This window comes from Rhodococcus sp. Eu-32, from assembly GCF_003336925.1.
Lineage (GTDB): Bacteria > Actinomycetota > Actinomycetes > Mycobacteriales > Mycobacteriaceae > Rhodococcoides > Rhodococcoides kyotonensis_B.
Genome location: NZ_QGNK01000011.1, coordinates 56,798 through 113,679, shown reverse-complemented (window position 1 = coordinate 113,679; position 56,882 = coordinate 56,798). Strand labels below are relative to the sequence as shown.

The 56,882-nt window shown below is 66.5% G+C and carries 59 protein-coding genes and 1 pseudogene (1 of these 60 cut by a window edge); 37 read left to right on the top strand and 23 right to left on the bottom strand.

Annotation, left to right across the window (positions count from 1 at the left end):
* Positions 1-75 precede the first annotated feature (75 nt).
* The 4 genes from DK926_RS15140 to DK926_RS15125 all read left to right on the top strand — a co-directional run bounded on the left by DK926_RS15140 (position 76) and on the right by DK926_RS15125 (position 3,186).
* Positions 76-642 (top strand): histidine phosphatase family protein, encoded by a 567-nt coding sequence (locus DK926_RS15140; RefSeq protein ID WP_114331160.1) that lies wholly within the window; start codon positions 76-78, stop codon positions 640-642.
* A 111-nt stretch (positions 643-753) separates the two neighbouring features.
* Positions 754-1,056: a PE domain-containing protein gene (locus DK926_RS15135; protein ID WP_114331159.1), complete on the top strand. Its 303-nt coding sequence runs from the start codon at positions 754-756 to the stop codon at positions 1,054-1,056.
* 34 nt (positions 1,057-1,090) lie between these two features.
* Positions 1,091-2,365, top strand: coding sequence for a PPE domain-containing protein (locus tag DK926_RS15130; protein WP_114331101.1), 1,275 nt, complete (start codon positions 1,091-1,093; stop codon positions 2,363-2,365).
* Positions 2,362-3,186, top strand: a complete 825-nt coding sequence (locus DK926_RS15125) for an ESX secretion-associated protein EspG (protein ID WP_114331100.1) — start codon at positions 2,362-2,364, stop codon at positions 3,184-3,186. Before DK926_RS15130 ends, DK926_RS15125 begins: the two co-directional genes overlap by 4 nt.
* On the opposite strand, the gene DK926_RS15120 is transcribed toward DK926_RS15125, so the two are convergent.
* From DK926_RS15120 to DK926_RS15110, 3 genes are read right to left on the bottom strand one after another with little or no spacing between them, the layout of a single operon-like run.
* Positions 3,179-3,844, bottom strand: coding sequence for a histidine phosphatase family protein (locus DK926_RS15120; protein ID WP_114331099.1), 666 nt, complete (start codon positions 3,842-3,844; stop codon positions 3,179-3,181). The two genes, DK926_RS15125 and DK926_RS15120, sit on opposite strands and share 8 nt — an antisense overlap.
* On the bottom strand, positions 3,845-4,786 hold the full coding sequence (gene pheA / locus DK926_RS15115; protein ID WP_114331098.1) for a prephenate dehydratase: 942 nt from the start codon (positions 4,784-4,786) through the stop codon (positions 3,845-3,847).
* Positions 4,787-4,796: 10 nt separating this feature from the next.
* Positions 4,797-5,507, bottom strand: coding sequence for a hypothetical protein (locus tag DK926_RS15110; protein ID WP_114331097.1), 711 nt, complete (start codon positions 5,505-5,507; stop codon positions 4,797-4,799).
* A gap of 98 nt (positions 5,508-5,605) precedes the next feature.
* Here DK926_RS15110 and DK926_RS15105 point away from each other — a divergent pair, with 98 nt between their 5' ends.
* The 5 genes from DK926_RS15105 to DK926_RS15085 all read left to right on the top strand — a co-directional run bounded on the left by DK926_RS15105 (position 5,606) and on the right by DK926_RS15085 (position 9,905).
* A complete protein-coding gene (locus DK926_RS15105; protein WP_114331096.1) occupies positions 5,606-6,373 on the top strand; it encodes a DUF2470 domain-containing protein in 768 nt (255 codons plus the stop codon).
* Between the two features lie 24 nt (positions 6,374-6,397).
* Positions 6,398-7,204, top strand: coding sequence for a CPBP family intramembrane glutamic endopeptidase (locus DK926_RS15100; protein ID WP_114331095.1), 807 nt, complete (start codon positions 6,398-6,400; stop codon positions 7,202-7,204).
* Positions 7,205-7,451: 247 nt separating this feature from the next.
* The gene (locus DK926_RS15095; RefSeq protein WP_243636837.1) at positions 7,452-8,690 is read left to right on the top strand and encodes an LCP family protein; all 1,239 of its coding nucleotides are present in this window, start codon (positions 7,452-7,454) and stop codon (positions 8,688-8,690) included.
* A gap of 16 nt (positions 8,691-8,706) precedes the next feature.
* A complete protein-coding gene (locus DK926_RS15090; RefSeq protein WP_114331093.1) occupies positions 8,707-9,237 on the top strand; it encodes a ferritin in 531 nt (176 codons plus the stop codon).
* A gap of 113 nt (positions 9,238-9,350) precedes the next feature.
* Positions 9,351-9,905 (top strand): ferritin, encoded by a 555-nt coding sequence (locus DK926_RS15085; RefSeq protein ID WP_068429902.1) that lies wholly within the window; start codon positions 9,351-9,353, stop codon positions 9,903-9,905.
* A gap of 69 nt (positions 9,906-9,974) precedes the next feature.
* On the opposite strand, the gene DK926_RS15080 is transcribed toward DK926_RS15085, so the two are convergent.
* From DK926_RS15080 to DK926_RS15065, 4 genes are all read right to left on the bottom strand, one after another.
* On the bottom strand, positions 9,975-10,880 hold the full coding sequence (locus tag DK926_RS15080; protein WP_114331092.1) for a DUF5926 family protein: 906 nt from the start codon (positions 10,878-10,880) through the stop codon (positions 9,975-9,977).
* Between the two features lie 68 nt (positions 10,881-10,948).
* Positions 10,949-11,731: a glycerophosphodiester phosphodiesterase gene (locus DK926_RS15075; protein ID WP_114331091.1), complete on the bottom strand. Its 783-nt coding sequence runs from the start codon at positions 11,729-11,731 to the stop codon at positions 10,949-10,951.
* Positions 11,728-12,591 (bottom strand): DUF4328 domain-containing protein, encoded by an 864-nt coding sequence (locus DK926_RS15070; RefSeq protein WP_243636829.1) that lies wholly within the window; start codon positions 12,589-12,591, stop codon positions 11,728-11,730. Before DK926_RS15070 ends, DK926_RS15075 begins: the two co-directional genes overlap by 4 nt.
* A 101-nt stretch (positions 12,592-12,692) precedes the next feature.
* On the bottom strand, positions 12,693-13,040 hold the full coding sequence (locus DK926_RS15065) for a rhodanese-like domain-containing protein (protein WP_068429894.1): 348 nt from the start codon (positions 13,038-13,040) through the stop codon (positions 12,693-12,695).
* A gap of 159 nt (positions 13,041-13,199) precedes the next feature.
* Here DK926_RS15065 and DK926_RS15060 point away from each other — a divergent pair.
* A pseudogene (locus DK926_RS15060) lies at positions 13,200-14,130 on the top strand (LLM class F420-dependent oxidoreductase).
* Positions 14,131-14,155: 25 nt separating this feature from the next.
* On the opposite strand, the gene DK926_RS15055 reads toward DK926_RS15060, so the two are convergent.
* Positions 14,156-15,283: an acyltransferase gene (locus DK926_RS15055; protein WP_114331088.1), complete on the bottom strand. Its 1,128-nt coding sequence runs from the start codon at positions 15,281-15,283 to the stop codon at positions 14,156-14,158.
* Between the two features lie 253 nt (positions 15,284-15,536).
* Here DK926_RS15055 and DK926_RS15050 point away from each other — a divergent pair, with 253 nt between their 5' ends.
* The 6 genes from DK926_RS15050 to DK926_RS15025 all read left to right on the top strand — a co-directional run bounded on the left by DK926_RS15050 (position 15,537) and on the right by DK926_RS15025 (position 20,957).
* Positions 15,537-16,160, top strand: coding sequence for a superoxide dismutase (locus DK926_RS15050; protein ID WP_068429890.1), 624 nt, complete (start codon positions 15,537-15,539; stop codon positions 16,158-16,160).
* A 206-nt stretch (positions 16,161-16,366) separates the two neighbouring features.
* Complete coding sequence (locus tag DK926_RS15045; RefSeq protein ID WP_068429889.1) at positions 16,367-16,894, top strand: peptidase; 528 nt, start codon at positions 16,367-16,369, stop codon at positions 16,892-16,894.
* Between the two features lie 224 nt (positions 16,895-17,118).
* Positions 17,119-17,829 carry a TMEM165/GDT1 family protein gene (locus DK926_RS15040; protein WP_114331087.1) on the top strand — a complete coding sequence of 237 codons (711 nt, stop codon included), beginning with the start codon at positions 17,119-17,121 and terminating at the stop codon, positions 17,827-17,829.
* Between the two features lie 43 nt (positions 17,830-17,872).
* Positions 17,873-19,045 (top strand): ATP-binding protein, encoded by a 1,173-nt coding sequence (locus tag DK926_RS15035; protein WP_114331086.1) that lies wholly within the window; start codon positions 17,873-17,875, stop codon positions 19,043-19,045.
* Entirely contained in the window at positions 19,042-20,067 is a 1,026-nt protein-coding gene (locus DK926_RS15030) for a hypothetical protein (protein WP_243636828.1), read from the top strand. The genes DK926_RS15035 and DK926_RS15030 overlap by 4 nt, the downstream gene beginning before the upstream one ends.
* A gap of 122 nt (positions 20,068-20,189) precedes the next feature.
* Positions 20,190-20,957 carry an SDR family NAD(P)-dependent oxidoreductase gene (locus DK926_RS15025; RefSeq protein WP_068429885.1) on the top strand — a complete coding sequence of 256 codons (768 nt, stop codon included), beginning with the start codon at positions 20,190-20,192 and terminating at the stop codon, positions 20,955-20,957.
* Positions 20,958-21,125: 168 nt separating this feature from the next.
* Here DK926_RS15025 and DK926_RS15020 read toward each other — a convergent pair whose 3' ends face one another.
* Positions 21,126-22,733, bottom strand: coding sequence for a TM0106 family RecB-like putative nuclease (locus tag DK926_RS15020; RefSeq protein ID WP_165839579.1), 1,608 nt, complete (start codon positions 22,731-22,733; stop codon positions 21,126-21,128).
* Between the two features lie 108 nt (positions 22,734-22,841).
* On the opposite strand from DK926_RS15020, the gene DK926_RS15015 reads away from it, so the two are divergent.
* From DK926_RS15015 to DK926_RS14970, 10 genes are all read left to right on the top strand, one after another.
* Complete coding sequence (locus DK926_RS15015; RefSeq protein WP_068429880.1) at positions 22,842-23,495, top strand: DUF6474 family protein; 654 nt, start codon at positions 22,842-22,844, stop codon at positions 23,493-23,495.
* Positions 23,496-23,502: 7 nt separating this feature from the next.
* On the top strand, positions 23,503-24,027 hold the full coding sequence (locus DK926_RS15010; RefSeq protein ID WP_114331084.1) for a hypothetical protein: 525 nt from the start codon (positions 23,503-23,505) through the stop codon (positions 24,025-24,027).
* Positions 24,028-24,073: 46 nt separating this feature from the next.
* Positions 24,074-24,739 carry a YcnI family protein gene (locus DK926_RS15005; protein WP_114331083.1) on the top strand — a complete coding sequence of 222 codons (666 nt, stop codon included), beginning with the start codon at positions 24,074-24,076 and terminating at the stop codon, positions 24,737-24,739.
* A complete protein-coding gene (locus DK926_RS15000; RefSeq protein ID WP_114331082.1) occupies positions 24,736-25,254 on the top strand; it encodes a copper resistance CopC family protein in 519 nt (172 codons plus the stop codon). Before DK926_RS15005 ends, DK926_RS15000 begins: the two co-directional genes overlap by 4 nt.
* A 2-nt stretch (positions 25,255-25,256) precedes the next feature.
* Positions 25,257-26,177, top strand: a complete 921-nt coding sequence (locus tag DK926_RS14995; protein WP_243636827.1) for a CopD family protein — start codon at positions 25,257-25,259, stop codon at positions 26,175-26,177.
* Between the two features lie 90 nt (positions 26,178-26,267).
* On the top strand, positions 26,268-27,299 hold the full coding sequence (locus DK926_RS14990) for an ABC transporter substrate-binding protein (RefSeq protein WP_243636826.1): 1,032 nt from the start codon (positions 26,268-26,270) through the stop codon (positions 27,297-27,299).
* A complete protein-coding gene (locus DK926_RS14985) occupies positions 27,289-28,926 on the top strand; it encodes an iron ABC transporter permease (RefSeq protein ID WP_114331080.1) in 1,638 nt (545 codons plus the stop codon). The genes DK926_RS14990 and DK926_RS14985 overlap by 11 nt, the downstream gene beginning before the upstream one ends.
* Complete coding sequence (locus tag DK926_RS14980; RefSeq protein WP_114331079.1) at positions 28,926-29,978, top strand: ABC transporter ATP-binding protein; 1,053 nt, start codon at positions 28,926-28,928, stop codon at positions 29,976-29,978. The genes DK926_RS14985 and DK926_RS14980 overlap by 1 nt, the downstream gene beginning before the upstream one ends.
* 180 nt (positions 29,979-30,158) lie before the next feature.
* On the top strand, positions 30,159-30,632 hold the full coding sequence (locus tag DK926_RS14975; protein ID WP_114331078.1) for a MarR family transcriptional regulator: 474 nt from the start codon (positions 30,159-30,161) through the stop codon (positions 30,630-30,632).
* 2 nt (positions 30,633-30,634) lie between these two features.
* Positions 30,635-32,587 (top strand): MDR family MFS transporter, encoded by a 1,953-nt coding sequence (locus tag DK926_RS14970; RefSeq protein WP_114331077.1) that lies wholly within the window; start codon positions 30,635-30,637, stop codon positions 32,585-32,587.
* A gap of 274 nt (positions 32,588-32,861) precedes the next feature.
* On the opposite strand, the gene DK926_RS14965 is transcribed toward DK926_RS14970, so the two are convergent.
* Complete coding sequence (locus tag DK926_RS14965) at positions 32,862-34,415, bottom strand: succinic semialdehyde dehydrogenase (protein ID WP_114331076.1); 1,554 nt, start codon at positions 34,413-34,415, stop codon at positions 32,862-32,864.
* 245 nt (positions 34,416-34,660) lie between these two features.
* Between DK926_RS14965 and DK926_RS14960 the strand changes: the two genes are divergently transcribed.
* Genes DK926_RS14960 through rraA form a run of 5 tightly spaced genes read left to right on the top strand, consistent with a single transcriptional unit; the run spans position 34,661 to position 38,042 of the window.
* On the top strand, positions 34,661-35,866 hold the full coding sequence (locus DK926_RS14960; RefSeq protein WP_243636825.1) for a lipase family protein: 1,206 nt from the start codon (positions 34,661-34,663) through the stop codon (positions 35,864-35,866).
* Between the two features lie 45 nt (positions 35,867-35,911).
* Positions 35,912-36,670, top strand: coding sequence for a MerR family transcriptional regulator (locus tag DK926_RS14955; RefSeq protein ID WP_243636824.1), 759 nt, complete (start codon positions 35,912-35,914; stop codon positions 36,668-36,670).
* A gap of 53 nt (positions 36,671-36,723) precedes the next feature.
* Entirely contained in the window at positions 36,724-37,173 is a 450-nt protein-coding gene (locus DK926_RS14950) for a hypothetical protein (RefSeq protein ID WP_114331155.1), read from the top strand.
* Positions 37,174-37,183: 10 nt separating this feature from the next.
* Positions 37,184-37,555, top strand: a complete 372-nt coding sequence (locus DK926_RS14945; RefSeq protein WP_068429858.1) for a DUF5313 family protein — start codon at positions 37,184-37,186, stop codon at positions 37,553-37,555.
* Between the two features lie 10 nt (positions 37,556-37,565).
* A complete protein-coding gene (gene rraA, locus DK926_RS14940) occupies positions 37,566-38,042 on the top strand; it encodes a ribonuclease E activity regulator RraA (RefSeq protein ID WP_114331074.1) in 477 nt (158 codons plus the stop codon).
* A gap of 92 nt (positions 38,043-38,134) precedes the next feature.
* Here rraA and DK926_RS14935 read toward each other — a convergent pair whose 3' ends face one another.
* Both DK926_RS14935 and DK926_RS14930 read right to left on the bottom strand, forming a co-directional pair.
* Positions 38,135-38,842, bottom strand: a complete 708-nt coding sequence (locus DK926_RS14935) for a YoaK family protein (RefSeq protein ID WP_114331073.1) — start codon at positions 38,840-38,842, stop codon at positions 38,135-38,137.
* 21 nt (positions 38,843-38,863) lie between these two features.
* A complete protein-coding gene (locus DK926_RS14930) occupies positions 38,864-39,703 on the bottom strand; it encodes an alpha/beta hydrolase (RefSeq protein WP_068429849.1) in 840 nt (279 codons plus the stop codon).
* A 106-nt stretch (positions 39,704-39,809) separates the two neighbouring features.
* Between DK926_RS14930 and DK926_RS14925 the strand changes: the two genes are divergently transcribed.
* Both DK926_RS14925 and DK926_RS14920 read left to right on the top strand, forming a co-directional pair.
* Positions 39,810-40,367, top strand: a complete 558-nt coding sequence (locus DK926_RS14925) for a TetR/AcrR family transcriptional regulator (protein ID WP_207890830.1) — start codon at positions 39,810-39,812, stop codon at positions 40,365-40,367.
* A 151-nt stretch (positions 40,368-40,518) separates the two neighbouring features.
* Positions 40,519-40,701 (top strand): hypothetical protein, encoded by a 183-nt coding sequence (locus DK926_RS14920; RefSeq protein ID WP_068429847.1) that lies wholly within the window; start codon positions 40,519-40,521, stop codon positions 40,699-40,701.
* Between the two features lie 27 nt (positions 40,702-40,728).
* On the opposite strand, the gene DK926_RS14915 is transcribed toward DK926_RS14920, so the two are convergent.
* The 6 genes from DK926_RS14915 to DK926_RS14890 form a co-directional block, all read right to left on the bottom strand.
* On the bottom strand, positions 40,729-41,979 hold the full coding sequence (locus DK926_RS14915) for a reverse transcriptase family protein (protein ID WP_243636823.1): 1,251 nt from the start codon (positions 41,977-41,979) through the stop codon (positions 40,729-40,731).
* Between the two features lie 215 nt (positions 41,980-42,194).
* Positions 42,195-43,580 carry an FAD-linked oxidase C-terminal domain-containing protein gene (locus DK926_RS14910; protein ID WP_114331152.1) on the bottom strand — a complete coding sequence of 462 codons (1,386 nt, stop codon included), beginning with the start codon at positions 43,578-43,580 and terminating at the stop codon, positions 42,195-42,197.
* Between the two features lie 14 nt (positions 43,581-43,594).
* Positions 43,595-44,380, bottom strand: coding sequence for an SDR family NAD(P)-dependent oxidoreductase (locus DK926_RS14905; protein WP_068429842.1), 786 nt, complete (start codon positions 44,378-44,380; stop codon positions 43,595-43,597).
* Positions 44,377-45,246, bottom strand: a complete 870-nt coding sequence (locus DK926_RS14900; RefSeq protein ID WP_243636822.1) for a DUF296 domain-containing protein — start codon at positions 45,244-45,246, stop codon at positions 44,377-44,379. Before DK926_RS14900 ends, DK926_RS14905 begins: the two co-directional genes overlap by 4 nt.
* Entirely contained in the window at positions 45,243-46,829 is a 1,587-nt protein-coding gene (locus DK926_RS14895) for an AMP-binding protein (RefSeq protein WP_114331071.1), read from the bottom strand. Before DK926_RS14895 ends, DK926_RS14900 begins: the two co-directional genes overlap by 4 nt.
* Positions 46,826-47,995 carry a thiolase domain-containing protein gene (locus tag DK926_RS14890; protein WP_114331070.1) on the bottom strand — a complete coding sequence of 390 codons (1,170 nt, stop codon included), beginning with the start codon at positions 47,993-47,995 and terminating at the stop codon, positions 46,826-46,828. The genes DK926_RS14895 and DK926_RS14890 overlap by 4 nt, the downstream gene beginning before the upstream one ends.
* 139 nt (positions 47,996-48,134) lie before the next feature.
* On the opposite strand from DK926_RS14890, the gene DK926_RS14885 reads away from it, so the two are divergent.
* Entirely contained in the window at positions 48,135-49,325 is a 1,191-nt protein-coding gene (locus DK926_RS14885) for an alcohol dehydrogenase catalytic domain-containing protein (RefSeq protein ID WP_243636821.1), read from the top strand.
* A 4-nt stretch (positions 49,326-49,329) separates the two neighbouring features.
* Here DK926_RS14885 and DK926_RS14880 read toward each other — a convergent pair whose 3' ends face one another.
* A complete protein-coding gene (locus DK926_RS14880) occupies positions 49,330-50,523 on the bottom strand; it encodes a helix-turn-helix domain-containing protein (protein ID WP_114331069.1) in 1,194 nt (397 codons plus the stop codon).
* Between the two features lie 151 nt (positions 50,524-50,674).
* Here DK926_RS14880 and DK926_RS14875 point away from each other — a divergent pair, with 151 nt between their 5' ends.
* Both DK926_RS14875 and DK926_RS14870 read left to right on the top strand, forming a co-directional pair.
* Positions 50,675-52,024, top strand: a complete 1,350-nt coding sequence (locus tag DK926_RS14875; RefSeq protein WP_068429828.1) for an MFS transporter — start codon at positions 50,675-50,677, stop codon at positions 52,022-52,024.
* A gap of 45 nt (positions 52,025-52,069) precedes the next feature.
* Entirely contained in the window at positions 52,070-52,540 is a 471-nt protein-coding gene (locus DK926_RS14870) for an ATPase (protein WP_114331068.1), read from the top strand.
* On the opposite strand, the gene DK926_RS14865 is transcribed toward DK926_RS14870, so the two are convergent.
* Positions 52,513-52,983: a helix-turn-helix domain-containing protein gene (locus DK926_RS14865; RefSeq protein ID WP_114331067.1), complete on the bottom strand. Its 471-nt coding sequence runs from the start codon at positions 52,981-52,983 to the stop codon at positions 52,513-52,515. The genes DK926_RS14870 and DK926_RS14865 overlap by 28 nt on opposite strands.
* On the bottom strand, positions 52,980-53,591 hold the full coding sequence (locus DK926_RS14860) for a DJ-1/PfpI family protein (RefSeq protein WP_114331066.1): 612 nt from the start codon (positions 53,589-53,591) through the stop codon (positions 52,980-52,982). Before DK926_RS14860 ends, DK926_RS14865 begins: the two co-directional genes overlap by 4 nt.
* A 240-nt stretch (positions 53,592-53,831) precedes the next feature.
* On the opposite strand from DK926_RS14860, the gene DK926_RS14855 reads away from it, so the two are divergent.
* Entirely contained in the window at positions 53,832-54,848 is a 1,017-nt protein-coding gene (locus tag DK926_RS14855) for a DUF5914 domain-containing protein (protein WP_114331065.1), read from the top strand.
* Between the two features lie 9 nt (positions 54,849-54,857).
* Here DK926_RS14855 and DK926_RS14850 read toward each other — a convergent pair whose 3' ends face one another.
* Positions 54,858-56,339, bottom strand: coding sequence for an FAD-dependent oxidoreductase (locus DK926_RS14850; protein ID WP_114331064.1), 1,482 nt, complete (start codon positions 56,337-56,339; stop codon positions 54,858-54,860).
* On the bottom strand, positions 56,336-56,882 hold the 3' portion of the coding sequence (locus DK926_RS14845) for a class I SAM-dependent methyltransferase (RefSeq protein WP_114331063.1). Its footprint extends 188 nt past the window's final position; 547 of the gene's 735 nt are visible here — the last part of the coding sequence; the start codon falls outside the window, past its right edge; its stop codon occupies positions 56,336-56,338. The genes DK926_RS14850 and DK926_RS14845 overlap by 4 nt, the downstream gene beginning before the upstream one ends.

Here is a 56,882-nt window from a genome sequence, read left to right as displayed (position 1 = left end):
TGCGCACATCGCACTGACCCGCGAACTGTGGCACCGATCTCTCGTGTCTGTCAATGCCGACATACAGTGTCGCGCATGGCTCCGACCGTCACCCGGCTGTCCCTGATCAGCCACGCGATGACCGAGGCCATGCGTCGTGCACGCTTTCCATCCGACGAACCGGTCGATTCGGACGGGCTGCGCCGGCTCGACGAACTCTCCTTCACCATGAAGGTGGACTCCGTTCTGATCGCACCCGAGCGCCGGACCCGCCGGACTGCCCAAGCACTGGGCCTGCGCGGCGCCATCGACGACGACCTGTCCGATCTTCGGTACGGCGACTGGACCGGATCCGGTCTGGAAGATCTGGCCGAGCACGAGATGGTAGGCCTTCTCACCGACACGTCGACGACGCCACCGGGTGGGGAGTCGATCGACGCGTTACTCACCAGAGTCGGCCACTGGATGGACCGCGTCAGCTCCGAACAGCGGCGGGTCCTGGCCGTGACGCATCCCGCGATCGTCAGAGCCGTCGTCGTACGCACACTCGATGCGCCTGCCGAGTCCTTCTGGCGCGTCGACATTCCCCCGTTGACGACGACCAGCGTGAACTTCCGCGGCGGCCGATGGACGTTGCGGTCGGTCGCCGAAAGAATCGATTGAGCCTTTTTCGTCCGACCGGGAACCGATCACCCGCGGATGCCGTCCAACTCCTACGAGAACGGAGTTCTCGCTCGATCCCGAAGCTCTTTCATTCCTGGCAAGGGAGTACTGATGCCGGCACACGTGCGTGTGGACCCTGTCGCTCTCGAAGCCGCTGCCGCGGAGCTCGACGCGGTCGCCGCCCGGTTGCAGGCAAGTCTGGCTGCGGCGTCGCTTCCGATTCAGGTGCTTCCGTCGGGCAGCGAAGAGGTGTCCCTGTTGGCCAACCGCTACTTCAAGCACGCGGCAGGCTCGTACACGCCGACCGCACGCGAGGCCGTCGACGAGCTGATCCAGACCGCGGCGGCCTTGCGGACACAGGCCGCGGCGTATCGCGACGTCGACCTCGAACACAGTCGCGCACTGGGCATCTGAGCCGGAAACACCATCACACGACGGGGGTAGATCGATGACGCTGGGAGTGACAGGAGTCGTGTGGTTGCCACGCACGGCGATGGTCAATTCGACGACGCTGTTGGCCGGAGCCGGGCCTGCACCGCTGGCGGCGGCGTCGGGCGTGTGGCATTCGGTGGCCGCTGCATACACGGACGCAGCCGTCACCGTCACCCGCGTGATGGCGATCCTCGCCGCCGGATGGGAGGGCTCGACCGCCGACGCAGCTCAGGCCAGGCTCGGTGCGTTCGCCGCATGGGCGCAGGCGTCGGCCATCAAGGCAGCCGACGTCGGAATCCACGCGGCGGGTGGGGCTGCGGCCTACACGACGGCCACCGTCGCGATGCCGAACCCGGTCGAGATCGCCGCGGTGGAATCCGCCAAAGTCGCCGCATACGGCACCGGCGGAGCACTGAACGGAAGTGCCGCGGCACTCGAAGCCACCGCCCGCGCCCTCGACGTCCGAGCAGGTCTCGTCATGGAGGCCTACGAAGCGGCGACGACGCCACTCGCCGTCCCGATTTCGTTCGACAGCCCACCCGAGATCGTCGTCGACGCCTCGGGTACGTCGTCGCGGGCGTCGACATCCATCGACGGCGCGACGTCCTACGAGGAATCCGGAGTGTTCGGATTCGGCGCACGCACTTCCCCCGCACAGGCCGCCATCGCCACAGTCACTGCGGCAGTACAGAATCCGACCGTAGCAGGCGCGATCGGACAGGCCGCGAGCACGGCAGGTACCGTCGCCGGGTCGTCGGTCACGACGGTCGCGTCCGCGGCAACCAATCTCGGCGGCGCAGCGGTGTCGTCGCTGACGAGCGCCACTCAGGGCACATCCCAGTCTCCCGCACCGATGCAGGCAGCCACCCGCGGAGATACCGGCGCACCGGCCCAGACGCGGGCAGTGTCATCGACTTCCACTGGCTCCGGCGGCCTTTCGGGCCTCGGCCCGAGCGGTGGGTCGCTCGGAGGTTCACGCCTTCCGGCAGCAGCACCAGGAAGCCTCACAGGACAACTCGCCGGCGCCGAACGAAACATGTTCGGCAGCAACCTCTCCGGAGGCCCAGGGACAGGACCGCTCGACGCGGCCGCCGCCACTCGCGGTGGTCACGCGGGCGCCCCGATGGCGGGAGCTCGCGCCGACGACGGAGACGACGAGCACGACACCCCCGATTATCTCGAGCAGTTCGAGCACTTCGCGGACGGACGTACGGTGGCGCCGTCCGTCATCGGCGCCGAACCGGCAGGAGTGAAGCCTGCGGAACGACCCTGTGATCGGAACGGTCGTTGATCGACTTGGGAACGCGACCTGTCGGCCACGGCCTTCCGTTCGTCGAGCTCGACGACGATTGCATGGACTACCTCGTCGAGCGGCTCGGCATCGCCGAACTGCCCGTCGTGCTCGACGTCTTCCCGCGTTTCGACGCGGCCGCGGATCGGCAGGCCGCGCTGGTTCGTGGGCGTGCGGGGCTCGTCGAACACGGAGTGTTCAGCGACGATCACGTACATCCGGATCTCGAGGCGTGGCTTCGCACTCTCGAGCGTCCCACCTGGTACATCGCGGCCCGGCTCGTTCCGCGCCCGTACGGCACCGGGTCGATCACTCGGGTCTGCCGGGCGGCAAGCGAGTCCGGTTCGGTGATCGCCGTACGCCGATCCGGCCTCCTCACCATCCGCGCCACCGTCGCCGATCCCGCGCGTGACGTGCTCGATGCCGTCGGGAGTGAGCCTGCCTTGGACTTCGTGGGCGTCTCCGCGCCGACCGACACTCTCGCCGAGGCCCTCGATGCCAGCCCGACCGATGCCGGTGCCACCGCCCACCGTCTGACCGCCTTGGACATCGATCACGCCGCAGCCGCGGACGTCGCCTCAGCCCTTGCCCTCTGCACTTCTCACACCGAAATAACGTGCACCACAGTCGGATTCGGGACGAGCACGCTCGATCCACTCCCGATCGCGGTGTTCGACACTCCACGGGGCCGCCTCGTCGCGACCACGAGTACCGCCGCAGACGGTCGACGATGGACGTCGTTCGCGCCCGGTTCCGATGCGCGCATCAGGTCGGCGCTCACCGACATGGCTCAGCGAGCGGAAGCGCCGGGCGTCAGCTGATCGGGTTGTCCGCGACGTGACTTCCCTTGCCCGCGAACGGCGGCAGGAACGTGCCCCAGCGGACGCAGGTCCAGCCACCGCCTGGCGTCGGCACCAGTTCGACGGTCTCGGTGTTGTTCAGGTGATTGTCGGCGGCGAACTCACCGTCGACGCCTCCCAGCACCGCGCACACCAGGCGAATGGCGGCACCGTGACTGACCACGACCACGTCGGGCGCGTCCACGTCGGTCAAGTACTCGTCGCGCAGTGATTCGAGCACCGGCACGTAACGGTCGAGGATGGACCGTCCGCTGTCCCCGCCGGGGGCCTGCGCGTCGAGGTCGCCGGCCTGCCACTTGCCGTAGATCGTCGTGAAGGCGTCGTGTGCTTCCTTGTCGGTGCGGTCTTCCCACTCACCGACGAACGTCTCCTGGATACCGTCACGTTCCTGGGCGGGGACGGAGGTGGCCTTGGCGATGTGCTCGGCGGTCTGTCGCGCACGCAACGCCACCGACGAGACCAGGACGCTCGGGGGCGTCGCGACGAGTGTGTCGCCGAAGCGCTTGGCCTGTTCGTGTCCGAGGTCGGTCAGTGCTGCGCCGGGCGGGAGGGTGTCGAGGCGTTTCTCGACGTTCGCGAACGTCTGACCGTGCCGTACCAGTATCAACTTGCCCGTCATCTATCCGCCTTGCCCGTCGTCCGACTTGCCCTCGCGCAGTCGCTCCAACCATCCGATCTGCTCGTCCAACGAAGGCGGCGTGCTTCCTGTTCCCGTCGCGACGGGCCAGGATCCGAGAAATCGAAGAGTCATCTTGCGATGCAGGGCGCCGAGCGCTTCGGCCACGATCGGGTCCTCGATGTGGCCGGCGCAGTCGACGAAGAACCTGTAGGTTCCGAATTCCTTTCGGGTGGGCCGTGATTCGATGCGGGTCAGGTCGATGTCGCGGAGTCCGAACTCGGCGAGGGCGGACTGCAGCACACCGGGCACGTTGTCGGGCATCAACACCAGCGCGGTGCGGTCCGCTCCGGTGGGGGCGGGCGCACGCCGCGGCGGGCTGACGAGCACGAAGCGGGTGCGAGCCGTGTCCACGTCGGCGACGCCGTCGGCCAGGGACGGCAGTCCCAACCTCTCTCCGGCGAGGGACGTCGAGACGGCCGCGTCGGCGAGACCGGCAGCGACGTCCTCTGCCGCACCGGCGTTCGACGACGCGAACTGCACCTCGGCGTCCGGGATCCTTCGCTCCAGCCACTCTCGAACCTGCGCTGCCGCAATGGGATACGCGCGGACCAACTTCACGTCGTCGAGCGCGATTCCCGGCCGCCCGAGTATCGAGAAGGCGACGTCGATCTCCGTCTCGGCGATGATCTGCAACCGGCTGGACGCAGCCAACGCGTCGAGCGTCGGAGGAACCGAACCTTCGACCGAGCTCTCGATGGGTACCACCGCGGCAGCCGCTTCACCGTCGCGCACGGCCTGCAACGCTGCCGGCTGACTCCCGTAGGGGACACGTTCAATGTCCTGGCCGAATCCGAGTGAATCGAGGACGCCTGCGGCCTCCAACTGGCCGAGCGCCATTTCGGTGAACGTTCCCGACGGGCCGAAGTACGCGATTCTAGGCACGACTGCCAGATTACGTCCCCAACGAATCCGTGCGGATCAAACCCGCCGCGTCCAGATCGCGATGCGCGGCCGATGCGTCGTCCACCTCGATGCCGAGCAACACGGTACGGACCGCATCTGCCGCCTCGGGGCGCAGTGCCGCCAAGGCCGCGGCGTCGGGCTCAGCCAGCGCGGCAGGAATGTCGTCGCCACGCAGCGCGGCGACGGTGGCCGCGACGACGGCGATCGCGTCGGCACCCGACCGGGCCCGCGCGGTGAATCCGACCTCGGAATGCGCGACGACGGCAAGCACGTCGGCGATATGACGCGGGGGCTGCCAGGCCGCGATGCCCGGGGTGCGGTGAGCGTCGACGATCGCGGTCACGGTGTCCAGCGCCGACGCGTCGGACAGTTCGGGATACAGGACGACGGGCGACGGCAGCCGCAGCGCTAGCGCATCGGAAAGGGTGTCGTCGTCGACGTTCACCGTGTACCGCACGACCTCGTACGACGCGCGGCTGTCGCGCAGCCGGTCCGGATCCACGTCGAGTTCCACGACCACGCGACCGAGCTGCACGTCGTCGTCCAGACCCAGCAGGACGGAGGCCGGAACGACGACGGGACCTGCCGTGATCGCCCTCTCGCCGCCGGTGGACGCGGGGTATCGCTGCTGCAGGAGGCCTGCGACGAGCGCGTTCGGGTCGGGCCGGTGCGGTACGCCCAGCGTCAAGGGAATGGACACCGTCTACACGCTAGACCGCCCGCTGCACTTGCGGTCAAAGGAAGTGTGGACTAACTTAGGTTTGCCTCACCTCGTATCCCACGCATCGGAGGAAGCCCATGCTCGGCGCTACCACCAACGGACCGTCCACCGCCGAACGCGTTCGCAGTGCATGTGCGCGTGCGGAGGGTGCTGCACTCGCCATCGAGGGCAGCGAACCCGTGGTCACCACGATGCATCATCTGCGCTCCAACGGTGAGGTGGTCCTCGCGGTGCCGATGGACTCGCCCATGGGGTCCATCGCGTGGCAATCGTCCCGCGCAGGAGTTCCGGCCGTGCTCGAACTGACCGATCACGCGCCACTGGCGCTACGCGAGCCGGTCCGATCGCTGGTGTGGTTGCGCGGCGAGCTGCGTCCCGTCCCGGAGTCGCTCATGCGCCCGATGGCCGGGGCGGTCGCCGCCGAACATCCACACCCGTCGCTGCTCGACGTCGGACACAGCACCGTACTTCTTCGCCTGATCATGTCGTCGGCCGTCGTCGCCGACAGTACGGGCGCCGAGCCCGTTGCCGTCGACGATCTGCTCGCAGCCGAGCCGGATCCGTTCTGGGAGATGGAAACCAGCTGGCTGCAGCATCTCGACGAGGATCACACCGACCTCGTCAACCAGCTTGCCCGACGCCTCCCCCCGTCGCTGCGGCAAGGACGCATCCGCCCACTGGGCATCGACCGCTACGGCATCCGGTTGCGCATCGAAAGCGACTACGGCGACAACGACGTTCGACTCGGTTTCGCCGAGCCCGTGGACGACACCATGTCGTTGAGCCGAGCACTCCGCGCCCTCGCGGGATGCCCGTTTCTGAACGGACTGCGCGCCAGGAGTTGAGTCGCACGAGGCAGACTTGCCTTCGTGATCGACGTCAAGAGCTGGCTGAATCCGCCGTCGCCGACTGCCGGCCCTCCGCTGGAACCGTCCGAGCGACGTGCGATCAAGATTGAGATCGCGATCGTCCTTCTGGTGACGTTCGGGCTCAGCGGACTCAGCAGCATGCTGTCCCTCGTCGAGGACGCGCTGCTTGCAGGCAGTCTGTCGGATCAGACCGTCGCCCTGAACACGTCGAGCTCGAGCCTCGGCATCATCGACCTGCTCTACCAGGTCCTGCGCATTCTCCGCCTGTGCGCCTGGGGTGCGCTCGGCCTGTATCTGCTGTGGCGTGCCGGGCTCGGACCGAAGCTGATCGGTCTCGCGAAACCCCGCGTTCGGCCCGACCTGCTCCACGGGGTCGGTCTGGCCGCGCTCATCGGCATTCCGGGGCTCGCGCTGTACCTCGTCGCCAACGCGCTGGGCCTGAACCTCACCGTCGTCCCCAGTGCGATCGACGACCACTGGTGGCGTGTTCCGGCTCTCGTCGGCTACGCCTTCGCCAACTCGGGCGCCGAAGAAATCATCGTCGTCGCCTACCTCATCTCGCGGCTACGACGCCTCGGCGTCTCCGAGAACGCATCCCTGCTCGCCTCGGCCCTGCTGCGCGGGTCCTACCATCTCTACCAGGGGCTCGGCGGCGGAATCGGCAACGTCGCGATGGGTCTCGTGTTCGGCCGGTACTGGCAGAAGACCGGCCGGCTGTGGCCGCTGCTCATCGCTCACGCGGTGATCGACATCATCGCCTTCGTCGGATACACAGCCCTGAAAAACCAGCTCTCGTGGCTGCCGTAAGAACCTCTCGTCATTCCTGCAGGCTCCACTCCTCGCCCTCCGGTCATTCCTGCAGGCTCCACTCCCTGGGTACAGTCACATCGTGAACGACGACCAGCGGAACCGGGGGAACCCCAGGCAGGGCCCACCACCGCCGCGCCGAGTTCCTCCCCCACCCGGCTACCGACCCCCGCCGCCGAGGAACCCACCTCCCGGCCGCATGCCGCCGCCGCGCAGGCCCGACGGTCCGTCCCCGGAGGGCACCCAGATCATCCGACGCGACGGCCGCCCGTCGGCGCCGCGTCCCGGCCCCAGCGGGCCACAGGCCTGGTCGCAGGCGCCCGAGCCCGATGCGTTGTCCCGTGGACCCAACCCGACCCGAAGCTACCCACGTAACGATCAGCAGGGCGTGCAGTACGCGCCACGGCAGACCCCGCAGCCGTACGTCGACGAACCCCCGCGCCGCCAGCCACCGCGCCGTGAACCACCCCGTCGTGAGCCCCCTCGTCGCGGGGCACCGCCACCCCCGGCAAGACCGACGCCGCCGCGTGCGCGCAGGAAACGACACTGGGGTCGACGGTTCGGCGTGACGTTCCTCGTCCTGCTTCTCGCCCTCGGCGGCCTCGTCTACTACGTCGACAGCTCCCTGACGCGCGTCGACGCACTTCCGGAGTACAGCGGCCGCGTCGGCGACACTCCCGGCACCAACTGGCTGCTCGTCGGATCCGACAGTCGCACCGGGCTCACGCCCGAGCAGGAAACGGCGCTCGCGACGGGTGGCGAGGTCGGGCCGAGCCGCACCGACACGATCATCATGATCCACATCCCCGAGGGGGGCGGACCGTCGACGATGGTCAGCCTGCCGCGAGACTCCTACGTGTCGATCCCCGGTTACGGACAGGACAAGCTGAACGCGTCGTTCGCGTTCGGTGGCCCGCCGCTGCTGGTCCAGACCGTCGAGGAAGCCACGGGCGTCCACATCGACCACTACGCCGAGATCGGATTCGGCGGGTTCGCGGGCATCGTCGACGCCATCGGCGGTGTGGACGTGTGCCTGCAGAACGCCATCTCCGACCCGCTCGCCGGCATCGACCTCCCGGCAGGCTGTCAGGAACTCGCCGGGTCGGAGGCGCTCGGTTTCGTGCGGTCGCGTGCGACGGCCCTCGCCGACCTCGACCGGATGAACAACCAGCGTCAGTTCATGTCGGCCCTGTTGGCGAAGGCGACGAGCCCGTCGACCTTCCTCAATCCGCTTCGGCTGTGGCCGCTCGTGAAGGACACCGCGTCGTCGATGAGCGTCGCCGAAGGTGACCGCATCTGGAATCTCGCCGGTCTCGCGTGGGCGATGCGCGGTGACCTCGTCACGACCACCGTGCCGGTCGGCGGATTCTCCGATTCCGACGTCGGAAACGTGCTGTTGTGGGACGACGATCGTGCGTCGCAGTTCTTCGACGCGCTGGCACAGGACCGTCAGATTCCTGAGGAGCTTCGCACTTCGGGGCCGTAGGAGTAGCGTTACTTCCATGTCCTCCAACGGCTTTCACGAACTCCTGCGAGAGCAGATCGGCCACGAGTTCACGGCGTCGCAGCAGTACGTCGCCATGGCGGTCTGGTTCGACTGCAACGATCTACCGCAGCTGGCGCGACGGTTCTACGCGCAGGCGACCGAGGAGCGTGGCCATGCGTTGATGATGGTTCGGTACCTCATCGACAGAAAAGTATCGGTCGTCGTGCCGCCCATCGGCGACGTGGCCTCCGAATTCGCCACGGTCGGCGAGGCCGTCGAACTCGCGTTGCGTCAGGAGGAGACCGTCACCGGCCAGATCACGGCATTGGCGCAGTCGGCGCGTGAAGGCGGAGATTACCTCGGTGAGCAGTTCGTCCACTGGTTCCTGCAGGAGCAGGTCGAGGAGGTAGCGAGCATCCGCAGCCTAGTACGGATCGTGCACCGAGCCGGTACCGACTTCTTCGACGTGGAGCAATACGTGGCGCGCGAAAGCGTCACGCGGAAGAGTCGCGGCACGAACGCCCCGAAACAGGCAGGAACCGTATGACCTGTTTTCGCTGGTAGAGGTAAAGAATTAGGCGGGTCTTATTTAGGGAACGTTGACCTCAATAAGGCCGAGCTTGGATGACAATGCCCTCTGACCAGCATATTCTCGTCGCCATGAGCGCAGACATCAAGGAAACGACCCACTCGAAATTCCACGCACTGCTTCGCGATCAGGTTCGCAACGAATTCAATGCGTCGCATCAGTACATTGCTACCGCCGTGTATTTCGCGAACGTCGACCTGCCGCAGCTGGCGAAGCACTTCTATGCGCAGGCCGTCGAAGAGCGCAACCACGCGATGATGATCATCCAGTACTTCCTGGACCGCGACATCACCGTCGAGCTCACCGGAGTCGACGCCGCGAAGACCGTCTTCACCGACGCACGCGAGCCGATCGCCCTCGCCCTGGCTCAGGAAGAGACCGTCACCGAGCAGATCGTCAACCTCGCGAGCACCGCACGCGAAGAGGGCGACTACCTCGGCGAGCAGTTCATGCAGTGGTTCCTCAAGGAGCAGGTCGAAGAGGTCGCCAGCATGAAGACGCTGCTCAACGTCGCAGATCGCGCCGGCCACAACCTGTTCGATCTCGAGCAGTTCGTCGCCCGCGAGTACAGCAACAACGTGCCCTCCGACACCGGCGCACCGAAGGCTGCCGGCGGCGCGATCTGATGCGCCTCCGGCGCTCGTGAGTGGGAATGTACAGCGGGCTCTACATTCCCACTCACATGCGCGAAGCGCCTAACGCAATGTGACCTGACGAGAACGCAATCCGTCACGTGAGCGTCGCTGCTCCGAGGTCAGCGGCGCATCGTCGGCCAGGGCCTCGGACAGCTTCGCGCCGAATTCGATTGTCGGCGTAGCCCATTCGGTCGGATGCATCTCGGGATCCAGATCGAACACCGGCACGAGCAGACCGTGCGTTCGGAACGATCCCGCATAGCGAGACCCCTCACCCAGCGACAGATCGCCTGCCGCGTGCAGCCGAGCCAGCGCGAGCATCAGATCGTCCTCGCTCTCCGGCCGCACCCACCTCAGATGCGCCTTGTCACCCGCGTCGACCCACCACGCCGCCACCAGGCCCTCGCCTTCCAAGCGTGCCGACGGCATGATCGCCTGGTTGGCGCGTTCGACGGTCGCCGCGACATCGGGTGCAGGAGAAGCACTTTCGGGAATCCACCAGTTGAAGTCCTGGTGCACGGTGATGTCGAGCTCGCCGACGGAACCCAGAACCTCGCCGATCGGCGCCGTGTTCCCATCGGGATTCGCCGCTTCGAGCGACTCACCTGCCTCGGCACCCGCAGCCCACCGCAACGCGCTCGACAGATCGGCTGCGACGTTCGGCGAATGCGCCTGAACCTGCAGTGCCGCAAAGCCTTTCGTCACACCATCCTCGTCGCGCGTCAACGCCGCGACCGCACCGGGAAGAACCGTCGCGATCGTCACCGTACGGCCGTCGACCTCGACAGGCGCAGTAGCCGACGGCACGAATTCACGCAGCGCGACGAGATCGCATTCGGCAGCGACACCCTGGAACGGGCGTACCGGCGCGGCAGCCGCGTTCCGACGGTCGGCCTCACGCTGCGCCAGCAGCGCGGCTCGGTTGCTGCCCTGCTTCGGACCACTGTTTCTTTTGCTCTTACCCACGCCCGAAACTTACACGCTATGCCTTTACCCGGGTCATTCCGCAGGCTCCACTCCCGCCTCCACCCGGGTCATTCCGCAGGCTCCACTCCCGCCGCCAGCCATTCGCGAGTCCGGCCCGGATTGTTCGTCGCGATCCACCCCACACCGAGTTGCCTGCACAGTTCGACGTCGTCCTTCTCGTCGACCGTCCAGCAGTACGTCGCACGTCCCGACGCGGCCGCCCGATCGACGATGCTCGGACGCTCGCGCAACGTGGCGATCGACGGGCCGACGGCAGTCGCGCCTACGGTCGTCGCCGCGCCGCCACCGAGATAGTACGACGCGTCGCCCAGCAGAACCGTCGGAAGCAACGGCGCCGAGCGGCGGATTCGCCAGACGGCGGACGGCGCGAACGACATGATGACCGCACGCGAATGATCCGCGGAGGCCGGTTGGGCGAGACCGAAGCGATGCAGCTCGGCCAGCACCTTCGCCTCGATCAGGCTGCCGAATCGCACGGGATGCTTGGTCTCGATGAACAGCTTGGTGGGCTTGCTGGTCCAGCTGAGCACCAGCTCGATCAGGTCGGACAGGGTCAACAGTTCCGCCGGCTCGCTGTCGTCGCCGTAGTCGAACGTCTTGAGCGTGTCGTACGACAGTTCGCTCACGATGCCGGTGCCGTTGGAGGTGCGGTCGACGCGGCGGTCGTGCACGCAGACGATGTGCCCGTCCCGGGTCAACCTGACGTCGCATTCGAGCCCGTCGGCACCTTCGCGCAGCGCGAGGTCGTACGCGGCGAGCGTGTGTTCCTTCTTCTCCGCCGACGCGCCGCGATGCGCGACGACGAACGGTCCACGGCGTCCCGACGTCATGATGCGGTCACCTCGTCGCGCGCGGGTTCGGTCCTACGCGAGGTGTCCACGACCCACCGCGTCGGCGCGGGCCTGTCCGCACCACGCAAGCTGCGACTCTCGACGTCGCGCACGATCCGCAGAGTGAAAAACGCCATGCCTGCGCCGACGAGGGCCAACAGCGCGGAGAACAGCACGCCGTCGGCCTGTGCTTGCAGGGAATCGCGGGTGCGCCACAGCGTCGCGCCGAGAATCAAGACCCAATTCACGGTCCAACTCGCCCACCAGAGACGAACCAGCATTCGCAGCCGATGTCGGTCGCTACGGCCTCGGACGTCGACCAGTTCGGTGAGAAAGACGCCCGGCAGGACCAGCGACACAACCGGAACCAGGCACCCGAGAAAGATCGTCCGGACGCTACGTGGGTCGCGGGATCCCGCCCGCGCATAGAAGTCGCGACGGCGTTTCACGAGCCAGCAGGTCGACGCGACAGCAGCCGCGATACCGATGACGATTGCCGAGACCTCGGCGAACAGAACGAGAGCATCGGACGTGACGAGCACCGTGCGGTCGATCAGACGCGTCCGGTTGTACAGAAGAATCCCGTAGCGGACGAGCTCGGCCACGAACGCGAGCAGCAGCAGCGCCCCGGTCAGAACGAGCAATCCCGACGCCGACCGAGCCCACCGGTCCAGCCGGGAGACGCGGTCGTCGGGTCGGGGAACCGGGTGGTCCAGCAGTCCCCAGCGCGGCATCTCGTCGTACCGCGGTGTGGTCCTCGGACGGCGGACCGTGCGACGCGGCGGCGTGGCCCCGCTTCTCGGTGTGCGCGCAACCCACTTGAAGTTGCGAAAGCCCTGCGCAGGGGCCTGCGCCGACACCGGTGACAGCAGAACTCCATGGCAACGCGGGCACCACACCGCAGGCGCAGTCCCGACGGGCCATCGTGTGGCACAGCGGGCGCAGACCTGGAATGCGGACACTAGAAGATCTTTGCGTCGTCGGCGCCGTCGTCACGTACGAGAGGCCGGCCCGCGACCTGCCAGCCGACCATGCCGTCGTCGACGTTGACCGCGTCGTATCCGATCTGCTGGAGATACTCGACGACGCGCAGCGAACGGCCGCCCTGCCTGCACACGACGTACAGCTCGGCATCGATGTCGATTTCGCCGATCCGCGACGGAACTTCGGTCATCGGGATGTGCACTGCGCCGGGCGCATGCCCTTGCTGCCATTCGTCGTCCTCGCGGACGTCGAGGAGAACCACCGGTTCGGTCAGTTCGAGAGGCAGTTCGGCGGCGGGCACGGAAGGGCGATCCGGAGCAGACACTCCCCGATCTTGTCACGCAGTCGCCGTGACCTGCCACCCAACAGCCGCGTTATCCACAGTTTCCACAGGACATTCCACAGAAACGGGGAATCCGACGGTTTTCATCCACAGGCGTAGAGCGGCCTCTCTTCTAGGATTCGAAGCATGGCCTCATCGAGTATCGAACTTCGCATCTTCACCGAACCACAGCAGGGGGCGACGTACGACGACCTTCTGCGCGTCGCTCGCACCGCCGAGGACCTCGGCTACGGCGCGTTCTTCCGCTCCGACCACTTCCTGGCCATGAACACCGAAGGACTGCCCGGTCCGACGGACGCGTGGATCACGCTCGCCGGCATCGCCCGCGAGACCTCGACGATCCGGTTGGGGACGCTGGTGACGTCGGCGACCTTCCGCTACCCGGGTCCGCTGGCGATCAGCGTCGCGCAGGTCGACGCGATGAGCGGCGGCCGCGTCGACCTCGGTCTCGGCGCCGGATGGTTCGAAGAAGAGCACACCGCTCACTGGCATCCCGTTCCCGCCGCTCGGTGAGCGATTCGATCGGCTGGAGGAGCAGCTCGCCGTCATCACCGGGCTGTGGGAGACGCCCGTCGGCGAGACGTTCTCGTACGACGGCAAGCACTACCCCGTCGCCGATTCGCCCGCGCTGCCCAAGCCGGTGCAGAGTCCGCGACCTCCGATCCTGATCGGTGGTGGCGGCAAGAAACGCACGCCCGCGTTGGCAGCGAAGTACGCCGACGAGTTCAACATCCCGTTCGCCTCGCTCGACGACACGGACACGCAGTTCGGCCGCGTTCGCGCCGCGTGCACGACGGCCGGCCGTGATCCCGAATCCCTCGCGTATTCGACGGCGCTCGTGCTGTGCTGCGGAAAGACCGAGGAGGACATTGCCCGACGCGCGGCCGCCATCGGCCGTGAGGTGCCCGAACTGCGCGAGAACGGTGCCGCGGGCTCGCCTGCCGAGCTGGTCGACAAGATCGGCCGCTACGGCGAGATCGGTGCGTCGCGGGTGTATCTACAGATGCTGGACCTGAGCGATCTGGATCATCTCGAGCTGGTGGCGTCGGAGGTCATGCCGCAGCTTCGCTGACTCGTGAGTGGCAATGCATAGCCCTCTATGCATTGCCACTCACGGGGCGGCGCAGCCGCCCGTTCAACCAGCGGGCGGCGGGCGTCTCGACCCATCGGTAGACGGCTTCGGACACCACTGCGGTGACGACGACGAACGCGACGACGGCCCCGGTGGGCCCGGTGATCGGGACGACGTTCTCGTAGACCCGATAGAGAATCAGCGTGTGGACCAGGTAGATCGCGTAGCTGCGGGTGCCGATCCAGCGCACGACCTCCCACTGGGCGACGCGGCCGTCGTAACGGGCGAGGGCCAGAACCAGTCCGGTCACGACGACGATCGTCCACATGTACTTATCGCCTGCCCAGTAGGCGTGGATGTCCGTCGCGAGGCGCACGACCTCGGCCTGCGCGATGACGGCGACGACGACCCACCGCCAGCCGATGATCCGCGCCCACCCGAGGTAGATGATCTGCCCGAGGAACAGCGTCGGTAGCGTCGCGGCGATCTTGGACAGCATCGGCACCGACCACGGCTGCGGAATGTAGAAGTTGTAGAGCAGCACGACGACGCACAGCGCCGCGCCCATCAGCGGCACGACCACCGGATACCGGCGCAGCACGCCGCGAGCAGCCGAGCAGTAGAGGTAGAACAGCAACTGGACGGTCAGTGTCCACGTGACGCCGAGTACCGCGACCTCGGGCTTCAGGAAGAAGCCACCGAGCACGAAGCTCAGCGCTGCCTCGGAATTGCTGATGCCGTTCTGACCGCTGAACATGCCGTTGATCCCGAGCCGAACCAGCACGATCGCCGCGGCGACGCTCACCCACAGCGCGGGGAGCAGCCGCGCGAGCCTGCTGACGGCGAAGTCCCGACGCGACTGCCGCATCGCCGAGCGCGTGACGAGCAAGCCCGTCAGCAGCATGAAGATCGCGACGCCGACGAACGACAGGTGTTGGTTGAGACCGGTCTCCTGCACGAGCGTCGCGTAGACGACGTCGATGACCCACCAGCCTTCGCCGCGGTCGTCGATCAGATAGAACGAGATGTGCGAGTAGAGGACTGCGAAGACCGCGATGGTCCGAAGCAGGTCAGCGCCCGCGAGTTCGACCCTGGGGGCGACCACCGAGGGTCGCGCGTCGGCACGCTCGCTCGACCTTCCCACCGGACCCACGCGGGCAATACTAGGTTCCTGTTCATCTACCGGACGAATCCTGACGCCGAGCTGTGACCTTGCTGTGACCTTCCCGGGTACCGGGGCGAGCGTCGAGCCGTGCGTCGCGTGAGCGTGTTTTTATTCCGAGAAATGCGTCTCGGTTACAGGTGTTGCGCTAGGGGTACGAATGAGATTGGGTTGAACCTGACGAATGATCAACAGAAGGCGCGCGCCTGCAGTTTTGCGTCGCGCCGAAAGAGAAGGGAAACACGTGTCCGAGTACACCCTGCCCGACCTTGACTTCGACTACTCCGCCCTCGAGCCCCACATCTCGGGCGAGATCAACGAACTGCACCACTCCAAGCACCACGCAACCTACGTTGCCGGCGCCAACACCGCCCTCGAGAAGCTTGCCGCCGCACGCGACAACGAGGACCACGGCGCCATCTTCCTGCTCGAGAAGAACCTCGCGTTCCACCTCGGCGGACACGTCAACCACTCCATCTGGTGGAAGAACCTCTCCCCGAACGGTGGCGACAAGCCGACCGGCGAACTCGGCGCTGCGATCGACGATCAGTTCGGTTCGTTCGACAAGTTCCGCGCACAGTTCACCGCCGCAGCCAACGGCCTGCAGGGCTCGGGCTGGGCAGTTCTCGGATGGGACTCCCTCGGCAAGAAACTGCTTACCTTCCAGCTCTACGATCAGCAGGCCAACGTGCCGCTGGGCATCATCCCGCTGCTGCAGGTCGACATGTGGGAGCACGCCTTCTACCTGCAGTACAAGAACGTCAAGGCCGACTACGTCAAGGCATTCTGGAACGTCGTCAACTGGGCCGACGTCCAGGCTCGCTTCGAGGCAGCGACGTCGAAGACCCCGGGCCTGATCTTCCCGTAAGCGTTCTTCCGTAAGCCTTTTCGCATCGATGGGCCGTGGCAGCCGACAGACGGTTGCCACGGCCCATCGATGCGTTCGGGGGTAGGCCCGAAAAACCGTTAGCACTCACACCATCTTGTGTGCCAGAACGGTTTCGGGCCACAGTTGGTCGTACCCAACGTGGCGTACCGGATTTTTCTGGGCTGATCCCGCGCGAGGAGTGCGACATGAACGACCGTGATCTCATCGGCATCTCCCCCTTCCATGCCGCAGGCATCCTGCAGGGCTTCGTCGTCTCCGGCCGCTGGCCCGACACGACGAAAGAGTGGGCACAGTTCCTCGCGTTGGCCGTGCGCGTCGCGTCCATGCCGGGTCTGCTCGTCACGTCCACCGTGTTCGGCGTTCGAGAAGAGCTTCCCGACGACCCGGCGCCCGGAACCGTCGGACTCGTCGTGTCCGAAGGCACCGTCATCGGTGAGACGGCTGTCACACCCGGTCGCTTCGCGGACCATCAGCCGGCGGCACTTTTGATGCTGCATCCGCCGTCCGAGACCACTCCGAGCCTGCCGGAGTGCGCCGGGGCCGCGTCGGGATGCGTTCTGTTGCCGGGCTTGCCGCATCTGGGCCTCGAACACCGTGCTGCCTGGGTCGAAGCGGAATCCGACGGTACCGTCACGTCGATGGTCAGCAGGGTCGGCCTCGACCCGATCAGCGATCCCGACACCGCTGTTTTGGCCATGCTCCTGGCGTCGTGACCTGGGCCCGAACGCGTAAGTTCGGGATCCCAAACTTATTGTGCCGTTGGACTTTTCACGAACCCCCTCCTAATCTGGACAGCAGCGAAGGGGAGTAGCCCCCAATTGCTGTGTCGACATACTGGCAGCGCGGATCGATGCGCAGCCCGGCACAGTGAACCGTCTCGAGACAGGCGGTGGGCGAGACCTTCGGTCAGAGAAGACGACCGAAGGAGTCTCACCCCGTGCTGTCCGCCCTGTTCCTCAGCTTCGCTGTCATCTTCGTCGCCGAGCTCGGCGACAAGTCCCAGTTGATGGCCATGACGTTCGCGCTGCGCTACAAGTGGTACGTCGTCATCGGCGGAATCACGGCTGCTACCGCCGTCACCCACCTGGTCTCGGTCGCCGTCGGCCACTTCCTCGGCCTGTCGATCCCCACCCACATCGTCTCGATCTTCGCGGGCATCGCGTTCGTGATCTTCGGATTGTGGACGCTGCGAGGCGATTCGCTGTCCGACGAGGAAGGCGAGAAGGCGTCGAAGGTCGGACGCTCGGCATTCATCGCGATCGCGTCCGCGTTCCTCCTCGCCGAGCTCGGCGACAAGACGATGCTCGCGACGGTCACCCTGGCCGCCGACAAAAACTGGTTCGGCGTCTGGATCGGCTCGACGGTCGGCATGGTCGCCGCCGATGCGCTGGCCATCGTCGTCGGCGCCGTCCTCGGTAAACACTTGCCCGAGAACTTCATTCGCATCGGTGCGGCGGTTCTGTTCTTCGTCTTCGGTGTCTCCCTGTTCTTCGACGGCGTCATGCCGGAGACCGCGGCTCCGGCGATCGGTGCAGCCGTCGTGTTCGTGGTCTCGGTCATCGCGTGGATCGCAATTGCCGCCGCCCGTCGTCGAAAGAACCGCGACGAGGTGTCGTTCGAACAGCAGAACGTGTTGAACGACAAGTAGTCACCGCCGTACACTCGTCCGCCGAGACGAGGGACGGGGATGCATGACGACCGACCGTGACGGCACGGGTGAGCATTCGTCGTCGGATCGACTGCTTCGCACGTTCGCCCGCTTCATCGCAGCCGGCTATCTGATCTACCTCGTGATGCTGTTTCCGGAAATCGTTCGTACAGCATCGTTCACCGCGTCGTGGTGGACACCCACCAGCACCGTCGCCGTCTTCGGCACCGGGCTGGCCATGGCCGCCGCGTCGGTCGCCCCGGACGCGACATGGGTTCGAATCGCGGCTGCCACAGCATCTGTCACGTACCTGGCAGCGGCACTGACGTGGTGGTTCGCATGGAACGGCACCCCGGACATGAACGGTATGCCGCTGGCGACCTTCCCCGGTGTTGCAGGACTCGCAGCCGGGTGCGCGTTTCCTGGCTGGCTCGCGTTCGCCTATCTGGCAGCGGCCGTGTCGTCGGTCCAGATCGGTCAGTACGCACTTCGATCGACTCTCGTCGATGCGCCGTTGTTCGCGGAATTGGTCTTCGCACTCGTCCTGTGCTCGGTGTTCCTCGCCGCAACCATCGGTGCTTTCAGGACGGCCCGCATTCTCGACGCGACCATCGACGCCACCCACCGACAGGTATCCGCGACGGCAGCCGTCAGCGCACGAGCGGTCGAACGCGAGCGCTTCGACGCTCTGATCCACGACGGCGTGTTGTCCACCCTGCTTGCTGTCGCCAGGCAAGGACGCACCGACGGGGTTGTTCAGCAAGCGAAACGCACTCTCGCGCAATTGGATTCGCTACGCGCACACGCGGTCGTCACCGAATTCGACGCGAGCGAAACCGTCGCCCATCTGCGTTCTGCCGCAACGACTGTCGACGAACACATCACCGTCACCGTCGGGGCGGCCGACGGCGGACGCTTCTCGGCCGACGCCGTGCGCACGCTCGGCGCGGCCGTGTCGGAGGCCGTCCGGAACAGCGTCCGACACGGCGGCGACGACGCCACCCGCGCGGTCGCCATCCGCGTCGACGACGGGCTCCTCGAAGTCGTGGTACGCGACGACGGTTCCGGATTCGATCCGGCGCACGTCCCGCCGCACCGCCTCGGCATCGCCGTCAGCATTCACGGTCGAATGAAGAGTCTTGCCGGTGGTTCCTCACGGCTCGAATCGGCTCCCGGCGCCGGCACAACCGTTCAGCTGTCATGGACACAGCAATGAACGAGCACGACGGCGAGGACATCCGTGACCTCATCGGCATCCGGTCGCGCGCCGCGTACTGGTTCGTCGGCTTCTACACACTCGCCGCTGTCACGTGCGCCTTGTCGACGCTCGACGGCGTCGACCCCGTCTGGCCGGTCCTGGTGGCCGCGTGTGTCACCGCGGCCGGCGCGCTGGGCGTCGTCATGACTCCGGGCGACCCGCTACCCCGGTTGCCCGCCGTGGCGTTGGCGGCCGTCGGCCCGATCACCTGCGCGCTGGTCTTCGTTGCCGTCCCCGTGCCGCTGACCAGTGCGCTTCAGACCTGGCCATTGGGCATGTCGGTCGTGATGTACACGTTCATGTGCGTGCGCGGCCGGACACCGCTGGCATGGCTCGGCCTTCTGATGTCGGTGGGCATCACCGTGCTGTGGGCCGTGCAGACCGGTCAGGGCGCGCACTACGGGTTGTCCTACAGCTTGATCAACGCTGCCCCGCTGCTGATGGCGACGTTCTTCGCGTTCACCATCAGACCGCTCGGACGCTCCATCTTCGAGCTGCGGAGGCAGTCGACCGAGCGCATCGCCGCTCAGGCCGCTGCCGCTGCCGTCCTCGACGAGCGCGACGCCCAGCTGGAACGCCTCGATGCGCTGGCACGGCCCCTCCTCGAGCGTGCCGTCACCGGGCCGGATCTCGACTCCGAGGAGTCGATGGCGTGCGTCGTCCTCGAAGCGGATCTGCGTGATTCGCTGCGTGCGCGTCGTCTCGTCGACCCCGTCCTGCAGGATTCGGTGCGTGCCGCGCGGCGACGCGGCGTCGGCGTCGTGCTTCTCGACGACCATGCCGACGGGGACCTGCCGGACGAGGTGCGCGCGACCATCGTGACGTCGGCCGCCCGGTACCTCGACGACCTCGAGAGCGGCTCGGCCACCATTCGGCTGCTCCCGCCCGGTCGACCGGTGCTCGCGACGATGCTCGTCGATTCCCCGGAGTCGACCTACCGCGTCGAATACGCGCACGACGGGTCGTCCCGCATCCCGTAGCCGATGTGACTCGCAGCTGGACCGATTCGGGATGTGGCGGGCGCCGCACCAATGCTTGGACGTCCCAGTTATGGTGCAGGGCGAGAGCATTACCGGGCACGACCAGCGAAGGGGATTCGTCAGTGGAGATTTCGGGAACAGCAGCTCTGGTCACAGGAGGCGCGTCGGGCCTCGGTGCCGCGACGGCCGCACGACTCGCGGGGGCGGGTGCCACCGTGTTCGGCCTCGATCTGGCGCAGTCCATCGAACGCGCAGGTGACAACGTTCCGGACGGGGTCACGCTGATCCCCGCCGACGTCACCAGCGAAGAAGAGGTCGAGGCAGCCCTCGACACGATCACCGGCGCAGGCGTCCCGCTGCGCATCGTCGTCAACTGCGCAGGTGTCGGCTGGGCCGGCCGCATCCTGTCGAAGAAGGGCCCGCACGACCTCGAGCTCTTCCGCACGGTCATCACCATCAACCTGCTGGGCACGTTCAACGTCATGCGTCTGGCCGCGAACCGCATGCAGTCGTTGCCGACGGTCGACGACTCGGGCCAGCGCGGCGTCGTCGTCAACACCGCCTCCGTCGCGGCGTTCGAGGGTCAGATCGGCCAGATCGCCTACACCGCCTCGAAGGGTGGCGTGCACGCGATGACGATCACCGCGGCACGAGACCTCGCGCAGGTCGGCATCCGCGTCAACACGATCGCACCCGGCATCGTCGACACCCCGATGCTCGCGGGCGTCACCGAGGAGTACCGCAAGGGCCTCGAAGCGAGCGTGCCGTTCCCGTCGCGCCTGGCTCAGCCGGCCGAATACGCGCAGCTGGTGCAGATGATCGCCGAGCACGACTACCTCAACGGCGAGACCATCCGCATGGACGGTGCGATCCGCATGGCGCCGCGGTAGTTTCCCCAACCCGATCGCTTGAATGGTCCATTCATACGATCAGATAGCTTCAACGTGACTTTCAAGCGGTGGGCGGTCCGGTGGCCCACCGCTTGAATGGTCCATTCATACGATCAGATAGTTTCGGTGTGCCATCCATGCGGATTTGTGGTGGGCGACGGCAATCCCTCAGGCCCCCGCGCGCAACGCCTCCAGCGTCGGGATCTCGGCGTCCGCGCGGTCGGTCATCCACTCGCGCAACACCTTCGTGGCCTGTACGTCGTCCTCGTTGTACACCAGCAGTCTCTTGCGCTGCGTGAGGTCCGGTTCCGCGTCGTACCCGACGGCTTCCCGGTACCACCCCATCGACGCCTCACCGCCCGCTTCGGCGTCACGCCACGTGAAACCGGCAATGGGAGCGATCTTCTTGAGCCCCTTGCCGTTCGGGCAGATGAACTGATCGCTGACGGCCTGGTAGATGTCGACCCACTGCTCGCTGTCGATGAACTCGCGGATCTCCGCCTCCGTCGGCACACCGGGGACGTCGCCGAAGCGTCGCGCGGAATCGAGCAACCACTTGTCCTCGGCCTGACGCGAATAGCAGTACGCGGCAAAGGTTTTCCCCTGTGCAGCCGCGTCGGCGCGTACGGCCGTCAGCCACGACCAGAACTCGGCGAACGACCTGCCCTCGTCGACGGTGGGCAGTGGATCCCACGTCACGAACCCACGATAGACGGGTTCGGGGCCACCCCGCTCGGTCAGCAGCGTGCCCCACAGGTACGCGCCGTGGTCCTGGTAGCTCTCCATGTCGACGTCGACCTCGACGTCCGCGCGATGCACGGTGACGTGCTCGGTGCGACGCAGCAGCGGAACGTCGGCCCGCCATGCCGCCGCAGCGGCCACGGCGTCGTCGAAACTGCCGAACGGCCAGTTCTCGGGCTCGGGGCCGTCCCAGCTCGCGAGCTCGTCGACGGTGTACACGTTCTGCTCGCGCAGCGCCTCGGCACGGCCGCCCGACGCCACCAGACTGACGTCCCGCGTGGCCTCGAGCTGCGGCAGGCAGTCCGACCACCACGGGCACGCGCGGCACTCGCTGACCTTCGACGGCACCGTGACGCTCTCACCCCGCGCGACGGCGAGGCGGTCCGCGAAACGCGAATCATATTCGGCGAACACCGAATTCAGGTCGTGAACGAGGATGCACTCGGCGCGATATCCGATGGCACCGCCGGTGGCCGTCGGACTCGCGAGGCCCTGCGCGTCGAGCATTCGGTACAGGTGCGCGAGCCTGAGCTGGTCGCGCAATTGACTGCGCACCTTGCGGGTCTCGTCGACGACGGGTGCCCATTCGGTCAGCGGCGACGTCGTGGCACCACGGCCGGGGTCGGTGACCTTGTGATTGACGACGATGATCGGGATGTAGCCCTCGCCGGCCGGATCGAGCATCAGCAACTCACTGCGGCCGCGTCGACCTGCGTCTCGATCGAGGGGCAGCACCGCATTCCAGATCCACGGGGCGCCGCGCCGACACGCGTCCATCGTTCGATTCGCCGACGACGCTGCATCGGGCGCGTCGATGTCGACCCATCCGTCGAGTTGCGCGGACAGCGTCGACCGAATGGCCTCGCGATGCGCCTGCGCTGCCTCACGCCGTTGACGCACACCCGGATTCTCGGGCTCGTCACGCAGCAGGGCTGAATAGGCGGTGTCCAGATACAGTCGATGCCTGCACCGAGTGAGACACCCGGCATCGATGAGTACCGATGCCTCGGTGCGCGTGGCGCGTCGACTGTTCACGGGCACGAGCCTATGTCCATACACCGACACCGGCTCCGGGCGCCACCCCGCAAGCGTTACGGATAGGCTGTCGTTCGTACGGAAATGCTGACGTAAGGGGCCTCGTCGATGGGTTTGTTCGGTAAGCGCAAGGGTCGTGCCACCCGCAGGGCCGAGGCGAAGGCGCTCAAACACAAGGCCGCCTTGGAAGCGAAGCTCGGCGCGAAGAACGAACGCAAGCAGCTGAAGTCCATCGCGAAGGCGCAGCGCAAGCTGAACGCCGTCGAGGCCAAGTCGCAGAAGAACGTCGAAAAGGCCCAGGTCGCGACGCTGAAGGCGCAGCAGAAGGCGGCGGCGCAGGGCTCGTTCAATGCAGCCCAGGTACGCAAGTACATCGGTATCGCACGCGTCCTCGTCCCGGTTCTGACGCCCATCGCCTATCGCGTGGCGTCGGTCGTTCGCGGCCGTCTGGACGATCGCAAGGCCACCAAACTCGGTGTCAGCCCGTCCGAGCTCGGCGAATTCACCGGCTACGGCGCGAAGCTCAGCGCACGCATCGCCGGCGCCGAGAAATCGCTCGCCCAGGTCACCGCGTCGCACTCCGGCGACGCGGAGACGCGCAAGTTCGCCGACGCCATCAGCCAGCGCCTGAGCGACCTAGGCACCGCGGTGCGCACGTCCGAGCAGATGCCTGCTCCGCGTCGCAAGGCTGCACACCACGCCATCTCCGCCGAGCTCGACGGCATCGAAGCCGACCTGCTCGCGCGTCTCGGCGTTCGCTAGTCCCGTCATGACGTCGACGGCCTCCTCCCTCCGTGGCGGAGCCGTCGGCGCACTCGTCGTGACCACCGCGGTCGCGGCGCACGGACTCGCAGGCGGCGGCTTTCCTGCCGGGTCGTCGTTCGTGTTCCTGGTGATCGTCGGCATCGGCGTCGGGACGCTCGTCGCCGTACCGAGTCCGAGGCACGGCCGAACCCACGCCGCACTGCTGCTCGGTGGGCTCGCACTCGGCCAACTCGCGGCGCACGTCGCGCTGACGGTCGGCAACGTTCACGAGACGGCGCACGCGCACTCGCTGTTGCCGAGCCCGCCGATGCTCGCGTTCCACCTCGTCGCAGCCGTCGTCGGCGGAGCACTCGTCCATGCCGCCGAGCGTCTCTACGGACCCGTCACGTCGATCGTCCGTGCAGTCCTCGATCCCCCACTCCCCCTTCCCGACGCGTCCGCACCCGGCCGGGTCGGGGCTGCGGCGTATCTGCACGTTCCGCAGCGCCCGTTCACGACGACCATCTCGAGGCGTGGCCCCCCGAAGTAAGTGAACATCCACTTCACTTCACTTACGTCATCGAGAAGGATTCATCATGAACAGCTTCATTCGTCGTGCCTCGATCGTCGCGGGCGCCACGTCGGTCGCCCTCGTCGTCGGCGCGGGCGCTGCGTCGGCCCACGTGTCGGTCGTGGCTCCCGGCGCCGAGCAGGGCGGCTACACCGTCCTCACCTTCCGCGTTCCGACCGAATCGGACACGGCCGCGACCACGTCATTGCGCGTCGAACTTCCCGATCTGAATTCGGCTCGCACACAGCCGATTCCGGGGTGGACGGCCACCGTCGACAAGAACGGCGACGGCCTCGCCACTGCCGTCACGTGGACGGCGCAGCCGGGGTCCGAGGTCGGTCCAGGCCAGTTCCAGCAATTCCTGCTGTCCGCAGGCCCGCTGCCCGAGGAAGACAGCGTGTCGTTCCCCGCCGTCCAGACCTACGACGACGGCCAGGTCGTCGAGTGGACGGAGGAGACGACCGGCAGCGAGGAACCCGAACACCCGGCGCCGATGCTCTCCCTGGCCGCCGCGAGCGGCTCCGAGCACGGCGGTCACGGTGCCGCCACCACGTCGGAGACCGGTACCGAGGCGTCGTCGACGTCCTCCTCGGACAACACCGCCCGCTGGATCGCAGGCGTCGCGCTCGTCCTCGGCGCGCTCGGTGCCGCACTCGGCCTCGGCGCAGCCATCAGGGGCCGCCGGTCATGAGGTCGCTGACAGTCACGCTGCTCGCGCTGGCGGCACTGATCCTCGGAGCGCCCGCAGCATCCGCGCATTCGATCGTCACCGGTTCGACACCCGAGGACGGTTCGTCCATCGCCGAGGGTCCCGCGCAGATGTCGATCAGCTTCAACGAGGTCCCGCAGTCGCAGTTCGCGACACTCAACGTCGTCGGCCCCGACGGCAACCTGTGGTCCAAGGGCGACCCGCGCATCGAAGGGCAGAGCATCGTCGTCGACGTCGGCGAACTCGGTCCCGTCGGCGATTACACGCTGGCGTACCGGGTCACGTCCGCCGACGGCCATCCGATCAGCGGAACCCGCACGTTCACGCTGACCACTGAAGGATCGGGCACTCCTGGCGCTCCGGCCGACGCGTCGGCCGAGACAGGTTCCGAGGACGGCGGCAGCAGCATTCCGCTGTGGCCGTTCCTGGTCGTCGGCGGGTTGGTGTTCGTCGGCGCGCTGGTGTTCGCGCTGCGCAAGCCGAAGGGGAACGGCTGACCGTGTTCCGCCGGTGGTGGATCCTCGCCGCCGGCTGTGCCGCGATCGTCGGGGTGGGCGCAGCCTGGTTGCTCGCTCACCCCGAGGGGCCCGACCCGTCGTCGGTGCTGCGTGTTCTCGCTGACTGCCTGGGCGCCACCGCGCTCGGCCTGGCGCTGCTGCGGACCGACCTCTTTCCGGTCCGCAGCAGGCCGACGGTCTGGCGGTCGGCGGTCCTCGTCGGCGGCCTGTGGACCGTCGCCGAGGTCGCACTGCTGGTCACCGCTGCCGTCGAATCGTTCGGCGGCGGGATCGGCCGTCTGTCGATCGCGTCGTTCGGTACGTTCCTCACCGACATCACCGTCGGCCAGCTCGGTGTCGTCACGGTGCTCTGCACCACGGCTCTGTACATCTACGCGCTCGTCGGATATCGCGGGGACCGCGACCTGTCGGCCGTGCCCATCGCCGTACTCGCCGTCGTCGCACTCGTGGCGCGGCCGATCACCGGCCACATGTCCCAGCAGCTCTTCGGTGCCGTGTTCGTCGCCGTCCACACCGTGGCCGCTGCGGTGTGGCTCGGTGTGCTCGCCGCGATGACGCTGACGCTGCGCGCAAAAGGCGCGTGGGCACTCGCGTTACCCGTGTACTCGCGCCTGGCCTGGTGGTCGGTATGGATTCTCGCGGCCAGCGGAACCGTCAACGCGGCGGTGAAACTCGGCGGGCTCGGCGGCCTCGTCGACACCGGCTACGGGCGCGTCGTGCTCGCGAAGACCGTGGTTCTCGTGGTCCTCGTCCTTCTTGCGCGACGCCTCCGCGCGACCTGGTTGGTCTCGGCTGCTGCGCATCGCACATCGCAGGGCGAGTCGGTGATCCGCGCCGGCCTGCACATCTGCGTGCTGACCGTCGCGTTCGGACTCGCCGCGGCCTTGGCCACGACCGCCTAGCGTTCACGCGGGCGCTACTTCGAGTTCTCCGCGGGGTTGCCTGCGCGCGACAGGATCGACGCTTCACCATCGGTTCTCGTAGGAGTTTTCTTGTCTTCCTTGCGTCGTCCCCTCGTGGGTGTTGTTGCGTCTCTCGCTGTGATCACCACCCTCGCTGCATGTTCCGAGCCCGCCGAACCCACCTCCGACGCGGCGTCGTCGGAATCCGCAAGCGGAACGCTGACGGTCTACACCTCCGAACCGCAGGCGAAGATCGACGCACTGAACGCCGAGTTCATGGCGGAGAACCCCGACATCGACGTCCAGGTCTACCGTGCAGGAACCGGAGATCTCAACGCGCGCATCGCATCCGAGCGTGAGACCGGCAAGATCGGCGCCGACGTCCTGCTCGCCGCCGACGCGCCGACGTTCGAGGGATACAAGACCGACGAACTGCTGATGCAGTACACCCCCGCCGACGTCGCCGCGCTGAATCCCGACGTCGTCGACCCCGACGGCTACTACGTCGGAACCCGGATCATCCCGACGGTCATCGCCTACAACACCGGTGCCGTCACCGCGCCTCCGACGTCGTGGAAGGAACTGGCCGACCCGAAATACAAGGGCCAGATCACTCTTCCGAACCCGGACGTGTCCGGCGCAGCCGCGTTCAACACCGCCGTCTGGCTGAGCGAAGAGTCGCTGGGTCAGCCGTGGCTCGAGGGTCTCGTCGCCAACGAGCCGGTCGTGGCCGAGAGCAACGGTCCCGTCGGCCAGGCCGTCGCCGCAGGCACGCAGCCCATCGGAATCGTCGTCGACTACCTGGTTCGCGAGTTGGCGGCCAAGGGTTCGCCCATCGCGGCCTCGTATCCGACCGACGGTGTTCCGTACATCTCCCAGCCTGCAGGCATTTTCAGCGACTCGGCGAACCCGGAGGCAGCGAAGAAGTACGTCGACTTCCTCGTCGGTAAGCGCGGACAGGAAATTGCCGTCGAGCAGCAGTACCTGCCGGTTCGCGCCGACGTCGGAACACCCGAAGGCGCACCGGCTCTCGACGACCTGAACCTCCTGAACCCGAACCTGGCCGAGATCAGCGCATTCCAGCCCGAGGCTGTGAAGAGGTTCAACGAGCTTGTCGGTTAGGACTACGTTCTCGGGCGTCACCGGCCTCCGGGTCGCCCTGTGGCTCGTCGTCGCGGCGGTAGTGCTGTTCCCGATCGGGGCGGTCGTCTCGATCGGATTGGGCGGCAATCATATTCGAGAGCTGCTCGACGCCGGGATCGTGGATGCGGCGATCAACAGTGCCGTCTCGTCGTCCGTCTCGGCCGCTCTCGCCGTGCTACTCGCCGTCGTCATGGCACTCGCTCTGGACAGGACGGATCTGCCGGGTCGTTCGGTTCTGCGACTGATCCTGTTGAGCCCGTTACTCATTCCGCCGTTCGTCGGCGCCATCGCATGGACCGGCCTGCTCGGCCCGAGCGGCAGCGTCAACAAGTGGTGGGAATCGATGTTCTCGTCGCCGCTGTGGAACATCTACGGCGGCGACGGCGTGATCTTCCTGTTGACGATTCATTCGTATCCCGTTGCCTACCTGATCGTCTCGTCTGCGGTGAAGCGAATTCCCGCGGAACTCGAACAGGCTGCGCGCATCTCGGGAGCGACACCGTGGGCCGCGATGCGCGGAGTGACGCTACCGCTGCTACGCCCGGCGGCGGTCGCGTCGTTCACGCTCGTCGCGGTGTCGAACCTCGCCGATTTCGGCATTCCCGCTCTGGTCGGTCTACCCGACCGATACGTGACACTGTCGACGATGGTCTACCGCTTCATCCAGTCCGGTACCGTCGCCAAGCCACTCGAAGTGGTGTCGACGATCGGTATCGCGCTGTTGTTCCTCGCTGTCCTTGCCGTTGCCGTCGACCGCCTGTTGGCCGCGCGCAGTGCACACGGCATCGACGGCCCGACCACGTCGCTGCAGCGTCTTCCGCTGGGCCGAAGCAGAGTCGTCGCGGCCGTGGGCGCGTGGATGATCGCGGCTGCGATCACGGTGCTCCCGATTCTCGCGCTGGCGACGCAGGCGCTTCTCCCTGCGCCCGGAATTCCGCTGACGTGGGACAACCTGACCCTCGACAACATCACCTCCGCCGTCACCGCGCCGGGAACCCTTGTCGGAATCCAGAATTCGGTGATGCTCGCGGCGTCGGCCGCGGTGATCTGCGGCGTCGTCGGCCTCGCCCTCGGTGTGCTGACGACGCGTACCTCATCACGCGACAACGTCGGCCTCGACCTGGTCGCCATGCTTCCCCAAGCGATTCCGGGGTTGGTCATCGCCGTCGGGTGGCTGATCGTCGGACGGTACACCGGCCTGTTCGACACACGCTGGGTCATTCTGTGCGCCTACGTCATGGCGTTCCTCGCGATCGTCGTCCAAGCCGTGCGTGCACCGTTGACGTCGACGCCGATCGCGCTCGAGGAGGCCGCGCGGTCATCCGGCGCAACACCGGTACGCGCCTTGTACGACGTGCCGTGGAAGATGGCGATTCCCGCTGCCGTCACCGGAAGCGTTCTCGTGGCGCTGACCGCGGTTCGAGAGCTGACGATGTCCGTCCTGCTCGTCGCACCCGGCACGCAGACCCTCGGCGTCTCCATCTTCAACCTCCAGCAGGCGGGTGACTACAACGCCGCCGCCGCACTGTCCCTACTCGTCGCGCTCGTCGGACTCGCAGGTCTCGGTCTGGTCGCGGGAGCAACCGATCGAAAGAAGCGCGCCTGATGTCCTCGATCACGCTGAACGACGTCCGTTTCGACTATCCCGGTGGCACAGCGGGTTTGCGTGACATCGACCTGACGATCGCCGACGGCGAATTCCTCGCACTGGTCGGGCCGTCGGGATCGGGAAAGACGACGCTGTTGCGTACCATCGCAGGCTTTCTGGAGCCGTCGTCGGGCACCGTGACCATCGGCGGTGACGTCGTCGCCGGACACGGTCGACCGGTGCCACCCGAGGACCGCCGACTCGGCATGGTCTTTCAACAGCATGCATTGTGGCCGCACCGCAGCGTCGGTAAGAACGTGTCGTATCCCTTGGAACTGGACGGGGTTTCACGGTCCGACCGCAGGAAACGCGTCGCCGACGCGTTGTCGTTGGTCGGCCTTCCGGGGCTCGAAGCGCGTGATCCGGCGACACTCTCGGGCGGGCAGCGTCAGCGAGTTGCGTTGGCGCGCGCGCTCGTTCGCTCGCCCCGGGCCTTGCTGCTCGACGAGGCCCTGGCCGCACTCGACGAACCCTTGCGTGATCGCCTGCGTCTCGAGCTCCGGTCTCTCATTCGCGCTGCGGGACTGACGGTCGTCCACGTGACGCACGACCGCAACGAGGCACTGGCGCTCGCCGACCGCGTGGCCGTTCTCGACGGCGGTCGCGTCGTACAGATCGGGACGCCCGAGGAGTTGGTGCAGACGCCGGCCACGTCGTTCGTCGCGCAATTCCTGTCCGACGCCAACCTGATCGACGGCGTCATCGACGACGGTCGCTTCCACGCCGACGGCCACCCGATCGAGATCGGTGCCGACCTCATCGAGGGCAGGGCTGCCGGTCGCGGGACGTTGGCGGTTCTGCCGTCGGACATCTCTCTGAGCGCCGGATCGCCCCACGACTGCTGCGCGGGGGTCGTCACGTCCTCGCTGTTCGGTCGCGACGCCAGCGACGTCGTCGTCGAATCGCACGGTGTCACCTTCCGCTGCTCGGTGCGTGGGCGTCGGCCCGCGGTGGGTGACGAGGTCACCATGACCGTGCGACGCGGGATCTTCGATCCGGCTACTGCTTGAGGGTTCGCCCCTTCGGCATCGATGGCCCACGGCAACCGTCTGACCGTTGCCACGTGACATCGATGCGTCGGTCTGTGCGGTCGATGTGACCCACGAGATAGGTAAAATAGTTGTTTACCTCATCTATCCACATATATGGTTGCGGACAGCAAGTAATTGATCGTGACCGTTGGAGCCCTCATGGCAGTACGAACAACCACAGCCGAGGCGCTGGTCGAGGAGGTTTTCCTCTTCGGACGAGCGTTGAAGAACGCCGTGACCACCGGAGATGAGAGCTCACCCCTGCCGCAGGCATTGACCGGAGTACTGGCCATCCTGGCGACCGAGGGTGAGTGCAGACAGACCGACCTGGCCAACAGGCTCTGCGTCAGCCAGTCCGCCCTCAGCCGGCAGATCGCAGACCTCGTCGACCTCGGATACATCGACCGAACACCCGATCCCGACGACAAACGCGCATCCCGCGTCTGCGTCTCCGACGAAGGCCGGCAGAAGTTGGCCGCCATCTGGGACAGACGAGCCAGACGATTACGGGAGATGTTGAGCGACTGGAGCGAAACCGAGGCAGTCGATGCCCTCGAATCCATTCGCAAACTCAACACCACGTTCAACGACAACGCTCACGACGCAGCACACTTGAAACTGATTGCGAGATAAGAATGACCACCACCGAAGCGCCGCCCAATCTTCAGGCGTCCGAACCGGACGCGATGTCCCACCGCGAAATCCTCGAAGCCCTCACCGGCCTGCTGGCAGCACTGTTCACCGCGCTGCTGAGCACCACGATCGTCGCCACCGCGCTGCCGACGATCATCGGCGACCTGCAGGGATCCCAGACCGCATACGCCTGGGTCATCACCACCGCGCTGCTCGCCAACGCGGCGTCGACCCCCATCTGGGGCAAGCTCGCCGACCTGTTCAACAAGAAAGTCCTCGTCCAGACGGCGATCGTCATCTTCGTCATCGGCTCGGTCATGGCCGGATTCGCGCACAACGTCGCAATTCTGCTGGTGGCACGCGTCATCCAGGGCATCGGCATGGGCGGTCTGACGGCACTCGTCATCGCCATCATCGGCTCGATCGTCTCCCCGCGTGACCGCGGTCGATACTCCGGCTACACCGGTGCCGTCATGGCAGTGTCCATGTCCGGCGGCCCGATCCTCGGTGGCGTCATCGTCGACAGCCCGCTGGGGTGGCGCTGGTGCTTCTTCGTCTGCGTGCCGCTGGCCGTCATCGCCCTCGGACTGCTGCAGAAGACGCTGCACATGAAGACCGAACGCAAGGACGACGTCTCCATCGACTGGATGGGTGCGCTGCTCCTCACCGCAGGCGTGTCCGTCCTGCTGGTCTGGGTCTCGTTCGCAGGCAAGGCCGACTACTACGCATGGATGTCGCGTGAATCCGCCATCCTCGTCGGCGTCGGTGTGCTGCTGCTCATCCTGACCGTCATCGTCGAAGCCAAGGTCAAGTCGCCGATCATCCCGCTGAAGATCGTCACCGAACGCACCACCGGGCTCGCCATCATCGCGTCCATCGCAGTCGGCGTCGGCCTGTTCGGTGCGACGACCTTCCTGGGCCAGTACTTCCAGACCGCCCGCGGCTACTCCCCGACCGAAGCAGGCCTGCTGTCGCTGCCGATGGTCGCCGGAATGCTCGTCGCCACAGTCGGATCCGGACAGCTCATCACCAAGTTCGGTAAGTGGAAGCCCTTCATCGTCATCGGTTCCGTCCTGCTGATCGTCGGCTTCATGCTGCTCGGCACGATCGACCACGAGACGAGCCTGTGGGTCGTCGGCGGATTCATCACCATCGTCGGACTCGGCACCGGCATGCTGATGCAGAACCTCGTTCTCGCAGTGCAGAACACGGTCAGCGTGCACAACATCGGTGCCGCGTCGTCGACCGTCGCGTTCTTCCGAACCTTCGGTGGCGCGATCGGCGTCTCCGTCCTCGGATCGCTGCTCGCCACCCGCGTCGGAACGTTGTCGCAGAGCGGCCTTGCCGAACTCGGCATTCAGAGTTCGGGCAGCGGCGGTGGATCGCTCGACCTCGGTGCACTTCCGGCCCCGGTCGCGCTGGTCATCCGTACCGCCTACGGTGACGCCACCGGACGCATCTTCCTCATCGCCGGATTCGTCGCGATCATCACGCTGCTCGCGGTCCTGTTCATCCCGAACCGCCCGCTGCGCAAGACGATCGACATCGCTCAGGCACCGGCAGCCGACGAAGAAGTCGCAGAGATCCCGTCGTTCGGCGAGGCTCGTGAGTACCTTGCGCCCGAGCGCGACATCGTAGGACGCCACGAAGCACCCGCAGGATCGGCACCGTTCGAGGGACTCAGCACCGACGCACGTGATCGACTGCTGAACCTTCTCCTGCCGGAGCCCAAGGACACCCTGCAGGCACTCGACGAAGCCGAGGCCATCCGCGCAGAGGTCGTCGCCCTCCAGCAGGAACTCGACGCGAAGATGCTCGACTTCGACGCGGTCTGCGAACGACTCCGGCGCCTGGGCCTCAGCGAGGACCAGATCGCCCGGGTACTCGGCGACGCTCACATTCCGGATCCGCACCACTTCGTGCACTCGGAACTCAACGGCCACAAGGTCAACTAGTTCCACCCACGACGAAGCCCGCACACCCTCGGTGTGCGGGCTTCGTTGGTTTCACTACCGCCGCCGCTCTGAAGTGACCGAATGTCACATAGGGTCACTCGAAGTGACCGAAGGACGCCCTCGCTAGTGTCCGGCCCGCCGATTGACCGAAGGACCCCCTCGCTCACTCAGAGTGACCGAGGGACGCCCTCGGTGGTATCCGCCCGCGCCCAAGTGACCGAAGGTGACATTCGGTCACCGGAGCGCCGGCGGCAGGACGCCCCGACACCCCGCCCTACCGACCCGGCAGGTACTTGAGCGCCTTGACGAACGGGGGCATGATCTTCGCCCATACCTTGGGCGACAGTCCGCGCGGCCCACCGAGGTTGAGCAGACGCGTCGTCGCGATGGTCTGCGATTCCGTGTACTTGAGCAGACCGTCGGCTCCGTGTCGCCGGCCCATGCCGGAGACACCCATGCCGCCCATCGGGGCAGCCGTCGTACCCCATGCGGGCGCGTAGCCTTCGTCGACGTTCACCGTGCCGGAATGCAATCGAGCAGCGATGGCCTCGCCCTGAGCTTTGGTCTTCGCCCAGACGCTGGCGTTGAGTCCGTAGTCGGTGTCGTTGGCCTTCGCGATGGCTTCCTCGACGTCGGCGACCGGATAGATCGACACCAGCGGACCGAACGTCTCGTTGGCCGCGCACTCCGCGTCCTCGGGCACATCGGTCAGCACGGTCGGCTCGAAGAACAGCGGTCCGAGGTCGGGGCGCGCATTGCCGCCCGCAATGACCTTGGCGCCCTTGACCTTTGCGTCGTCGACGTGCGCCGAGACGGTCTTGACCTGATCCTCGGAGATGAGGCTGCCCATTTCGATGCCGAACTCGTAGCCCGGCCCGACCGTCATGTCTTTCACACGCTGCCCGAACTTCGCGGTGAACTCGTCGGCGATGGACCGCTCGACGTAGATGCGTTCGATCGAGATGCACAGCTGGCCGGAGTTGGAGAAGCAGGCACGCACGGCCGCGTCGGACACCTCTCGGAGATTGGCGCCACGGGCGACGATCATGGCGTTCTTGCCTCCGAGCTCGGCGGAGAAACCGATGAGGCGACGCCCCGCTTGCTCTGCGAGATGCTGGCCGGTCGCGGTGGATCCGGTGAACATGACGTATTCGGTGTTCTCGACGATGGCGTTTCCGACGACCGATCCCGGACCGGGCACGACGGCGAAGAGGTCACGCGGCAACCCGGCCTTGTACAGCAGCTCGACGCACGCCAGCGCGCAGTAGGGGGTCTGCGAATCCGGCTTGAGGACGACGGCGTTGCCCGCCAACAGCGCGGCGATCGCGTCGGACACCGCAAGGGTCATCGGATAGTTCCACGGCGAGATGACGCCGACGACGCCCTTCGGCTGGTAGTGCACGGTGGTCTTGGTCAGCACGGGCAGCATGCCGGTGACGCGCTTCGGCGCGAGCAGCTTCGCGGCCGTCCGTGCGTAGTGACGCGACGTCATCGCGATATCGAGCACTTCTTCCTGGGCCGCGGCGCGCGACTTGCCGGTCTCGGCCTGCGCCATGTCCATCAGCTCTTCACGGTGGGCCAGCACCAGGTCGCGGTATCGATGGAAGATCTCGGCGCGCTCGGAGACCGGACGCTTGGCCCACGCCTTCTGTGCGACGCGTGCGCGAGCGATCGCTGCGTGCACGTCCTCGGCGGTGCCGACCGGGATGGTAGCGAGCTCCTTGCCGGTGAACACCTCCGTGATGGACTTCGTCGCCCGTGCGTCGACGTCGGTGATAGCGGACAGTTCAGCGAGCCGCGAGAAGGTCGCAGCGCTCGGAGCTGGCATTTTGCACCCCTACTGGTGAGTAGTTCTTCGAGTTACAGACAAACTACCCCCTCGGTGGCTCGGATCACAGCGTGCATCTCGAACGGGTGGGCACCGTGTACCGGTTTCGGTCGCCCGGCGGCGGGATCCCGCGCGGAGCGCAACGAGACTGGAACACCACGCCCACGCCGAACCATGTGGCACCATGGGCCACGGTCTTTCCTAGGCGTCGGGGCGCTCGGAACGAACATGGGTGGGGGATTTCAGTGCGTGCAGCACTCGTTCTCGTCGGCGCAGCAGCTCTACTGATCGCGTCGTCACCGTCGGTCCAGGCCGACCCGATCGGGGATCTCGTCACTCCCCCGCGCGACCCGGCCGCGTATCTGCCGACACCGTTGGGCGATCCGTGGTTCACTCCGCCCGCCGGTTTCGAGGCACAGGCCCCGGGAACCGTCTTGAACACCAGAAGCGTTGCCGTACAACCCGGTACGACGTCGACCCAACTGCTGTTCCGTTCCACCGATTCGAAGAACAACCCCATAGCCGCGGCGACGACGGTCATCGTCCCCGACGCCCCGTGGGCCGGCGGCGGACCGCGTCCGGTCGTCGCGTACAACGAGGCGACGGATTCGCTCGGCAACACGTGCGCCCCGTCGTACACGTTGCCGCGGGGCACCAACAAGGAGATCGACCGGGTTCAGGACCTGCTGGGCCGCGGATATTCGGTCGTCGTCACCGATTATCAAGGCCCGCGGCAGGCGTACTCGGCAGGCCTCGTCGCAGGTCACACCGTGCTCGACGGCCTCCGCGCCTCGCACAGCGCAGGCGTCGCAGCCGACGCTCCGATCGGTATCACCGGGTACTCCGGTGGCGCGATCGCGTCGGGATGGGCAGCACAGCTCGCACCGTCGTACGCGCCGGAGTTGAACATCGCGGGCGTCGCGTTCGGTGGCCCTCCGACCGACTACAAGATTCTGCAGCGTTCGCTGAACGGCGGAATCGGGTCGGGACTGTTCGCCGCCGCCTCGTCGGGCTTGGCCCGGGAGTATCCCGAGATGCGGGACCTGACCAACGACAACGGTCGACGCGTCGCGCTACTCCAGAAGGATCAATGCGTCGACGTCCTGTCGTACAGCGGTCTGCTCCTGCTGGATCAGCAGAATCTGTCCGACGTCCCGAACGTGTTCGACCATCCGGTCAGCAGAGCAGTCGTCGAGGAGAACCGGATGGGGCAGGTCAAGCCGGACGCCCCCCTGTACATCTACCAGGGGTTGCAGGACTTCCTGATTCCCAAGGAAGGCGCGGAAGCCGTCCAGGATCAGTGGTGCGCGCTGGGTGCGTCGGTACATCTCGAGGAGATTCCCGGTGACCATGCCGGCGCGGAGACCAGCGGCCGTCCCGGTGCATTCGACTGGTTGTCGCAGCGCTTGGCGGGTGCCACTACCGGCGGATGCGACAGGGTGGTTCGCTAGAAGGACTTGACCCTGACGTTGCGGGAGGTACCACGCTTGTCTTCTGTGAGCGATATGAAGGTGGGCGAGGTCGCCCGGCTCGTCGGGATCAGCGTTCGGACGTTGCACCACTACGACGACATCGGTCTTGTGGTGCCGTCGGGTCGCACCTCGAAGGGCTACCGCAGTTATTCGGCGTCGGATGTCGAACGGCTGCACCAGGTGTTGACCTACCGCGAACTGGGGTTCGTGTTGGACGACATCGCCGCCCTCCTCGACGATCCGTCCATCGACACGATGGCGCACCTGAGGCGTCAGCGAAAGTTGTTGGACGCCAGGATCGATCGCTTGCATCGAATGGCTGCGGCCGTGGACAGGATGATGGAGGCGAAGAAGATGGGAATTCAGTTGACCCCCGAAGAGCAGCGCGAAGTGTTCGGCGACGACTGGCTCGGTGAGGAGTACGCGGGCGAAGCCGAGGAGCGGTGGGGCCAGACGGAGGCGTGGAAGCAGTCGCAGGCCCGCACTGCGTCGTTCACCAAGGAGGACTGGACGCGAGTCAAAGCCGAAACCGATGCTCTCGAAGCCGATTTCGCGGCCGCGATGACGGCCGGTGTTCCGGCGGACTCCGAGCAGGCAGCGGAGTTGGCGGAGCGGCACCGCGCCGGCATCGAGCAGTACTACGACTGCGGATACGAGATGCACGTCTGTCTCGGCGAGATGTACGTCTCCGACGAGCGCTTCACCAAGCATTACGACGACGTCGCACCGGGTCTCGCGCAGTACCTGCGTGACGCGATCGTCGCGAATGCGGCTGGTAAGTGACGGATCGGGCCGAACGCGTGCCAGGCCTGTCGGCCGCGGGCGATACTCGTCGCATGAACCTGACAGTGCGTTCGGCCCTGTTGTCCGCTGCCATAGGCAAGGCGAGTGGGTTTCGTAGTTCCATCGGAATCAGCGTCGGTCTGTTGAGCTGGTTCCGCGGATCGCCGTACGAGCGGCTGGCGGTCGGGGGTTCGGCGGTCGTCACGGCAGGCGAGCTCGTCGCGGACAAGCTGCCGTCGACGCCGTCGCGACTCGATCCGGGCCCGCTCGGTGGCCGAATCCTCGCGGGTGCGGGTGGCGCCTATGCCGTCGCCCGCGCTCTGGGGAACGACCCGGTCCCGGCGGCAGTCATCGGTGGCCTGTCCGCAGTTGCCGGTTCCTATGCAGGTCACGCCTACCGCGGATGGGCGTCGACGACGGTTCCGCCGCTGGCTGCGGCCGTCGCCGAGGATGCTGTTGCGTTGGGGATCGGCGCAGCTGTCCTCGCGGAGGTTCGGGCGTAGAGTTCACCGTGTGAGACCGAACTTCCGGCAGTACGTGGGCTATCAGTTCGGCCGTGTCCTGCCGCCGTCGATGCAGGATTGGGTCCGCGAGGATCTCGTCGGCAACGGCGCGCAGGCCCGCTACATGATCCGGTTCACGTTGCCCGTGATCCCGCTTCTCTGCCTGTTCCTGCTCGTTCCCGGTCCGCTGTGGATCGGGTTGGCGATGATGGCGCTGCTGTTCATTCCGCTCGTCTACTTCGCGATCGCGCTGATGAACGTGTACCGCCGTCACCGCCTGTTGGTGCACGGTCTCGACCCGGAGCTGCTCAATGCGGGCACGCAGGCCAGGCTGGACCGGACGCGTGAGGAGTACGAGAGGCGGCACGGGCGTCTCGACTAGGCTCCCGTGCATGACTTCCGTCGAATTCAAGGCAACTGCAGACCTGGCCGACGAGATCGGTCCCGAAATCCGTAGCTGCGACACGCAATTCATCCAGTTCGGCAAGCACACCGAGTTCGCCGGTCCGATTACGACGATCAAGTGCTTCCAGGACAACCTGCTGGTCAAGCAGACTCTCGGTGAGCCCGGCAACGGTGGCGTTCTGGTAGTCGACGGCGATGCGAGCATTCACACCGCCCTGGTCGGCGACATCATCGCAGGCAAAGGCGTCGCGAACGGGTGGGCGGGCGTGATCGTCAACGGCGCCATCCGCGATTCCGCGATCCTGCGCACCCTCGAGATCGGCGTCAAGGCACTCGGCACCAACCCGCGCAAGAGCACGCAGACCGGCTCGGGCGAGAAGAACGTCCCCGTCGAGATCGGCGGCATCACCTTCAACCCGGGCGAGATCGTCTACAGCGATTCCGACGGGGTCGTCGTCGTCTGATCGTCCGCTACCTGCGAAATTTACCCTCCTGTTGTGCGCTTTCGACTCCGCGAACCGCACAACAGGAGGGTAAATTTGGTTGGGCGGTAGCGTCATACGCGGGGATCGCGGACCCGCGGGACGTCGCGCCACTCGTCGAACAGAAACAGCGCCAACGCAATCACGAGCATCCCGGCGGCGACCCACGCGGCTCGAACATCCAACAGCCGCACCGCGAGTGCGCCGACGATCGCCCCGCCGAGGAACCCGGCGATGACGGTCCCGAAGTTGGCCGCCCGCACCCCGGCGTCCTTGTCACCTGCGACGACGCGTCGAAACACGGCCTGCGAGAAGCTCCGTAGATTGCCCGTCGTCATCGTCGTGCTGAACGCCTGATCCACCAGCACGCGAAAGGTGGTGACCTGCAGGGCTGCGACGAACGAAATCGAAATGGTGACAACGGCATTCGGCGCCGACGCCGGGACGAAGCCGACGGCCGCGATCACCAGGATCTCGATGACGAGAACCGCGCGAACCGGTCGTCGCACGATGCGCGCGACGGCCGGTCTCGTCACGGCCTCGGCGGTGAACACACCGAGAACGAACGCGATCAGCGGCGGGAGATAGCCGCGCGCCGACGCCCAATGACCCGACGCCGCATCGATCCCCAACAGAACGACGTTGGCGGTCTGTGCATTGGCGAACACACCGTCGCGCGTCATGAACGTGTAGACGTCGACGAACCCGCCGACCGCCGCGAGCAACACTCCGAGCCGTACGGACTCGGAGGTCGCCACGGTCGGTCGCGGGCCGTCGGTCATTCGTTCATGCTTGCACAGCTCTCACTTCACGAATGCCAGAAGCGCGTCGTTGACCTCGGCGGCGTGCGTCCACAGCAGACCGTGCGGAGCGCCCTCGACCTCGACGTACTTCGCTTCAGGGAACGCCTTGGTGAACTCGCGTCCGGTGGAGTCGATCGGCAGGATGTTGTCCTTGGTGCCGTGCAGGATGAGCGTCGGCTTGCCGGATTCGCGAACCTTCTGCACGTCGGCGCGGAAGTCCTCGATCCACGACGAGACCACTGCATATGCGGCGACGGGCGCGCTGGAGGCAGCCGTGGCCGTGTTCGCGCGGACGGTCGCTTCGCTGATGCGGCTGCCGAGGTTCTCGTCGAGGTTGTAGAAGTCCTTGTAGAAGTTGTCGAACCACGCGAAACGGTCCTCGCGCGCGGCAGCCTCGATGCCGTCGAACACGGATTGCGGGACGCCTGCCGGGTTGTCGTCGGCCTGCACCAGGTACGGCTCGAGCGACGCGAGGAAGGCGAACTTCGCGACGCGATCGGTGCCGTACTTCGCCGCGTAGCGTGCGAGCTCACCCGTTCCCATCGAGAATCCGACGAGGATGACGTCGCTGAGATCCAGTGTGGTCAGGACTGCGTTCAGGTCGGCCGCGAACGTGTCGTAGTCGTAGCCGACGGTCGGCTTGCTCGACTTGCCGAACCCACGACGGTCGTACGTGATGACGCGATAGCCGGCCGCCAACAGCTCGCGCGACTGACGCTCCCAGGAGTTGCCGTCGAGCGGGTAGCCGTGGATCAGCACGACGGGCTGACCGGTGCCGTGATCCTCGTAGTAGACGTCGATCGGGGTGCTGTTCTCGGTACCTACGTTGATGAAAGCCATGATGCAACACTTCCTCGTGGGTCAGGGTTCCCGCAGGAGAACGGTCGTTCTCTCGCCGTGGACTACACTAGAGAACGTTGGTTCTCTGCGCAAGGAGTTGGTGACGATGGAGACGGACGCCTCACGAGCATCGGTGCTGGCGGCGGCCGACGAGTTGTTCTACGCCCGCGGTGTGCAGGCCGTCGGAATGGACGAACTGCGCGCCGCGGCGGGCATTTCTCTGAAGCGGATGTACACGTTGTTCCCGTCCAAATCCGACATCGTCGCGCGCGTCCTCGAAGGCCGCACCGAGCTATGGAACGAGCGCATCCTCGCGCAGGCCGCCGAGTACAGCGATCCGCGTGAGAAGTTGCTGTCCATCTTCGACTTTCTCGACACCTGGTTCCGCGAGGACAATTTTCGTGGCTGCGCGTTCATCAACTCGTTCGGCGAGTTGGGTGCCACCATGCCCGCAGTGGCCGACGCGGCACATCGTCACAAGCGCGAATTCGTCTCCTACGTAACCGAATTGGCCGTCGAGGCGGGGTGCCCGGAAAAGCTCGGGTTGCAGATTGCACTGTTGGCCGAGGGGGCGCAGACGACCGCGGCGATATCCGAATCGCCCGAATCCGCGCTCGCCGCAAAGGAAGCCGCGACGGTTTTGCTCGACGCAGGCACGAGCTGAGGGGCTCCGCGCCGAGGGGCTCCGTGCGGCGGTGCCATCGACGCCGTCCCCGACCGGCACCGGCCTCGGGCTACACCCAGGACACGCATCTCTTCTCCCGAACTTGTCGGACCGCGGTGATAGGAATGGGGCTACAGGGAAAGGAGTCCTCATGCACGACATCGCAGACGTCTGCGAAGGCACGCTCGTCATTCACGCAGTCGGCGACGCGGAATGCACCGACCCAGGCTGCGTGGATCTCGAGTACGTTCGGCACTACCTCGTTCTCGACTGCGCCGAGATCACCGGCGGATGTCAGTGCGTCGGCGAGATCGAGCTGACGCGCGCCTCCTGAACCGGGCGATACGCGTCGAACAGGTGGTCAGGACCAGTTCACGCGTTCTGCGAGCTCGAGCAATTTCCGACGCCTCGTAGCGCTCGTCTCGCCGATGCGTGCGATGCGGCCGTAGAGATGGGCTCGAAAGTCGCCGTGCCCAGAACGGTTCTGCGCCTCCGGGCCCGTCCGTGCGCAGTTGTGCAGTATCGCTCGGAGCTCGTCGTACTCGGATCGGGGCACCGCAGGCCAGTCGTTCACGACGAGGCCCGTCAGCTGCTGTCGCTTGTGCGAGCGTCGTACGCGGGTTTTGTTCGGATGCAGCATGAATCCCTCGTCACGCACGATGTGCCTGACCACCCAGAGCACCCTGTCGACGTCGCACGTTCCGGAGAACGCCAGGTCATCGGCATATCTCGTGTACCGCAGGCCCATGGAACGGGCGAGACCGGTGAGCCGGATGTCGAGCATCCGGGCCGCCAGGTTGGCCAGAGCGGGTGACGTCGGGGCGCCCTGCGGCAGGTGACGGGTTCGCAGCAAGGACGCTGTCTCGTACGGAACGCCGGCCAGTTCGCCCGCCGGAGCGCTCGTCGTGCACAGGTACGCAAGATTCCACGCGACCGTCCGCGGGTAGCCGAGGGCGTCGAAAATCGCGACGACTCTCCCGATTCCGATCGACGGGAAGAAGTCCTTCAGATCGGCGGCGAGGACGACGTCCCGGCCGGCGTGCGGGATCCCGAACGTACGAGGGCTTCGGCCGGTGACGAAGCCGTGTGCCGCACCGTGCGCAGGAACCTGATCGAGTATGCGACGCATGACTTTTCGCTGAATCTCACGAAGGCGAGGCTTCGGAATTTCGAGCACCCGAGCGCCGGACCGTTTCTGAATCGACGTGGCCCGGTAGTGCCGGAGCGTCGACGGCGCCGTCTTCAGTCGTTGTTGCGCGTCGGCGAACCATTCGATCTCGTCGATCGTCAGGTTCAACGATTCCGCGAGGTCACCCGTCGAGAAGTAGCGGGGAACGTCGAAGCGCCAGGGTTTCGGGCCGGACGTTCTGCGTTCGGGCTCCTCCGACTTCTTGTCGGGCAACCGGGGAAGATCCGCGATGAGCCGGTACAGGGATTCGTCGTCGAACGGCGGTGACGGGTACAGGTCGATCAACCGGTCCGCCAGTCGCGACGCCTTCGGCCCCAGCACCGGCATGAACGCCTCCTCGAGACGGTCACGCGTCCACGGAACGTCGGATGCGAGCTCGGCCAGAAACGCAGCCATCGGCGTGGTGAACTCGCGTGGGTTCATCCGTGCGGTCCCGGGTGCAGCGGCGACGGGCGACCTGAATCTTTCGTACTCGGCGCCGCGGGGCACGCGGAGCGTGCTTGCCGGCGTCGGACGCAGTGACCGGTTGTTCTCTCACACCCAGGGGTTACCCCTGAGAATGGTCGCGCGGACCAACTCTCGCCCGTGCGCCGCTGCATGGTGTCCAATATGCCACGTGCGCGCGAATGTATAGCCCGCTATACATTCGCGCGCACGGGTGCCGCAGGCGCACACCCCGGATTCAAGATCCCCGTGGGGTCGAGCGCAGCCTTGACCGCCCGCTGCACCTGCATCGACGTCTCGTCGTGCTCGACGGCCAGCCAGCCGGACTTCAGTCTGCCGACACCGTGTTCGCCGGTGATGGTTCCGCCGAGATCGAGCGCGCGCCGAGTGATCGCGTCGAACGCCGACAGTGCCGCGGCTTTGCTCGAGGCGTCGGACTCGTCGTAGATGATCGTCGGATGGAGGTTGCCGTCGCCTGCGTGACCGAACACTCCGATCGTCAGACCCAACTCTGCGGCGAGTCCTTCGATGTAGCCGATGAGATCGGTGATGCGCGAGCACGGGACGGCGACGTCGTCGAGCAACCAGTCACCGAGGCTTTCCAGCGCCGGCAGCGCGAGACGACGCGCTTCGAGCAGCATCGCGGCCTCGGCCTGATCCGAGCTGACGACGACGTCGGACGCACCAAGCCGGTCGCACGTCGATTCGATTGCCGCGAGGACGGATTCGGCGTCGACGTCGTCGCTCTGCACCAGCAGGAGTGCGGCGGTGTCCTCACCCATACCCATCTTCGTCATCCGGTCGACCGCCTGAACCGTTGTGCGGTCGAGGATTTCGAGCATCGACGGCGTCGAACCGGACGACGCTATCTCGGCCACCGCCAGACCGGCTTTCTCGAGCGTGGGAAACGACGCGACGAGCGTACGGGCCTCGCGAGGCGCAGGCAGCAGCTTGACCGTGATCTCGGTGATGACGCCCAGCGTGCCCTCCGAGCCGACGAGCAGATGCGTCAGGTCGTATCCCGCGACGCCCTTGACCGTGCGCCTTCCGGTACGCAGAATTCGGCCGTCCGCGAGAACGACTTCGAGCGCGAGCACGAAATCGCCTGTCACACCGTATTTAACGCAGCACATTCCGCCCGCGTTGGTGGCGACGTTGCCGCCGATCGTGCTGAACGCGACGCTGCCCGGGTCCGGCGGATAGAACAGTCCGGCATCGGCTGCCCGCGCACGCAGATCCGCTGTCACGACGCCCGGCTCGACGACGGCCAGTCGGTCGACGGTGTCGATCTCGCGGATCGCGGTCATACGGTGCAGACTCAACACGACGGCACCTGCGGTCGCATTGGCTGCGCCGCTCAGTCCACTTCCTGCACCACGCGGAATCACGGCCACCGAATTACGGTGTGCCGCTGCCAGACACGCGGACACCTCCGCCGTCGTTCGCGGAACCAGAACCGCCGCGGGTGGTGCGCTGTCGGTGAACCGCGACTGATCGTGCGCGTACGACGCCACGATGTCGGGATCGGAGATGACGATCTCCCGCGGCAACGAATCGATGAGGGCTTCTACCGCAGTCATTCCAGCCATCGTAGTCACAGCGCTCGCACCGCCAATCCCCCGTCGACGGGAAGGCAGACCCCGTTGACGTAGGCGGCCTCGTCCGACGCCAGGAAGACCGCCGCAGCAGCCACGTCCCACGGCGAACCCATGCGACCCGTCGGACTCGCGGCATGACGAGCTTCGATCGTCGCCGGATCCGCCCCACCGAGCTGACCTGCGACGAGCGGGGTGTCGATCAGGCCGGGAAGCACTGCGTTGACGCGTATTCCGCGCGCAGCGTACTCGAGTGCGAGCGAGACCGTCAGCTGGTTGACCGCCGCCTTCGTCGCCGAATAGCTCGGATACGTGAAGCCGGTGTACCGGATGCTCGCGGTCGACGACACGTTGACGATCGAGCCACCGCCCGCGGACAGCATCAGCGGAATCGTGTGCTTGCACGTCAGGAAGACCCCGGTCAGGTTGACCGCGAGCGCTGCATCCCACGTCGCCCGGTCCATGTCGGTGATGTCCCCGACGGTGGTGACACCGACGTTGTTGTGCAACACCGTCGGTGCACCGAATTCGTCGGCGGCCGCAGCGATACACTCCGCCACCTCGGCCTCCTGCGTCACATCCGCACCGAACGCTGCTGCGGTGCAGCCTTCGTCGCGAATCATCTTCGCCGTCAGCTCGGCCTCCTCGGCGCTGCGATCGACGGCGACCACGGTCGCACCCTCGCGAGCGAACGACACCGCAGCGGCACGGCCGTTTCCGACGCCGGATCCGCTCGACCCGGCGCCGAAGACCAGTGCAACCTTGCCCGCCAGACGGCCCGTCACGACTCGATCTCCTCGACCAGAAGCTCGAACGTCACCGCGACGAGGTTCCCGCACTCGGCGAGTTCTCCGACGTGGACGCCGCCGTGCCGATCCATCACCAGCACCGACAGATGAGCGTCGTCCGGTCCCATGTGGCCCGCGATGGCCACTTCGGTGGCCGGGCCGTCGACGGACACCGGATCGCCGTCGCGCAGAAGTGTTGCGCCGACGAGGCTTCCGAGGCTTCCACGTACCGATGCCCGACGCATGTCCGCGTTCCCCATCACCTTACGCACCGCATCGTGGATCTCGACGCCCGGACGCACCCGAGTCATGACGGCCCGTCGCGTGCCTGCCACCGAGCCGATTCGCGACGCCGACGGCGTGAAGACCGGCATCAGTGTCTCGGAATCCTCGCCGCTGGTCAGTGCGACCGAGTCGAATGCGTGCAGCACGATCTCCACCGGCGTGGTCCCGACGACGGTGTCGGGCCACACGTGTCCGCCGCGCAGCTGCCCGTATGCGTCGAACCACGCTGCGTGGCAATGCATGAACCGCTCACCGTCACGTCGTCCGACGGATGCGCTACCGCCGACGATCGTCGCAGGCGTCACGGCCTCGTGCGTCTCGCTGTACCACGCCGCACGCGATCCGTCGTGGCACAGATCCGGAATGCAGTACGAGACGCGCGCCAACGGTCCGCCGAGCAACTCGACCTGCGCGGAATCCGCACCCAGACGCGCCAATTCGTCGTCGATCGCGTCGACCAACCGACGGCCGGGCTCGAGCGAGATCCGTTCGACGGCCGTCGCGCACGACACGGATTCGAGGCGCCGGGGAGCCCGAGGGCCGGGATGCACCAGCGGAGCGAGGAACGTCGAGGTCACGACGCCCCCTCCAGAACCGGTGCGTACGGCCCCCATTCGCGAGCCGCCAGTTCGTCGCGGATGGTGCGCTTGACGATCTTGCCGTACCCCGACTTGGGCAGCGCATCCCAGAACAGCACGTGCCGCGGCAGTTTGTATCGCGCCATCTTCGCTCCGAGCCACGTCGTCAGCTCCTCCGCGGTGACCGACTTGCCCTCGGCGAGAACGCAGATCGCGACGCCGACCTCGCCCCACTTCGGGTCGGGGACGCCGAGAACCGCGACCTCGTCGATCGCGCCATGGGTGAGGATCTTCTCCTCGATGTCCCGCGGGTGAATGTTGGAACCGCCCGAGATGTACATGTCCGACGACCGCCCCGTCACGTAGACATAGCCGTCGGCATCCACGACGCCGAGGTCACCGGTACGAAACCATCCGTCGCGGAACGCATCCGCGTTGGCCTTCGGATTGTTCAGGTACCCGGCGAACACGGCGGGTCCGGCGACGCAGAGTTCACCGATCTCCCCGGTGGGCACTTCGGTGCCCGACTCGTCCTGGACGCTCACGAGCATTCCTGTGCGGGGGAATCCGCACGTGCCGGCCGAAAGTCCCTCGGGCACAGGCCGACCGTGCTCTCGGCTCGGCAGCACCGTGATGTTGCCCGTGACCTCGGCGAGCCCGTAGTACTGGACCAGCACTTCGCCGAGGATCCGACGCGCACGCTCCTGATCGGCCGTGTACATCGGCGCGCCCGCGTAGATGACGTACTGCAGCGACGAATGGTCGTGCTCCTCGACGGCCCGATGGTCGACCAGAACCTTCAGGATCGTCGGGACGGTGAACATGTTGGTCACCCGTTCACGTTCGACGAGGGACCACACCTCCGCCGGATCCAGACTGACCGAGGACGGCAGAACCGTCGTCGCACCACGCGCGACCTGCGGCAGCATGTGCATGCCCGCCCCGTGCGACAGTGGAGCGACGACGAGGGACGCGTGGTCGGAATCGGTCGTCGGCATGAGATCGGCGAGGTGGTTGTTGATGACGAACCCGAGTTGGTCGTGGGTGAGAATCGCCGCCTTGGGGGTTCCGCTCGTGCCGGACGTGAAGAAGTACCACGCCGGGTCGCCCTCCCACGTCGACACCGCAGCCGGAATGCCCGACGGCACATCCGAAATCGCGTCGTCCCCGCTGCTTTCGATCCACAGCACTCCGCCCGAGAGCTCGTGCGCCGCGCGAATCGCGCCGACGTGCGACCGGGTCGACGAGTGCCCGATCACGACGACGGGACGGCACACTCCGGCGATCACGACGACGTCGTCGTCGTGCAGCCGCGAATTGACCGGTGCGAGAACAGCTCCGACGCGCCAGGTCGCGAACATCGCGGTAATGAACTCGGGGTGGTTGGGGCTGTCGATCAGCACGACGTCGCCCTTGGACACACCACGGCGTTCCAGTTCGGCGGCGAGCGAGTCCACCTGCGAGTTCAGTTGCCGCCAGCTCCAGCGTGTTTCACCGTGTACGACGGCAGTACCGCCCGCGACCCTGCGCGCGGTCTGGCTCAGAATCTCGGCCAGGTTGACCGCTCTGCGCGTCGTCGTCATCGTGTTGCCTCCAGAACCGTTGCGTAGTTGGCGACTGCCGCGCCGCCCATGTTGAAGACCGCAGCGCGATCGGCCGTCGGCAATTGCATGTCCCCTGCCTCACCCGTCAACTGCAGTGCGGCCATCACGTGTTGGGACACACCCGTCGCACCGAGTGGGTGGCCCTTCGCCTTCAGTCCCCCGGAACGGTTCACCGGCAGGATGCCGTCACGCTCGGTGCGTCCCTCGGCGAGTACCTCGGCTCCCTTGCCCGGCGCCGCGAGCCCGAATGCCTCGTACTGCAACAGTTCGGCAATGGTGAAGCAGTCGTGCGTCTCGAGAAGATCGAGATCATCGAGGGTCGTACCCGCGTCGGTCAGCGCTCCGCGGAACGCCCTGGCGGCACCGTCGAAGGCCAACGCATCGGCGCGACGGGCGATCGCCAGATGGTCGTTCGCCTGTGCACGGCCGGCGATGCGGACGGAGCGTCGGGCGGTGGCGGCAACGTCGGGCAATGCGACGACCATCGCCGCCGCGCCGTCGGACACGAGAGAGCAGTCGGTGCGCAGCAGTCGGCCGACGACGGTCGGGTTCTTCTCCGACGGTGTTCTGCAGAAGTCGAACCCGAGGTCGCGGCGTAGGTGCGCATACGGGTTGTCGACGCCGTTGCGGTGGTTCTTCGCGGCGATGCGTGCCATCGCGTCGTGGGGATCGTCGTACCGTGCCGCGTACTGATCGGCCAGGTCGGCGAACACTCCGGCGAAGCTGCCCATGTGCGACTCCGACGCGCGGTGACAGCCGGCGAGCAAAATCTCGTTGATTTCGTCGTTCGGCGTGGCGGTCATCTTCTCGGCGCCGACGACGAGGGCGACGCGGCTTCGACCCGCCTGCAGGTTGTCGAGGGCGGTGAACAGCGCTGCACTACCCGTCGAGCATGCATTTTCGACGTGGATCGAGGGAACCAGCGCGAGGTCGGGTTGTCCGGCGCCGACCAGGGCGCCTTCGAAACCCTGCTGGGAGAAGCCGTTGTTGAACACGCCGACGGTGACGAGGTCGACGTCCTTCGCGTCGACGCCCGCGTCGGCGATCGCCGCCAACGAGACCTCGGCGATCAGGGCTTCGACGTCGGGACTCTCGCTCTTGCCGAACTTGGTGTGCGCCCAGCCGATGATGTGCGGTGCGGTCACGTGGCTTCCTCTCCTCGTCGTGCGTGAGGCAGGTCACTTCCCCACAGTCAGTCATGGTGGTCCGCGAGGGCACGCGGGAGAACCGCCCTCCGACGAGGACCCGAACCGTCATTTCCTCTTTTTGTCGAACGACGTCCGGATGCGACAGAAAGAGGAAAGCCCGTCTCGTTTCCTCACTCCCGGCCCGATGCCGGTGATCGGCGTCACGCACACACTGGGCGGACCCACACCGCGGAACGAGAGGCCTCACAACGTGCGCGCAGTGCTCAAGACCGAGCCCATGCCGGGATTCGACCTGGTGAACGACCTGCCCGATCGGCCCCTCGGCCCGGACCAGGTGCGCATCGACGTCGGTGCGGTGTCCGTCTGCGGAACCGACCGCGAGACGTACGAGTACGGGCCTGCCGTGCGCGACCTCGGTCTGCGTCTACCGGTCGTCACCGGGCACGAGTGCGCGGGCGTCGTCGTCGAGATCGGACGGGATGTGTCCGCTCTGCACGTGGGTGACCGCGTCGCCGTCGAAACGCACGTCGCCTGCCTGGACTGCTATCAGTGTCGACGCGGCAACGCACACAACTGCCTGCGGATGGATCTGCTCGGACTGACGATCGACGGCGCGTTCGCGGAGCGTCTCGTCGTTCCTGCGTCGACCTGCTTTCGACTTCCCGACGAGCTGTCCCTCGAAGCCGCCGCGTTACTCGAGCCGGCGGGCAGTGCGATGCACGCGGTCCAGCGCAGCGGTCTCGACCTGAGTGGTGCGCACGTCCTGGTCAGCGGCGCGGGACCCATCGGTTTGGCTGCACTGCAGATTGCGCTGGCACGCGGGGCGAACGTCCTGGTCGTCGAACCGAATCCGCATCGTGCCGCGATGGCGGCCGAGCTCGGGGGAACCGTGGTCCCTGCCGGGGACGGACTGATCGACCGCATTCGCGACCTGACCGGCCCGGCGGAAGGCGTCGACCTGGTGCTCGAATGCTCGGGCGCGCTTCCCGCACTGGAAGCAGGACTGGACGCGGCGCGGCGTGAGGGGACTGTCGTCAGTGTCGGCCTGACGGCTCGACCCGTCGAACTCAGCGCGACGCGTCACCTCATCAGCCGAGGTCTCACACTGAAGGGCAGCTTCGGCCGTCGGATCTGGGATTCGTGGACCGAGCTCTCGGCGCTGGTGACGTCGGGGCGCGTCGACCTGTCGCGTCTGGTGTCGCACCGGATGGAGCTCGAGGACGTGGAAAGCGCGATCGAGCTGCTGACCGGCGACGCCTGCAAGGTCGTCCTGTATCCACAGGGTGTTCCGCAGGAACTGCGCTCGAAGGAGCTCACGGCGAGCTGACGTGTCAGAACGGTTCGATTCCCTCGGCCCGCATGAGATCGGCGACGCGTAAGCCCAGATGCAGGTTCAGCCGGACGGTTCCGTCGTCGAGGTCGACGCCGATCGCGTCGCGAATTCGGTCGAGCCGGTAGTACAGCGTCGTCCGATGGATGAACAGCGCCTCGGCCGCGGCAGGTCCGGAGCCCGCATGATCGAGGAAGGCACGCAGCGTCTCGAGCAGTCTGCCGGACCGGTCGGCCTCGGCGAGGCGACGTAGCTCGTCGGGGACGGCGGTCCTGTCCCACTGCGACGTCGGCACCCGCGCCAGCACGCCCAACACCCCCGCGTTCTCCCAGGCGACGACGGGATCCTGGCCGACGCGTCGCGCGATCGACGCCGCGAGGCCCGCCTGACGTGCCGACAGCCACGCGTCGGCGAATCCTGCGGCTTCGGCTCCGACGCCTGCGGTGATCGACGCTCCCCGACCGGCCACGTCGGCGGCGTCCCGTGCCATCGCGCGGGCTTCGGCGACGATCGTGTCGAGGTCACGCATCGCCGTCGCGAGATAGACGAGATGGCCGGACGACCCGTCGACCGCGAGCAGGGCGTCACCTCGACTGCGTGATCGAGCGGCCACGAGCGCATGCCGCAACGCGATCGACGTCAGATCCGTGTCGGTGCCGTGGTGCAGCATCAGGGTGACGACGCGTACCGCGCCCGGCTGCACGACGAGTTCCGCCAGTGCCGATTCGCGCCGACCGTCGTCGAGTCCGAGCGCGGCGGCGACGAGCGCCTCCGACTGGGCCGAGTCCTGCGGTGCACGATCGACGACCATGAGGGGTGCGATCTCCGCAGCGACCTCGCCGATCCGTGTCAGCTCGCCGTCGGTGATGCCGCCGTCGGCGTCGATGACGAGGATCTGCCCGAGCACCTCTCCACGCCAGCGAATGGGCACGCCCGCGCGCGAGTGCAACCCGAGAGCGTCGGAACCGGCGATCCGTCCCGGCTTCGTCCACTGGTTGATGCCACTGGCAAGCAAGTGACCGATGGCTTCGCTGCCCGCGTCGCGGTTGAGCATGGCCCTGATGCGCACCGGGTCCTCGTCGCCGAAATGCCTGCTGGCGAACAACATTCTGACGTACGGATCGTTGACCACGACGGACCGACCGAGCTCGTCACCGAACCGATCCACGATGGCCTGCACACTGTCCCTGGACATGCGCTGAGCGTACTCATCGCCTTTTCGACAAAAAGAGGAAACCCGTGGCCGAGCCTTCGTCAACCGACTGTCGTGACTCAGGTCACTATGGATGCAAGGTATGTGAGCCCGCCACGAAATCGACGGGTTCAGACCTCGAGACTGGAGCGCGATGACGTCACGAACACACTCCCCCGCCGAACCGGCGTCGGACGATCAGATGGCAAGCCGGGTGATGCGCAAAGTCGCCCTGCGGCTGATTCCGTTCCTCGGCCTCGCGTACTTCCTGAACTACATCGACCGAACGAACATCGCGTTCGCGAAGCTGACGATGAGCGAGGACCTCGGCCTGACCGAGACCGCGTACGGCCTGGCGAGTGGCTTGTTCTTCGTCGGCTACATTCTTCTCGAGGTCCCCAGCAACCTCGCACTGCACAAATTCGGCGCACGACGCTGGATCGCTCGAATCCTCGTGTCCTGGGGGCTGATTGCCGCTCTCATGGCGTTCGTTCCCAACGCCACGTGGCTGAACATCGCTCGCGTCGCACTCGGAATCGCCGAGGCCGGCTTCTTCCCCGGCATCATGCTGTACCTGACGTTCTGGTTCCCCCGCGCGGTCCGCGTGCGATTGGTCGGCGTGTTCATGGTGGCCCTGCCGCTGTCGAGCGCACTGGGCGCACCGATCTCGTCGGCGATCATCCAGTACTGGCACGGACTGTTCGGCCTCGAAGGCTGGCGCGTCATGTTCCTCGTCGAGGGCATCCCGACCGTTCTTCTCGGCATCGCCGCGTGGTTCTACCTCACCGACCGCCCGCGTCAGGCGAAGTGGCTCAGCACCGAGGAGCGCACGTGGCTCGACCGCCGCATGGAGACCGAGCACTCGGAAACCGCCGACACCGGCCACGTCTCGGCCCGTAGCTCGCTGCGCAACCCGAACGTCTGGCTGCTCGGCGTCACCTACTTCGGTATCGGCTACGGCTTGTTCGCCATCAGCTTCTTCCTGCCGACGATCGTCGCCGGCTTCGCGAAGCAGTTCGACACGACGTTCTCGATCGCGCAGAACGGCCTGATCGTCGCGGTGCCGTTCCTGATCTCGTCCGTCGCGATGATCCTGTGGTCGCGACGCTCGGACCGGCTGAAGGAACGCATGTGGCACGTCATCGTGCCGACCGCGTTGGCCACCGTGAGCGTCCCGGTCGCGATGTACATGAGCTCGCCCCTCATGACGATGGTGGTCATCACGCTCACCGCCGTCGGAATCTTCTCGGCGCTGCCGGTCTTCTGGTACCTGCCGACGACGTTCCTCACCGGTGCCGGTGCCGCCGCCGGAATCGCCCTGGTCAACACCATCGGCGCCTCGGCAGGGCTCGTCGCGCCGTACATGACGGGATGGCTGCTCGACGCCACCGGCAGCTCCAAGACGGGCCTCTGGGTCGTCGGCGGATTCATGGCGATGGCCGTCGTGCTGCTGCTCGTGCTGCGTGGGCGGTTGGCGGCTTCGCCCGTGCGCGCGAATGTATAGCGGGCTATACATTCGCGCGCACGAGGGGCACTGCATAATGCCCGCATGGCACCCACCGGAATTCTGCGCCGCACCGATACCGGCGTCGACCTCGAGTTGACCCGAACCATCTCCGCGCCGCGCGAGGACGTGTGGGCGACGCTCACCGACTCCGACCGCACCGCAGGATGGTACGGACCATGGGAGCGCCTGTCCGAGAACAGCATTCGAGTTCAGATGCTGTTCGAGGACGGCGCACCCTGGATGGACATGAACATCCACGTGTGCGAAAGCCCTTCTCGCCTGGCCGTCTCGACGACAGGTGGCTGGGAGCTCGACGTCCGGCTCACCGGCGCGACCACACTGACGCTGATCCACCACCTGTCGAGCACCGAGGGCGTCGGCGAAATCGGGCCTGGGTGGGAGTACTATCTCGACATGATGCTCGCCTCGCGCGACGGCACCCCGCTGCCGAGTTTCGACGACTACTACCCGTCGCAGAAGGAGTACTACTCGACGCTGGGAGTGGAGCGATAGCGACGGGACGCGGCGACGATCCTCGCGATCGACTCGCGGGTTCGTTTCAGCTCGTCGAGACCGACCTCCTTGCCGACGGCGTCGGCCCAGGCGTGCTGGTCTTCTCTCAGCCTCCCGAGGGTATCCCGCCCGTTCTGCGTAGGCCGTAACAGCTTGGCGCGTCGGTGTTTCGGATTGTCGACGTACTCGGCCCAGCCCTTGTCGACGAGGATGTCCGCCGTCCGCTGCACGGATTGGCGAGCGAGACCGAGGCCGACGCGTCGGGCGATCTCGGCGACGGCCAACGGCTCGTCGAGCGTGGCGCCCAGTACCTGCCACCATGCGGGCGTCAGACCGGCAGGCTCGGCGATGTCTTTCGCCGCGGCCAGGAATTCGCCGTTGAGCTCGAACGCCGGCAACACCAGGTTCGTCAGCGCATCCCCGGCGGCAGAGCGCTCGCTCACGCGCCGCCGCCGGCGAGTACGTCGTAGTACCTCTTCTCTCCCGTGCTGTAGAGGCCGTACCAGGCGTCGACGATCGACTGGGGGAACAGCTGCAGCAGTTCGAAGATCGCCTTCGAGAACTCGAGTGGTGCAGTGCCCGGTGCCGTGACGAGTGTGCCGTCGACGGCCACCCGTGCGTCTTCGTAGTAGAGGCTGCCGCTGTATTCGGTGGCGCTGGTGAGGAATTCGGGCGCATTGCTGGTGTGCTTCTTCGCATTCAGCAGGCCGGTTCGCGCCAGCCCGAGCGTCGCGCCGCAGATGCCGCCGACGGGCGTGCCCTTCTCGACCAGCGCCGACGCCAGTCCGAGAACCTTCTCGTGCCCCTCGTTCCACGTGTTTCCTCCCGGAAGAAGAAGCGCTGCAACGGATTCGATGTCGAGGTCGGAGAGGTCGCCGTCGGGCCGGACATGCAGTCCGCCGAGCGTCGTGACTTCCTGCCCGTCTTCGGACAGCACTCGCAGCTCGTACCGGTCGTCACCCTGTTCCCGAGCCATGGCAACCCCGGCAACCAGGTAGCTGTACTCCCAGTCCGCCATGGTGTCGGTTGCGTACAGAACGATCGTCGACATCGCTACCTCCGTATTTGACAGTGTGCTGTCAAATACGGAGGTAGCGATTCCCGCACGCCCACCCCCACCGCGCACCTTTCAGCACACGCGCACCTTGCAACCCGCGCAGTCGCTGCAACCTGCGCGGAACCCACACGAACCCCGCACGCCCACCCCCACCCGCGCACCTTCCAGCACACGCGCACGTTGCAACCCGCGCAGTCGCTGCAACCTGCGCGGAACCCGCCTACCCTGTTGATCATGGTGTCGCTCGAAGCGCTACGCAGCCGCTGGCCGAAGAAGATCCCCCTGCAACCGCTTCCGACCGAGTCGTGGGCGAAGCAGGAGCCCACCTGGAAAGGCGCGAACCCGCAGGTCATCGAGTCCGCGTTGAAGCGCGCGAAGACCAGGCCGACGGGCAACTGGTTCGTCTTCGCCGCGAGCCGCGACATCGGCACCAAGGAACCGTTCGGCCGCGACATCGCCGGCATCGAACTCGTTGCCTGGCGAGACGACACGGGCGGCATCCACATCGCACCCGGTTCGTGCCCGCACCTCGGCGCGCCGCTCGACAAGGCCAAGATCGAGTGCGACTCCCTCATCTGCCTGTGGCACGGCATGCCGCTCGGCCCCAAGGGTCGCCCCGGCTGGCGACCGTTTCCCGCGTTCGACGACGGCGTTCTCGTGTGGGTCCGCCTCGACGACCTCGGCGGCGAGGAGCCGACGGCAGTGCCCATCGTCCCGATCCGCCCCGCCGCGTCGACGAGCATCGACGCCGTCATCACCCTGACGGGTATCTGCGAGACCGACGACGTCATCGCCAATCGCCTCGACCCGTGGCACGGCGCCTGGTTCCACCCGTATTCGTTCGCGCGACTGAAGGTCGTCGACGCGCCCCGCGACATCGACGTCCCCGAGGAGGACGACCGATTCCTCGTCGACGTCACCTTCCGCGTCAGCCGGGGCATCGGCGTCCCGGTGCGCGCGGAGTTCGTCTGCCCGGGTCCACGCACGATCATCATGCGCATCCTCGAAGGCGAGGGCGTGGGAAGCGTCGTCGAAACCCATGCGACGCCGCTCGGCCCCGGTCCGGACGGCAAGCCGCGCACGGCGGTCATCGAGGCCACCATCGCGAGCTCGGACCGCAAGGGCTTCAAGATTGCCCGACGCGTCTCGCCCGTGTTGCGTCCGGCGATGAACTTCACCGCCGCCCGGTTGTGGAAGGACGACCTCGACTACGCCGAGCGTCGGTACCACCTCAGGTCGAAGGGGCGCTGACCCGCCCAGTCAGAGCCGCTTGGCCAACTCCTCGAACACGCGATACCGCCCACGTACCGGGACGGTCAGGATGTCGTGCCCCGCGATACCCCAGCCGGACAACAGTGTGTTCGCCGCCGAAAGACCCGTCGTCGCTGCACGTTCCATCAGTGCGACGGGCAGGTCGATGCGAATTCCGTCGCCCGCCAACACGAGCCCCGGCTCCGGTGTGCGCACGGTGGGCCTGCGGGCGAAATCTCCGAGGCCGAAGAGCGGGCAATCGTCGCGCCACTCGGACCGTTCGGCGACCACAGCAGCATCCAAGGTCTCCGGATAGATCTCATGCATCCGCGCCATCAGCTGCTCACGCGTGACGTCCTCGGATTCCGTTGCGGCATAGGCGTGCAACTCGACGACCGAACCGCCCGTGCGCCCAGCCCATTCGGCAGCCTCGTCCTCGAACCTCTCGAGCACACTGATGTTGTCGATCGGCGGCATTCCACCGGTGCCGATGAACGCGGGTCGGTCCGCGTTCACGGGCTTGTCCAGCCACACGCGGTGCACCAGGAACGGCGGCGTGTTCTGCAGCCCTGCCACCTGCGAGCGCCACGCGGCAGTCCCCAGAGAACCGGTCAACTTCTGCAGGCCACCGATATCCGTCGCCAACACCACCGCGTCGAACTTCTCACCGTCGACGTCGAAGCCCCGCGAGATCTCCTTCACCGCCGCACCCAATCGGATGTCGACGCCGAGGCCGGTCAGATACTCGCCCAACGGTTCCCACAGCGACTGCGGGTACGGCCCGACCGGCACGTCGAACACCAACCCCTCGGACGAGCCCAGGAAGTACAGGTGGAACATCATCGCCAGTTCGGCCGCCGACATCTCTTCCGGGTCGGCGAAGAAGCTGCGCGAGAACACCCCGAACGCAAGGTGACGGGCCGGCTCGGGAAAGTTGATGCGCCGCAGGAACTCCGCGGCGGGCACCTCGTCGAGCTGCTCGTAGATTCCGGGCACGCTGACCGTCATCAACGGAAGCGCCGCAACAGCGTTGAGCGAGAACAGGTCTCGCAACCGGAACGTCGGACTCCGACCGACGAACGCGAACGCATTCAACCCCGGCGTCGACGGCAACCCCTTGAATCCGTCCACGCGGCCGGAGCCGTCGATCAGCGGGTAGTCCTCCACCTCGTGCAACCGGGACAGGTCAGGATCGGTCCGCCGCAACAGGTTCCGTAGGTTGTAGTACTGCCGGAAGAACGCGTGGAACCCGCGGCTCATCGTCGCAGGCGACCCGTCGTCCAGAACAGTCGACCAACCGCCGACCCGGCCACCCAGGTACGACTCCTTCTCGAACACCGTAACGGAGACGCCGCGTTCCGCCAGCGCTGTTGCCGCCGACAACCCGGCGATACCGCCGCCGATCACCGCGACGCGCGGCACCGACGCCAACGACGCAGCAGACGGATATCCGTCCGGCCCTTCGTGTACGACGCGTCTGCGGTCGTTCATACGATCTCCGACGGCCGCGCCCCGAGGAACGTGTGTACGACGCCGTTCTGCCATCCGGTCATCGTCTCGGTGCCGAGGCCGGTGAACCCGGCGCGCTGCATGCGCCGCGTGAATTCGGTTGCGCCGTCGAACGTCACGACACTGCGCCACAGATGCTTGTACAGCGTGGCATCCCGAGTCGCGAGATACCCCAGCGGAATGATCACCGCCCAGCACACCAGCGACCACAACGCCTGCGCACGACGGGAATCGCGCACCGAGTACTCGTGGAACGCGATCGATGCACCCGGTTTCAGCAAGGACCACAACGACTTCAGCTCCGTGTCCGGGTCGTCGACGTTCCGGATCAGGTACGCGGCGAGGATACCGTCGAACGGCCCGTCGACCCCGTTCTCGTGCAGGTCTTCCACCCGCGAGTGCACGAACGTGACGTTGGGTGGCCACTGCTTGCTCCGCGCGACTTCGAGCATCTCCGACGACGCATCGGCCGCGATGATCGTGGCGTGCGGCGCAGCTTTCAACAGCGCAGCCGTGGATGCGCCT

Coding starts and splice junctions, on each gene's coding strand:
- DK926_RS15120 (WP_114331099.1), bottom strand. CDS start 3,844: ATGACGGGCAAGTTGATACTGGTACGGCACGGTCAGACGTTCGCGAAC.
- DK926_RS14870 (WP_114331068.1), top strand. CDS start 52,070: ATGGCACCCACCGGAATTCTGCGCCGCACCGATACCGGCGTCGACCTC.
- DK926_RS15140 (WP_114331160.1), top strand. CDS start 76: ATGGCTCCGACCGTCACCCGGCTGTCCCTGATCAGCCACGCGATGACC.
- DK926_RS14850 (WP_114331064.1), bottom strand. CDS start 56,339: ATGAACGACCGCAGACGCGTCGTACACGAAGGGCCGGACGGATATCCG.
- rraA (WP_114331074.1), top strand. CDS start 37,566: ATGACTTCCGTCGAATTCAAGGCAACTGCAGACCTGGCCGACGAGATC.
- DK926_RS15030 (WP_243636828.1), top strand. CDS start 19,042: ATGAACGAGCACGACGGCGAGGACATCCGTGACCTCATCGGCATCCGG.
- DK926_RS14965 (WP_114331076.1), bottom strand. CDS start 34,415: ATGCCAGCTCCGAGCGCTGCGACCTTCTCGCGGCTCGCTGAACTGTCC.
- DK926_RS15130 (WP_114331101.1), top strand. CDS start 1,091: ATGACGCTGGGAGTGACAGGAGTCGTGTGGTTGCCACGCACGGCGATG.
- DK926_RS14920 (WP_068429847.1), top strand. CDS start 40,519: ATGCACGACATCGCAGACGTCTGCGAAGGCACGCTCGTCATTCACGCA.
- DK926_RS14980 (WP_114331079.1), top strand. CDS start 28,926: ATGTCCTCGATCACGCTGAACGACGTCCGTTTCGACTATCCCGGTGGC.
- DK926_RS14930 (WP_068429849.1), bottom strand. CDS start 39,703: ATGGCTTTCATCAACGTAGGTACCGAGAACAGCACCCCGATCGACGTC.
- DK926_RS14855 (WP_114331065.1), top strand. CDS start 53,832: ATGGTGTCGCTCGAAGCGCTACGCAGCCGCTGGCCGAAGAAGATCCCC.
- DK926_RS14925 (WP_207890830.1), top strand. CDS start 39,810: ATGGAGACGGACGCCTCACGAGCATCGGTGCTGGCGGCGGCCGACGAG.
- DK926_RS14880 (WP_114331069.1), bottom strand. CDS start 50,523: ATGTCCAGGGACAGTGTGCAGGCCATCGTGGATCGGTTCGGTGACGAG.
- DK926_RS15005 (WP_114331083.1), top strand. CDS start 24,074: ATGAACAGCTTCATTCGTCGTGCCTCGATCGTCGCGGGCGCCACGTCG.
- DK926_RS15000 (WP_114331082.1), top strand. CDS start 24,736: ATGAGGTCGCTGACAGTCACGCTGCTCGCGCTGGCGGCACTGATCCTC.
- DK926_RS14970 (WP_114331077.1), top strand. CDS start 30,635: ATGACCACCACCGAAGCGCCGCCCAATCTTCAGGCGTCCGAACCGGAC.
- DK926_RS15090 (WP_114331093.1), top strand. CDS start 8,707: ATGTCCTCCAACGGCTTTCACGAACTCCTGCGAGAGCAGATCGGCCAC.
- DK926_RS14895 (WP_114331071.1), bottom strand. CDS start 46,829: ATGACGACGACGCGCAGAGCGGTCAACCTGGCCGAGATTCTGAGCCAG.
- DK926_RS14975 (WP_114331078.1), top strand. CDS start 30,159: ATGGCAGTACGAACAACCACAGCCGAGGCGCTGGTCGAGGAGGTTTTC.
- DK926_RS15015 (WP_068429880.1), top strand. CDS start 22,842: ATGGGTTTGTTCGGTAAGCGCAAGGGTCGTGCCACCCGCAGGGCCGAG.
- DK926_RS15085 (WP_068429902.1), top strand. CDS start 9,351: ATGAGCGCAGACATCAAGGAAACGACCCACTCGAAATTCCACGCACTG.
- DK926_RS15075 (WP_114331091.1), bottom strand. CDS start 11,731: ATGACGTCGGGACGCCGTGGACCGTTCGTCGTCGCGCATCGCGGCGCG.
- DK926_RS14910 (WP_114331152.1), bottom strand. CDS start 43,580: ATGACTGCGGTAGAAGCCCTCATCGATTCGTTGCCGCGGGAGATCGTC.
- DK926_RS14860 (WP_114331066.1), bottom strand. CDS start 53,591: ATGTCGACGATCGTTCTGTACGCAACCGACACCATGGCGGACTGGGAG.
- DK926_RS14875 (WP_068429828.1), top strand. CDS start 50,675: ATGACGTCACGAACACACTCCCCCGCCGAACCGGCGTCGGACGATCAG.
- DK926_RS15010 (WP_114331084.1), top strand. CDS start 23,503: ATGACGTCGACGGCCTCCTCCCTCCGTGGCGGAGCCGTCGGCGCACTC.
- DK926_RS14950 (WP_114331155.1), top strand. CDS start 36,724: ATGAACCTGACAGTGCGTTCGGCCCTGTTGTCCGCTGCCATAGGCAAG.
- DK926_RS15035 (WP_114331086.1), top strand. CDS start 17,873: ATGACGACCGACCGTGACGGCACGGGTGAGCATTCGTCGTCGGATCGA.
- DK926_RS14915 (WP_243636823.1), bottom strand. CDS start 41,979: ATGAACCCACGCGAGTTCACCACGCCGATGGCTGCGTTTCTGGCCGAG.
- DK926_RS15045 (WP_068429889.1), top strand. CDS start 16,367: ATGAACGACCGTGATCTCATCGGCATCTCCCCCTTCCATGCCGCAGGC.
- DK926_RS15105 (WP_114331096.1), top strand. CDS start 5,606: ATGCTCGGCGCTACCACCAACGGACCGTCCACCGCCGAACGCGTTCGC.
- DK926_RS15135 (WP_114331159.1), top strand. CDS start 754: ATGCCGGCACACGTGCGTGTGGACCCTGTCGCTCTCGAAGCCGCTGCC.
- DK926_RS14885 (WP_243636821.1), top strand. CDS start 48,135: ATGCGACAGAAAGAGGAAAGCCCGTCTCGTTTCCTCACTCCCGGCCCG.
- DK926_RS14935 (WP_114331073.1), bottom strand. CDS start 38,842: ATGACCGACGGCCCGCGACCGACCGTGGCGACCTCCGAGTCCGTACGG.